Origin of the sequence: Mesorhizobium sp. M0062 (assembly GCF_040323125.1) — a bacterium.
Lineage (GTDB): Bacteria > Pseudomonadota > Alphaproteobacteria > Rhizobiales > Rhizobiaceae > Mesorhizobium.
The window spans coordinates 1-55,385 of the sequence record NZ_JAMYUO010000005.1 but is presented as its reverse complement, the minus strand read 5'-3'; the positions used below and the strand labels follow the sequence as shown (position 1 = coordinate 55,385).

At 62.7% G+C, this 55,385-nt stretch carries 60 protein-coding genes and 1 tRNA gene; 41 read left to right on the top strand and 20 right to left on the bottom strand.

The window, feature by feature from the left end:
* The first annotated feature begins 4 nt into the window (after window positions 1–4).
* From NKJ64_RS08125 to NKJ64_RS08060, 14 genes are all read left to right on the top strand, one after another.
* Window positions 5–799, top strand: a complete 795-nt coding sequence (locus NKJ64_RS08125) for a transglutaminase family protein (protein WP_023670966.1) — start codon at window positions 5–7, stop codon at window positions 797–799.
* 32 nt (window positions 800–831) lie between these two features.
* Window positions 832–1,563: a proteasome-type protease gene (locus NKJ64_RS08120; protein WP_023684646.1), complete on the top strand. Its 732-nt coding sequence runs from the start codon at window positions 832–834 to the stop codon at window positions 1,561–1,563.
* A gap of 89 nt (window positions 1,564–1,652) precedes the next feature.
* Window positions 1,653–3,068, top strand: coding sequence for a pyridoxal phosphate-dependent decarboxylase family protein (locus tag NKJ64_RS08115; RefSeq protein WP_352462318.1), 1,416 nt, complete (start codon window positions 1,653–1,655; stop codon window positions 3,066–3,068).
* A 14-nt stretch (window positions 3,069–3,082) separates the two neighbouring features.
* A complete protein-coding gene (locus NKJ64_RS08110; RefSeq protein WP_023693406.1) occupies window positions 3,083–3,529 on the top strand; it encodes a hypothetical protein in 447 nt (148 codons plus the stop codon).
* Window positions 3,530–3,644: 115 nt separating this feature from the next.
* Window positions 3,645–4,412, top strand: a complete 768-nt coding sequence (locus tag NKJ64_RS08105; protein ID WP_023670971.1) for a DeoR/GlpR family DNA-binding transcription regulator — start codon at window positions 3,645–3,647, stop codon at window positions 4,410–4,412.
* Between the two features lie 117 nt (window positions 4,413–4,529).
* A complete protein-coding gene (gene glpD / locus NKJ64_RS08100; protein WP_023815792.1) occupies window positions 4,530–6,050 on the top strand; it encodes a glycerol-3-phosphate dehydrogenase in 1,521 nt (506 codons plus the stop codon).
* A gap of 38 nt (window positions 6,051–6,088) precedes the next feature.
* Complete coding sequence (locus tag NKJ64_RS08095) at window positions 6,089–7,168, top strand: ABC transporter ATP-binding protein (protein WP_023684650.1); 1,080 nt, start codon at window positions 6,089–6,091, stop codon at window positions 7,166–7,168.
* A gap of 14 nt (window positions 7,169–7,182) precedes the next feature.
* Window positions 7,183–8,274 (top strand): ABC transporter ATP-binding protein, encoded by a 1,092-nt coding sequence (locus NKJ64_RS08090; protein ID WP_352462316.1) that lies wholly within the window; start codon window positions 7,183–7,185, stop codon window positions 8,272–8,274.
* Complete coding sequence (locus tag NKJ64_RS08085) at window positions 8,275–9,141, top strand: carbohydrate ABC transporter permease (protein WP_023670975.1); 867 nt, start codon at window positions 8,275–8,277, stop codon at window positions 9,139–9,141.
* 1 nt (window position 9,142) lies between these two features.
* Window positions 9,143–10,057 carry a carbohydrate ABC transporter permease gene (locus NKJ64_RS08080; protein ID WP_023670976.1) on the top strand — a complete coding sequence of 305 codons (915 nt, stop codon included), beginning with the start codon at window positions 9,143–9,145 and terminating at the stop codon, window positions 10,055–10,057.
* A gap of 67 nt (window positions 10,058–10,124) precedes the next feature.
* Complete coding sequence (locus NKJ64_RS08075; protein ID WP_023670977.1) at window positions 10,125–10,412, top strand: DUF2160 domain-containing protein; 288 nt, start codon at window positions 10,125–10,127, stop codon at window positions 10,410–10,412.
* A gap of 77 nt (window positions 10,413–10,489) precedes the next feature.
* Window positions 10,490–12,217, top strand: coding sequence for an ABC transporter substrate-binding protein (locus NKJ64_RS08070; RefSeq protein WP_023670978.1), 1,728 nt, complete (start codon window positions 10,490–10,492; stop codon window positions 12,215–12,217).
* Window positions 12,218–12,306: 89 nt separating this feature from the next.
* Window positions 12,307–13,800, top strand: a complete 1,494-nt coding sequence (glpK, locus tag NKJ64_RS08065; protein WP_023706204.1) for a glycerol kinase GlpK — start codon at window positions 12,307–12,309, stop codon at window positions 13,798–13,800.
* 22 nt (window positions 13,801–13,822) lie between these two features.
* Window positions 13,823–14,299, top strand: coding sequence for a DUF6882 domain-containing protein (locus NKJ64_RS08060; RefSeq protein ID WP_023684656.1), 477 nt, complete (start codon window positions 13,823–13,825; stop codon window positions 14,297–14,299).
* Between the two features lie 90 nt (window positions 14,300–14,389).
* Here NKJ64_RS08060 and NKJ64_RS08055 read toward each other — a convergent pair whose 3' ends face one another.
* Window positions 14,390–14,881, bottom strand: coding sequence for a BA14K family protein (locus NKJ64_RS08055; RefSeq protein ID WP_023706205.1), 492 nt, complete (start codon window positions 14,879–14,881; stop codon window positions 14,390–14,392).
* 322 nt (window positions 14,882–15,203) lie between these two features.
* Between NKJ64_RS08055 and NKJ64_RS08050 the strand changes: the two genes are divergently transcribed.
* Window positions 15,204–15,279: transfer RNA gene (locus tag NKJ64_RS08050), tRNA-Lys, on the top strand.
* A gap of 47 nt (window positions 15,280–15,326) precedes the next feature.
* On the opposite strand, the gene NKJ64_RS08045 is transcribed toward NKJ64_RS08050, so the two are convergent.
* From NKJ64_RS08045 to NKJ64_RS08020, 6 genes are all read right to left on the bottom strand, one after another.
* Window positions 15,327–16,388, bottom strand: coding sequence for an ABC transporter ATP-binding protein (locus NKJ64_RS08045; protein WP_023706206.1), 1,062 nt, complete (start codon window positions 16,386–16,388; stop codon window positions 15,327–15,329).
* Between the two features lie 39 nt (window positions 16,389–16,427).
* Window positions 16,428–17,249 carry a carbohydrate ABC transporter permease gene (locus tag NKJ64_RS08040; RefSeq protein ID WP_023684659.1) on the bottom strand — a complete coding sequence of 274 codons (822 nt, stop codon included), beginning with the start codon at window positions 17,247–17,249 and terminating at the stop codon, window positions 16,428–16,430.
* Window positions 17,250–18,188: a carbohydrate ABC transporter permease gene (locus NKJ64_RS08035; protein ID WP_023670984.1), complete on the bottom strand. Its 939-nt coding sequence runs from the start codon at window positions 18,186–18,188 to the stop codon at window positions 17,250–17,252.
* Window positions 18,188–19,525: an ABC transporter substrate-binding protein gene (locus NKJ64_RS08030; RefSeq protein WP_023829656.1), complete on the bottom strand. Its 1,338-nt coding sequence runs from the start codon at window positions 19,523–19,525 to the stop codon at window positions 18,188–18,190. Before NKJ64_RS08030 ends, NKJ64_RS08035 begins: the two co-directional genes overlap by 1 nt.
* 63 nt (window positions 19,526–19,588) lie before the next feature.
* Window positions 19,589–20,248 (bottom strand): GntR family transcriptional regulator, encoded by a 660-nt coding sequence (locus NKJ64_RS08025; RefSeq protein WP_023726669.1) that lies wholly within the window; start codon window positions 20,246–20,248, stop codon window positions 19,589–19,591.
* A gap of 23 nt (window positions 20,249–20,271) precedes the next feature.
* Window positions 20,272–21,156: a dihydrodipicolinate synthase family protein gene (locus NKJ64_RS08020; protein ID WP_352462315.1), complete on the bottom strand. Its 885-nt coding sequence runs from the start codon at window positions 21,154–21,156 to the stop codon at window positions 20,272–20,274.
* A 258-nt stretch (window positions 21,157–21,414) separates the two neighbouring features.
* On the opposite strand from NKJ64_RS08020, the gene NKJ64_RS08015 reads away from it, so the two are divergent.
* Window positions 21,415–22,557: a hypothetical protein gene (locus tag NKJ64_RS08015; protein WP_352462313.1), complete on the top strand. Its 1,143-nt coding sequence runs from the start codon at window positions 21,415–21,417 to the stop codon at window positions 22,555–22,557.
* Between the two features lie 218 nt (window positions 22,558–22,775).
* On the opposite strand, the gene dprA is transcribed toward NKJ64_RS08015, so the two are convergent.
* Genes dprA through NKJ64_RS07995 form a run of 4 tightly spaced genes read right to left on the bottom strand, consistent with a single transcriptional unit; the run spans window position 22,776 to window position 26,810 of the window.
* Complete coding sequence (gene dprA, locus NKJ64_RS08010) at window positions 22,776–23,903, bottom strand: DNA-processing protein DprA (protein WP_023670989.1); 1,128 nt, start codon at window positions 23,901–23,903, stop codon at window positions 22,776–22,778.
* Entirely contained in the window at window positions 23,900–24,505 is a 606-nt protein-coding gene (plsY, locus tag NKJ64_RS08005) for a glycerol-3-phosphate 1-O-acyltransferase PlsY (protein ID WP_352462311.1), read from the bottom strand. The genes dprA and plsY overlap by 4 nt, the downstream gene beginning before the upstream one ends.
* A gap of 56 nt (window positions 24,506–24,561) precedes the next feature.
* Window positions 24,562–25,848, bottom strand: coding sequence for a dihydroorotase (locus NKJ64_RS08000; protein WP_023684667.1), 1,287 nt, complete (start codon window positions 25,846–25,848; stop codon window positions 24,562–24,564).
* Window positions 25,845–26,810: an aspartate carbamoyltransferase catalytic subunit gene (locus NKJ64_RS07995; protein ID WP_023806087.1), complete on the bottom strand. Its 966-nt coding sequence runs from the start codon at window positions 26,808–26,810 to the stop codon at window positions 25,845–25,847. The genes NKJ64_RS08000 and NKJ64_RS07995 overlap by 4 nt, the downstream gene beginning before the upstream one ends.
* A gap of 196 nt (window positions 26,811–27,006) precedes the next feature.
* Between NKJ64_RS07995 and NKJ64_RS07990 the strand changes: the two genes are divergently transcribed.
* The 3 genes from NKJ64_RS07990 to NKJ64_RS07980 all read left to right on the top strand — a co-directional run bounded on the left by NKJ64_RS07990 (window position 27,007) and on the right by NKJ64_RS07980 (window position 29,688).
* The gene (locus NKJ64_RS07990) at window positions 27,007–28,635 is read left to right on the top strand and encodes a DNA alkylation response protein (RefSeq protein ID WP_023670993.1); all 1,629 of its coding nucleotides are present in this window, start codon (window positions 27,007–27,009) and stop codon (window positions 28,633–28,635) included.
* Between the two features lie 124 nt (window positions 28,636–28,759).
* A complete protein-coding gene (locus tag NKJ64_RS07985; protein WP_023726664.1) occupies window positions 28,760–29,347 on the top strand; it encodes a hypothetical protein in 588 nt (195 codons plus the stop codon).
* The gene (locus NKJ64_RS07980) at window positions 29,347–29,688 is read left to right on the top strand and encodes a DUF6105 family protein (protein ID WP_023670995.1); all 342 of its coding nucleotides are present in this window, start codon (window positions 29,347–29,349) and stop codon (window positions 29,686–29,688) included. Before NKJ64_RS07985 ends, NKJ64_RS07980 begins: the two co-directional genes overlap by 1 nt.
* Here NKJ64_RS07980 and ruvX read toward each other — a convergent pair.
* Window positions 29,606–30,112 (bottom strand): Holliday junction resolvase RuvX, encoded by a 507-nt coding sequence (gene ruvX, locus NKJ64_RS07975; protein WP_023688595.1) that lies wholly within the window; start codon window positions 30,110–30,112, stop codon window positions 29,606–29,608. The genes NKJ64_RS07980 and ruvX overlap by 83 nt on opposite strands.
* Window positions 30,113–30,277: 165 nt before the next feature.
* Between ruvX and NKJ64_RS07970 the strand changes: the two genes are divergently transcribed.
* The 7 genes from NKJ64_RS07970 (at window position 30,278) to NKJ64_RS07940 (ending at window position 35,209) form a co-directional block, all read left to right on the top strand.
* Window positions 30,278–30,985, top strand: a complete 708-nt coding sequence (locus tag NKJ64_RS07970) for a metal-dependent hydrolase (RefSeq protein WP_023670997.1) — start codon at window positions 30,278–30,280, stop codon at window positions 30,983–30,985.
* Window positions 30,986–31,029: 44 nt separating this feature from the next.
* Entirely contained in the window at window positions 31,030–31,446 is a 417-nt protein-coding gene (locus NKJ64_RS07965; RefSeq protein ID WP_352462309.1) for a hypothetical protein, read from the top strand.
* 110 nt (window positions 31,447–31,556) lie between these two features.
* A complete protein-coding gene (gene gatC / locus NKJ64_RS07960) occupies window positions 31,557–31,844 on the top strand; it encodes an Asp-tRNA(Asn)/Glu-tRNA(Gln) amidotransferase subunit GatC (protein ID WP_023670999.1) in 288 nt (95 codons plus the stop codon).
* A gap of 7 nt (window positions 31,845–31,851) precedes the next feature.
* Window positions 31,852–32,307 carry a GNAT family N-acetyltransferase gene (locus tag NKJ64_RS07955; protein WP_023671000.1) on the top strand — a complete coding sequence of 152 codons (456 nt, stop codon included), beginning with the start codon at window positions 31,852–31,854 and terminating at the stop codon, window positions 32,305–32,307.
* On the top strand, window positions 32,307–33,872 hold the full coding sequence (locus NKJ64_RS07950) for an amidase (RefSeq protein WP_352462307.1): 1,566 nt from the start codon (window positions 32,307–32,309) through the stop codon (window positions 33,870–33,872). Before NKJ64_RS07955 ends, NKJ64_RS07950 begins: the two co-directional genes overlap by 1 nt.
* Before the next feature lies 1 nt (window position 33,873).
* Window positions 33,874–34,404: a hypothetical protein gene (locus NKJ64_RS07945; RefSeq protein ID WP_352462305.1), complete on the top strand. Its 531-nt coding sequence runs from the start codon at window positions 33,874–33,876 to the stop codon at window positions 34,402–34,404.
* 7 nt (window positions 34,405–34,411) lie between these two features.
* Window positions 34,412–35,209: a YdcF family protein gene (locus NKJ64_RS07940; protein WP_352462304.1), complete on the top strand. Its 798-nt coding sequence runs from the start codon at window positions 34,412–34,414 to the stop codon at window positions 35,207–35,209.
* On the opposite strand, the gene NKJ64_RS07935 is transcribed toward NKJ64_RS07940, so the two are convergent.
* The gene (locus tag NKJ64_RS07935; RefSeq protein ID WP_023671004.1) at window positions 35,158–35,901 is read right to left on the bottom strand and encodes a DUF599 domain-containing protein; all 744 of its coding nucleotides are present in this window, start codon (window positions 35,899–35,901) and stop codon (window positions 35,158–35,160) included. The two genes, NKJ64_RS07940 and NKJ64_RS07935, sit on opposite strands and share 52 nt — an antisense overlap.
* Window positions 35,902–36,173: 272 nt before the next feature.
* On the opposite strand from NKJ64_RS07935, the gene NKJ64_RS07930 reads away from it, so the two are divergent.
* From NKJ64_RS07930 to NKJ64_RS07915, 4 genes are all read left to right on the top strand, one after another.
* On the top strand, window positions 36,174–37,577 hold the full coding sequence (locus NKJ64_RS07930) for an L-serine ammonia-lyase (protein ID WP_023829646.1): 1,404 nt from the start codon (window positions 36,174–36,176) through the stop codon (window positions 37,575–37,577).
* A gap of 78 nt (window positions 37,578–37,655) precedes the next feature.
* Window positions 37,656–38,093, top strand: coding sequence for a DUF1489 family protein (locus tag NKJ64_RS07925; RefSeq protein WP_023671006.1), 438 nt, complete (start codon window positions 37,656–37,658; stop codon window positions 38,091–38,093).
* Window positions 38,094–38,195: 102 nt separating this feature from the next.
* A complete protein-coding gene (locus tag NKJ64_RS07920) occupies window positions 38,196–38,927 on the top strand; it encodes a hypothetical protein (protein WP_023826973.1) in 732 nt (243 codons plus the stop codon).
* Window positions 38,927–39,625, top strand: coding sequence for a DnaJ domain-containing protein (locus tag NKJ64_RS07915; protein WP_023826972.1), 699 nt, complete (start codon window positions 38,927–38,929; stop codon window positions 39,623–39,625). The genes NKJ64_RS07920 and NKJ64_RS07915 overlap by 1 nt, the downstream gene beginning before the upstream one ends.
* A 46-nt stretch (window positions 39,626–39,671) precedes the next feature.
* Here NKJ64_RS07915 and NKJ64_RS07910 read toward each other — a convergent pair whose 3' ends face one another.
* Window positions 39,672–41,066: an SPOR domain-containing protein gene (locus NKJ64_RS07910; RefSeq protein ID WP_373420149.1), complete on the bottom strand. Its 1,395-nt coding sequence runs from the start codon at window positions 41,064–41,066 to the stop codon at window positions 39,672–39,674.
* Window positions 41,067–41,134: 68 nt separating this feature from the next.
* Here NKJ64_RS07910 and NKJ64_RS07905 point away from each other — a divergent pair, with 68 nt between their 5' ends.
* From NKJ64_RS07905 to clpA, 4 genes are all read left to right on the top strand, one after another.
* Window positions 41,135–41,410: a hypothetical protein gene (locus tag NKJ64_RS07905; RefSeq protein WP_155922483.1), complete on the top strand. Its 276-nt coding sequence runs from the start codon at window positions 41,135–41,137 to the stop codon at window positions 41,408–41,410.
* The gene (locus NKJ64_RS07900) at window positions 41,407–41,736 is read left to right on the top strand and encodes a phasin family protein (protein WP_023671011.1); all 330 of its coding nucleotides are present in this window, start codon (window positions 41,407–41,409) and stop codon (window positions 41,734–41,736) included. The genes NKJ64_RS07905 and NKJ64_RS07900 overlap by 4 nt, the downstream gene beginning before the upstream one ends.
* Before the next feature lie 277 nt (window positions 41,737–42,013).
* Window positions 42,014–42,340 carry an ATP-dependent Clp protease adapter ClpS gene (clpS, locus tag NKJ64_RS07895; RefSeq protein ID WP_023754877.1) on the top strand — a complete coding sequence of 109 codons (327 nt, stop codon included), beginning with the start codon at window positions 42,014–42,016 and terminating at the stop codon, window positions 42,338–42,340.
* A 6-nt stretch (window positions 42,341–42,346) separates the two neighbouring features.
* Entirely contained in the window at window positions 42,347–44,836 is a 2,490-nt protein-coding gene (clpA, locus tag NKJ64_RS07890; RefSeq protein ID WP_023826971.1) for an ATP-dependent Clp protease ATP-binding subunit ClpA, read from the top strand.
* 102 nt (window positions 44,837–44,938) lie between these two features.
* Here clpA and NKJ64_RS07885 read toward each other — a convergent pair whose 3' ends face one another.
* The 5 genes from NKJ64_RS07885 to NKJ64_RS07865 form a co-directional block, all read right to left on the bottom strand.
* Window positions 44,939–45,388: a phosphatase PAP2 family protein gene (locus tag NKJ64_RS07885; protein WP_023826970.1), complete on the bottom strand. Its 450-nt coding sequence runs from the start codon at window positions 45,386–45,388 to the stop codon at window positions 44,939–44,941.
* Window positions 45,389–45,612: 224 nt separating this feature from the next.
* The gene (locus tag NKJ64_RS07880; protein ID WP_023671015.1) at window positions 45,613–46,041 is read right to left on the bottom strand and encodes an HIT family protein; all 429 of its coding nucleotides are present in this window, start codon (window positions 46,039–46,041) and stop codon (window positions 45,613–45,615) included.
* Between the two features lie 96 nt (window positions 46,042–46,137).
* Window positions 46,138–47,352: a GNAT family N-acetyltransferase gene (locus NKJ64_RS07875; protein WP_023829644.1), complete on the bottom strand. Its 1,215-nt coding sequence runs from the start codon at window positions 47,350–47,352 to the stop codon at window positions 46,138–46,140.
* A 55-nt stretch (window positions 47,353–47,407) separates the two neighbouring features.
* Complete coding sequence (locus tag NKJ64_RS07870) at window positions 47,408–48,136, bottom strand: glycerophosphodiester phosphodiesterase (RefSeq protein WP_023829643.1); 729 nt, start codon at window positions 48,134–48,136, stop codon at window positions 47,408–47,410.
* 14 nt (window positions 48,137–48,150) lie between these two features.
* Window positions 48,151–48,615: a RidA family protein gene (locus NKJ64_RS07865; protein WP_023826967.1), complete on the bottom strand. Its 465-nt coding sequence runs from the start codon at window positions 48,613–48,615 to the stop codon at window positions 48,151–48,153.
* 138 nt (window positions 48,616–48,753) lie between these two features.
* On the opposite strand from NKJ64_RS07865, the gene NKJ64_RS07860 reads away from it, so the two are divergent.
* The 5 genes from NKJ64_RS07860 to tsf all read left to right on the top strand — a co-directional run bounded on the left by NKJ64_RS07860 (window position 48,754) and on the right by tsf (window position 52,509).
* On the top strand, window positions 48,754–49,584 hold the full coding sequence (locus NKJ64_RS07860) for a cell envelope integrity EipB family protein (RefSeq protein WP_352462301.1): 831 nt from the start codon (window positions 48,754–48,756) through the stop codon (window positions 49,582–49,584).
* 43 nt (window positions 49,585–49,627) lie between these two features.
* A complete protein-coding gene (locus NKJ64_RS07855; RefSeq protein WP_023826966.1) occupies window positions 49,628–49,906 on the top strand; it encodes a DUF4031 domain-containing protein in 279 nt (92 codons plus the stop codon).
* Window positions 49,903–50,514 carry a LysE family translocator gene (locus tag NKJ64_RS07850; protein ID WP_023688582.1) on the top strand — a complete coding sequence of 204 codons (612 nt, stop codon included), beginning with the start codon at window positions 49,903–49,905 and terminating at the stop codon, window positions 50,512–50,514. Before NKJ64_RS07855 ends, NKJ64_RS07850 begins: the two co-directional genes overlap by 4 nt.
* 177 nt (window positions 50,515–50,691) lie before the next feature.
* Window positions 50,692–51,480, top strand: a complete 789-nt coding sequence (gene rpsB / locus NKJ64_RS07845) for a 30S ribosomal protein S2 (protein ID WP_023671022.1) — start codon at window positions 50,692–50,694, stop codon at window positions 51,478–51,480.
* A gap of 108 nt (window positions 51,481–51,588) precedes the next feature.
* Window positions 51,589–52,509 (top strand): translation elongation factor Ts, encoded by a 921-nt coding sequence (gene tsf / locus NKJ64_RS07840; RefSeq protein WP_352462300.1) that lies wholly within the window; start codon window positions 51,589–51,591, stop codon window positions 52,507–52,509.
* A gap of 34 nt (window positions 52,510–52,543) precedes the next feature.
* Here the strand turns inward: tsf and NKJ64_RS07835 are convergent, their stop codons facing one another.
* A complete protein-coding gene (locus NKJ64_RS07835; RefSeq protein WP_352462298.1) occupies window positions 52,544–53,470 on the bottom strand; it encodes a LysR family transcriptional regulator in 927 nt (308 codons plus the stop codon).
* 99 nt (window positions 53,471–53,569) lie between these two features.
* Between NKJ64_RS07835 and NKJ64_RS07830 the strand changes: the two genes are divergently transcribed.
* Complete coding sequence (locus NKJ64_RS07830; protein ID WP_352462297.1) at window positions 53,570–54,097, top strand: nuclear transport factor 2 family protein; 528 nt, start codon at window positions 53,570–53,572, stop codon at window positions 54,095–54,097.
* Window positions 54,098–54,132: 35 nt separating this feature from the next.
* Complete coding sequence (locus NKJ64_RS07825; protein ID WP_352462296.1) at window positions 54,133–55,242, top strand: aldo/keto reductase; 1,110 nt, start codon at window positions 54,133–54,135, stop codon at window positions 55,240–55,242.
* The last annotated feature ends 143 nt before the right edge of the window (window positions 55,243–55,385 follow it).

The window sequence follows — 55,385 nt, the reverse complement described above, 5'->3', positions numbered from 1 at the left end:
AGGCATGCGGCTCAAGATCACCCACCGTACCGAATACCGCTACGACGCGCCGGTGCACTATCTGTTGCAGCGGCTACGCCTGTTACCGGTCAGTGGCCCGACGCAGACCGTGCTGTCCTGGGCGCTGAAGATCGAGGGCGCGCGCGAGGAAGTCCGCTTTAACGACCATTTCGGCAACGATAACAGGCTGTTGAGCGTCGAGGGCGAGCGCGACTTCATCACCGTCGAGGCCTCCGGCGAGGTTGTCACGCGCGACACAGCGGGCGTCTCGGGTCCGCATCACGGCTTTGCGCCGCTGTGGCTGTTCAGCCAGGAGACAGCTTTGACCATCCCCGGCGAGGGCATAAGCGAGCTTGCCGCGGCGGTCGGCAAAGGTACCGACATCGAAAGGCTGCATCGGCTGATGGCGCTGATCGTCGAGCGCGTCGCCTACACGCCGGGCACCACCAGCGTGACGACCCCGGCGGAAGAGGCATTGGCGCTGAAGACCGGCGTTTGCCAGGATCACAGCCACATCTTTGTCACCGCAGCCCGCGTCATGGGTTTTCCGGCCCGCTATGTCAGTGGCTATCTGATGATGGATGCGGCCATCGAGCAGGCGGCAAGCCATGCCTGGGCCGAAGCCCATGTTCAGGGTCTCGGCTGGGTCGCCTTCGACGCCGCCAACGGCATTTCCCCCGATGAACGCTATGTCAGGGTAGCCACCGGCCGTGATTATCGCGACGCCTCGCCGGTGTCGGGAATTCGACTGGGACAGGCGGAGGAACAGCTTGCAGTCACCGTCACGGTAGAGCAGTAGTCTCCGGCAAGATTGCTGCCTGAAGAGATTCCATGACTTATTGCGTCGGCCTCAAGATCGATCGTGGGCTCGTGTTCATGTCGGACACGCGCACCAATGCAGGGATGGATTCGATCTCCACTTTCAAGAAGATGCATGTCTGGGAAGAGCCAGGCGAGCGCGTCATCGTACTGATGTCGGCCGGCAATCTGGCTACGACGCAGGCCGTGGTCAGCCTGCTCGACGAGCGCACCAAGGCGGTGGCGGAACGCCACGCGACGCTGCTCGAGACCCCATCCATGTACCAGACGGTGCGGCTGGTCGGCGACACCGTCAAGGAAGTCATCGCCAGCTCGTCGCCTGCCGGCGAAAAGGCGGATTCCTATTTCAACGCCTCCTTCATCCTCGGCGGCCAGATCAAGGGCAGCCCGCCACGGCTGTTCATGATCTATCCCGAGGGCAATTTCATCGAATCGACCGACGACACGCCGTTCTTCCAGATCGGCGAGACCAAATACGGCAAGCCGATCATCATCCGTGCCTATGAAAGGACGATGAGCCTGGCTGAAACGGTCAAGCTCTTGCTGGTATCGTTCGATTCGACGCTGAAATCGAACCTGTCCGTCGGCCTGCCTCTCGACCTGCTGTTCCTGGAGGAGGACACGTTCACGGTGGGTTTGAAAAAGCGCATCGGCCAGGACGATCGATATTATCGTGCTATTTCCGAAGGCTGGTCGAACGCGTTGAAGACGGCCTTTGCCAGCCTGCCGGATTTTCCGGGGTAGCGCGGGAACCTTCGTCGCGGTTGCCTGTCTCTATTTAACATGTTAATCAAAATTCAAACGGCTGGCTGATCGGCGCGTCGGGAGGATCCATGGACAACGAGCAATTCCGCGACTGGTCGAGGCGCGCCGCCGACTGGGGCGCTGATTACCGCGCCGGCCTTCGCGATCGGCCCGTGCGACCTGCCATAGCGCCGGGCGAGATCTTCAGGAGCATCGAAGCTTCTCCGCCGGAGGCCGCGGAATCGATGGAGACGATCTTCGCCGATTTCGAAGCCAAGATCGTGCCCGGCATGACGCATTGGCAGCATCCGCGTTTCTTTGCTTATTTCCCGGCCAATGCAGCACCCGTCTCGGTGGTTGCCGAATATCTGGTCTCTGCGATGGCCGCGCAGTGCATGCTGTGGCAGACTTCGCCGGCGGCGACAGAGCTTGAGACGCGCATCGTCGACTGGATGCGCCAGGCGCTCGGCCTGCCCGAAGGCTTTTCCGGCGTGATCCAGGACTCCGCATCATCGGCGACGCTGGCCGCCGTGTTGACCATGCGGGAGCGCACGCTCGACTGGCAGGGCAACAAGAAGGGTCTTTCCGGGCAGGGCAGGCTGCGCGTCTATTCCTCCGACCAGGTGCACACCTCGATCGACCGCGCCATCTGGGTCGCCGGCATTGGCGAGGAAAACCTCGTCCGCATTCCCGTCGCCGGCACCTACCGCGCCATGGATACCGCGGCTTTGGAAGCGGCGATTGTTGCCGACCGCGCGGCCGGCCTATTGCCGGCCGGCATCATCGCGTGCGTCGGCGGCACCAGCACCGGCGGCACCGACGACATCGCTGAAGTGGCCGCGGTGGCCAAACGCCAGGGGCTCTATCTGCATATCGACGCCGCCTGGGCCGGATCGGCGATGATCTGTCCGGAATACCGGCATTTCTGGACCGGTGTCGAGGGCGCGGACTCGATCGTCTTCAACCCGCACAAATGGCTGGGCGCGCAATTCGACTGCTCGATCCAGTTCGTCCGCCAGCCGGAGGATCTCGTGCGCACGCTGGCGATCAAGCCGGACTATCTGAAAACTCGCGGTCATGACGGCATCATCAACTACTCCGAATGGTCGGTGCCTCTCGGCCGTCGCTTCCGGGCGCTGAAGCTGTGGTTCCTGCTGCGCGCCCATGGCCTCGAGGCGCTGCGCACCATGATCCGCAATCACGTCGCCTGGAGCGAAGGCATAGCCGGGCGCCTGGCCGAGGAGGAGGATTTCGAGCTCGCCAGCCAGCCGATGCTGTCGCTGTTCTCGTTCCGGCATCGCGCCGCATCCGGCGTTGACTGCGACGAGCACAATTTGCGTCTGGTCGACGCCATCAACAATGACGGCCGTATCTACCTGACGCAGACGCGTGTCGATGGCCGGGTCGCCATCCGCTTCCAGGCAGGCCAGTTCGAGACAACCGCGGCCGATGTCGATACCGCCTTCACTGTCATCTGCGAGTGTGCAAGATCCCCGAAGGACTGACAGGGATTGCCCGGGTGGTTGCCGCCGCCGGGGCAAGCCAGCAAGGACTTGCGAGCAAGCATATGGCCGGAAGGGCCGAAGGGGTTAGCCAGAATCTGACGGGCGTCTGGAGCGGGCGCTATTTCTATCCGCGCGAACTGCCGCCGGTTTCCTTCGTTGCAACGCTGATCGAGACGGCAACCAGCTTGACGGGGATGACCCACGAACCGGCGGCGACCAGCACGGCAAGATACGCAAGCCTGCAGGGGCAGCGAGAGGGCAACGCCGTCTCCTTTACCAAGACATACGACAAGGCCGAATTGAAGGCGCACCCGATTCACTACAGCGGCATCATCAACGGTGATGCAACCGAGATCAAAGGCACTTGGCGGATCCCGGGATACTGGTCCGGCAATTTCCTGATGATCCGCTCGCCAGGTAAAGTCGCGGCTGTCACCCGCAAGGTGGCGGAGCGGGTCTGAGCCGTATCTGCCCGGTTCGCCTTTGCAATCATCGATATTTCATTAGCCGGCGTCTCCCTTTTCATTGCTTTCGTTTTCAGCTACAAACAAGAAAAACGAAAACGGGAGGTTCTCAGTGTATTTGTCGCCGCGCCATGCCGAGATCATCCAGATGGCGAAGGACCATGGCCGTGTGCTGGTCGATGACCTCGCCACGCATTTCAACGTGACGCCACAGACCATCCGCAAGGACCTCAACGATCTCTGCGACCAGCGGCTGCTGACGCGCATCCATGGCGGGGCCCTGTTCCCGTCCGGCATCGAGAACATGGAGTATGAGGCGCGCCGCAAGATTGCCGCCGACGAGAAGGAGGCCATCGGCCGCGCGGCGGCCAGGCTGATACCCGACAACGCCTCCCTGTTCATCAACATCGGCACCACGACCGAGTCGGTCAGCAAGGCGCTGCTCGACCATACCGGGCTGATGGTCATCACCAATAATATCAATGTTGCCAACAGGATGCGCATCTATCCTTCGATCGAGGTGGTAATCGCCGGCGGCGTCGTGCGTGGCTCCGACGGCGGCGTTGTCGGCGAGGCCGCGGTCGATTTCATCAGGCAGTTCAAGGTCGACTATGCGGTGATCGGCGCCTCGGCCATCGACCATGACGGCGCGTTGCTCGATTTCGACTTTCGCGAAGTGAAAGTGGCGCAAGCCATTATCGCCAATGCCAGGCATGTCATCCTGGTCTCCGACCAGACCAAGTTCGAACGCACCGCGCCGGTTCGCATCGGCCATCTCTCGCAAGTCAACACCTTCATCACCGACCGTTGCGACATCCCGTCGGTGCGTAAGATCTGCGAGGAAGCGGAGGTTCAATTGATCGAAACGTCGCTCGGCTAGGCTATCGATCACGGTCCCGTTACATTTCGTTTGACATTCGTTCTTATTTCGAAATAATCCCGATACGGTTTCGTAACAACTCAAAAATGCTGCAATGCGAAATCGCGGGAGGGATTTGTGGACGCAGTCCGTGACATCTTCGTCATCGGTGGCGGCATCAATGGCTGCGGCATCGCCCGCGACGCCGTTGGGCGGGGCTTTTCGGTATTTCTCGCCGAGATGAACGATCTTGCCAGCGGAACCTCCTCCGGCTCGACCAAGCTGATCCACGGCGGTCTGCGCTACCTCGAATTCTACGAGTTCCGGCTGGTGCGCGAGGCGCTGATGGAGCGCGAGGTTCTGTGGAAGAACGCGCCGCACATCATCTGGCCGATGCGCTTCGTGCTGCCCTATGCCAAGGGCCTGCGCCCGGCCTGGCTGATCCGGCTCGGCCTGTTCCTCTACGATCATATTGGTGGCCGCAAATTGCTGCCGGCGACCCGGACACTGGACATGTCCAAGGATCCGGCGGGCAAGCCGCTGAAGCCGCTGTTTCACAAGGCCTTCGAGTACTCGGACGGCTGGGTCAACGATGCCCGGCTGGTGGCGTTGAACGCGCGTGACGCCGCCGACCGCGGCGCCACCATCCGCACCCGCACGAAAGTCGTCGGGGCGCGGCGCGAAGCCGATCTATGGGCGATCCGCGTGGAAGACGTGCGGACGGGAGATGCCGACGAGGTCAAGGCCCGGCTGCTGGTCAATGCCGCCGGTCCATGGGTCGACCACGTCCTGTCGACCACCGTGGGCCAGAACGACGTGCACAATGTGCGCCTGGTGCAGGGCAGTCATATCGTCATCAAAAAGAAATTCGATGATCCGCGCGCCTACTTCTTCCAGAACAAGGACGGGCGCATCATCTTCGCCATCCCTTACGAGGAAGAATTTACGCTGATCGGCACCACCGATCGCGACTATCCCGGCGATCCGCATGACGTGAAGATCAGCGACACCGAGATCGACTATCTCTGCGCGGCGGCGAGCGAATATTTTGCTGAAGCCGTGACGCGCCCCGACATCGTCTGGACCTATTCGGCCGTGCGCCCGCTCTACGACGACGGCGCTTCGAAGGCGCAGGAAGCGACCCGCGACTATGTGTTGAAAGCCGATGGCGGCGAGGGCAAGGCGCCGATCGTCAACGCTTTCGGCGGCAAGATCACCACCTACCGCCGGCTGTCGGAATCGATGCTGGAAAAGATCGAAGGTTTTCTCGGCAAGCGCGGCAAGCCGTGGACGGCGAACGCGCCCTTGCCAGGCGGCGATTTCCCGGCCACCGGTTTCGACGCCCAGGTGGCGAAGCTGAAGAGCGCCTATCCTTTCCTCGACCAGCGCCTGGCGCGTCGGTTGACCAGGCTTTACGGCACGCGCGCGCAAGTGCTGCTCGGCCTCGCCAAGTCGAACGCCGATCTCGGCCGCAATTTCGGCGCCGATCTCTATGAGGCCGAGGTACGCTACCTCAGCGAAAACGAATGGGCGCTGACCGCCGAAGATGTATTGTGGCGTCGCACCAAGCGCGGTCTGCATCTCAGCCGCGAACAGGCCTCGGCGCTTGACGAATTCATGCGCGGCATAAGCCGGCGCCATGTCGCGGCAGCGGAATAGGGAAGGCGATTGATGCACAAAGCCTGGGAGGAGGCATCATGCTGGAACTGAGAAACGTGACGAAGATGGTCGGCGCGGTGGAGCATATCCGCGACGTGTCGCTGACGCTTCAGCACGGCTCGCTCAACGTTTTGCTCGGGCCGACACTGTCGGGCAAGACCAGTCTGATGCGGCTGATGGCCGGGCTCGACGTGCCGACCACCGGTTCAGTCTGGTTCGACGGCCAGAATGTCACCGGCATGCCGGTGCAGCAGCGCAAGATCGCCATGGTCTATCAGCAGTTCATCAACTACCCCGCGATGACCGTCTACGAGAACATCGCCTCGCCATTGCGCGTCGCCGGCACCGACCAGGCCAAGATCGACAAGGAAGTCCGCAACGCGGCAGGGCTTTTGAAGCTCACACCCTATCTCGACCGCACGCCGCTCAGCCTGTCCGGCGGCCAGCAGCAGCGTACGGCGCTGGCTCGCGCCATCGTCAAGAATGCCAGCCTGGTGCTGCTCGACGAGCCGCTCGCCAATCTCGACTACAAATTGCGCGAGGAGCTGCGCGCCGAACTGCCCAAGATATTTGCCGCCGCCGGCACTATTTTCGTCTACGCCACGACCGAGCCGCATGAAGCCTTGCTGCTCGGCGGCAATACGGCGACGCTGTCCGAGGGGCGGATCACCCAATTCGGGCCTACCATCGACGTCTTCCGCAAGCCGATCGACCTGGTGACGGCGAAAACCTTTGCCGATCCGCCGCTTAACACCATCGTGCTGGCCAAGAAGGGCCCGGATTTCCTGCTCGAGGGCGGCGTCAAGCTGCCGGTACCTGCCGAACTCGCCGGCATTGCCGACGCCAACTACACGATCGGCTTCCAGCCGCATCATCTGTCGCTCGAGCGGCCCAACGCCGCCGCGGTGCCGGTGCGCGCCAAGGTGACGATCACCGAGATCACCGGCTCGGAAAGCTTCATCCATCTCGATTTCGCCGATGCGCGCTGGGTCATGCTGACCCACGGCATCCGCGATTTCGAGCCCGACGCCGAGATCGAGGTGTTTATCGATCCGCGCCACATCATGGTCTTCGACAGCAACGGCAGCGCCGTCGCCGCGCCGAAGCTTGCGGCCTGAAGGGGAAGAAAGAGATGGCGCGCATCGACGTCAACCATGTCAGGCACTCCTACCTGCCCAACCCGCAGAAGGATGCCGATTTTGCGCTGCGGGAAGTGCACCACACTTTCGAGGATGGCGGCGCCTATGCGCTGCTTGGGCCCTCGGGTTGCGGCAAGACCACGCTGCTCAACATCATTTCGGGACTTCTGCAACCCTCGCACGGTGAGTTGCTGTTCAACGGCAAGGACGTCACCAATCTGTCGACGCAGGAGCGCAATATTGCGCAGGTGTTCCAATTCCCGGTCATCTACGACACCATGACGGTGTACGACAATCTGGCCTTCCCGCTGCGCAACCGCGGCGTGCCGGAGGCCGATGTCGACCGCAAGGTGCGCGAGACGCTGGAGATGATCGACCTGGCGTCGTGGGCGAAGAAGAAGGCGAGGGGCCTGACCGCCGACCAGAAGCAGAAGATCTCGCTCGGCCGCGGCCTGGTGCGCTCGGATGTCAATGCCATCCTGTTCGACGAACCGCTGACGGTTATCGATCCGCACATGAAGTGGGTGCTGCGATCGCAGTTGAAGCAACTGCACCGCCGCTTCGGCTACACCATGGTCTATGTCACCCATGACCAGACCGAGGCGCTGACCTTCGCCGACCAGGTCGTCGTCATGTATGATGGCGGCATCGTCCAGATCGGCACGCCGGCTGAATTGTTTGAGCGCCCGCGCCACACATTCGTCGGTTACTTCATCGGCTCGCCCGGCATGAACGTCATGCCGGTGGCGATCGACGGCAAGACTGCGACCATTGGCAGCCAGCGCATCGAGTTGCCCGGCGCGCCAAAGACCGCCGCTGGGAGCTCCGGCGCCATCGAACTCGGCATCCGCCCCGAATATGTCAGGCTCGGCCGCGAGGGCATGGCGGTTAAAATCAGCAAGGTCGAGGATCTCGGCCGCCACAAGGTGGTGCGCGCCAGCCTCGAAGGCCGCGAGATCGCCGCCGTCATTGGCGAGGACGAGAGCGTGCCGGCCGACCCAAAGGTTCGCTTCGATCCGGCCGGCATCAACATCTATGCCGATTCCTGGCTGGTTGAGATGGGGCGTGTCGAGATGGGGGCATAGATGGAAAAGACCTGGAACAACAAGGCCTGGTTCCTGGTGCTGCCGGTGCTGGTGCTGGTGGCGTTCTCGGCCGTCATTCCGCTGATGACGGTCGTCAACTATTCGGTGCAGGACACCTTCGGCAACAACGTCTTCTTCTGGGCAGGCACCCAGTGGTTCGAGGAACTGCTGTCGTCCAGCCGCTTCTGGGAAGCGATGGTGCGCAACCTGATCTTCTCCTTCATCATCCTGGCCATCGAAGTGCCGCTCGGCATATTCATCGCGCTCAACATGCCGAAGAAGGGGTGGGGCGTGCCGGTCTGCCTGGTGCTTATGTCGTTGCCGCTGCTCATTCCGTGGAACGTCGTCGGGACCATCTGGCAGGTCTTCGGCCGCAACGACATCGGCCTGCTCGGCTACTACGTCAACGCGCTCGGCATCGACTACAATTACGTTCAGGATCCGTTCGACGCCTGGGTCACCATCATCATCATGGACGTCTGGCACTGGACCAGCCTTGTCGTGCTGCTCTGCTATGCCGGCCTGGTTTCGATCCCGGATGCCTTCTACCAGGCGGCCAAGATCGACGGCGCCTCGCGCTGGGCGGTGTTCCGCTACATCCAGCTGCCGAAGATGCAGCGTGTGCTTTTGATCGCCGTGCTGTTGCGCTTCATGGATAGCTTCATGATCTACACCGAGCCCTTCGTCGTCACCGGCGGCGGCCCCGGCAACTCGACCACCTTCCTGTCGATCGACCTCGTCAAGACCGCGCTCGGCCAGTTCGACCTCGGTCCGGCGGCCGCCATGTCGCTGGTCTACTTCCTGATCATCCTGTTGTTGTCGTGGGTGTTCTACACCGTGATGACCAACTACGACGCGGAGCGCTGAGATGAGCGGCGCCAACGAAAGAGCCGACAGAGTGAGCGAAACCACCGCTTCGGGAAAATTGGCGAGCACGCTTTCGCAGGATCAGGTCGCCCGGCTGATGCGCAAGCGCGGCGAGGAATCGCGCTGGTGGTGGATCGTGCCGACGATCTACATCATCGTGCTTCTGCTGCCGATCTACTGGCTCATCAACATGAGCTTCAAGACCAATGCCGAGATCGTCTCCTCGCTGACGCTCTATCCGCATCAGCCTACGATCGCCAACTACGTTACTATCTTTACCGATGCGTCCTGGTATTCGGGCTACATCAACTCGATCACCTATGTTGTCATGAACATGGTGATTTCCGTGGCTGCGGCGCTGCCGGCGGCCTACGCCTTTTCGCGCTACCGCTTCCTCGGCGACAAGCATCTGTTCTTTTGGCTGTTGACCAACCGCATGGCGCCGCCGGCAGTGTTCGCGCTGCCGTTCTTCCAGCTCTATTCTGCCTTCGGCCTGATCGACACCCACATCGCGGTGGCTCTGGCGCACTGCCTGTTCAACGTGCCGCTGGCGGTGTGGATCCTCGAAGGCTTCATGTCGGGCGTGCCCAAAGAGATCGACGAAACAGCCTATATTGACGGCTACTCCTTCCCGCGCTTCTTCGTCAGGATATTCATGCCGCTGATCGCCAGTGGCATCGGTGTCGCCTGCTTCTTCTGCTTCATGTTCTCATGGGTCGAGCTTTTGATCGCTCGCACGCTGACGACCACCGATGCCAAGCCCATCGCCGCCACCATGACCCGCACCGTTTCGGCCGCCGGCATGGATTGGGGCCTGCTCGCTGCCGCCGGCGTGCTGACGCTGATCCCCGGCGCGCTCGTCATCTGGTTTGTCCGCAACTACATCGCCAAGGGCTTCGCCCTGGGGAGGGTGTGATGAAACAAAAGCACGGGTTCATCCTCACCACCACCGCCAAGGGCTTTGCCCTGGGGAGGGTGTCACCATGAATCTCGACCTCACCTGGATGGCGTGGACGTGGCCGACGGCGGCGTTCTTCGGCACCATTCTTCTGCTGCTGTGCGGCATGGCGTTTTGGGAATTTGCCTCGCCGGGCGGCAATCCGCGCGTCGGCATCCTGCGCTTCGAGACGACGCGCGGCGACCGTCTTTTTCTGTCGCTGCTTGGCAGCGCCTTTATCCATCTCGCTTGGCTGGGTCTTGTCGGATCCAACCTGTGGTGGGCTCTCGCTCTCTCCGTGGTCTACGCCGTCGGCGTGTTCCGCTACGTATAGAGGGGGAAACTGTTGGATCGACCGCGTGCCGGTGGCCGTTCCAGATCGCACTTGAAACCTAAATGTGGAGGAAACCTATGCGACGGCAATTTTTAACATCAACAACTGCCCTTGTCCTGTTGCTCGGGGTAGGCAACGCCTACGCCGGAATGGATGAGGCCAAGGCGTTTCTGGACAAGGAAATCGGCCCGCTGTCGACGCTCGACCGGGCCGGCCAGGAAGCAGAAATGCAGTGGTTCATCGATGCCGCGAAGCCTTTCGCCGGCATGGACATCAAGGTCGTGTCCGAAACCATCGCCACCCACCAGTATGAATCGCAGGTGCTGGCGCCGGCCTTTACCGCCATCACTGGCATCAAGATCACGCATGACGTCATCCAGGAAGGCGACGTCGTCGAGAAGATCCAGACCCAGATGCAGACCGGCCAGAACCTTTATGACGGCTGGGTCAACGATTCCGACCTGATCGGCACCCACTGGCGCTACCAGCAGGTCCGCAACCTGACCGACTGGATGGCGGGCGAGGGCAAGGACGTTACCAATCCGAACCTCGACCTGAAGGATTTTATCGGCACCTCCTTCACCACCGCGCCGGACAAGAAGCTCTATCAGCTGCCCGACCAGCAGTTCGCCAACCTCTACTGGTTCCGTTACGACTGGTTCAACGACGAGAAGAACAAGGCCGACTTCAAGGCGAAATACGGCTACGACCTCGGCGTTCCCGTCAACTGGTCGGCCTATGAGGACATCGCGGAGTTCTTCACCGGCCGCGAGATCGACGGCAAGAAGGTCTATGGCCACATGGACTACGGCAAGAAGGACCCGTCGCTCGGCTGGCGGTTCACTGATGCCTGGCTGTCGATGGCCGGCAACGGCGACAAGGGCCTGCCGAACGGCCTGCCGGTCGACGAATGGGGCATCAAGGTCAACGAGAAATCACAGCCGGTCGGCTCCTGCACGGCGCGCGGCGGCGACACCAACGGCCCGGCTGCCGTCTACTCGATCCAGAAATACCTCGACTGGCTGAAGGCCTACGCTCCGGCCGAAGCCCAGGGCATGACCTTCTCCGAATCCGGCCCGGTGCCGGCACAGGGTGCGGTCGCGCAGCAGATATTCTGGTACACCGCCTTCACCGCTTCGATGGTCGACGCCGGCGCCAAGGCGGTGCTGAACGACGACGGAACGCCGAAGTGGCGCATGGCCCCGTCGCCGCATGGCGTCTACTGGAAGGACGGCATGAAGCTCGGCTATCAGGACGTGGGTTCCTGGACGCTGATGAAGTCGACGCCGACCGACCGCGCCAAGGCCGCCTGGCTCTACGCGCAGTTCGTGACCTCGAAGACGGTCGACGTGAAGAAGAGCCATGTCGGCTTGACCTTCATCCGCGAAAGCACGATCCACGACAAGAGCTTCACCGAACGTGCGCCGAAGCTCGGTGGTCTGATCGAGTTCTACCGCTCGCCGGCCCGCGTTCAGTGGTCGCCGACCGGCACCAACGTGCCCGATTATCCGAAGCTGGCACAGCTCTGGTGGCAGGCGATCGGCGATGCCTCGTCCGGCGCCAAGACGGCGCAGGAAGCCATGGACTCGCTCTGCGCCGAGCAGGAAAAAGTCATGACCCGCATCGAGAAGTCGGGCGTCCAGGGCGATATCGGCCCGAAGATGGCCGAAGAGCATGACCTCGCCTACTGGAACGCCGACGCGGTCAAGAACGGCAATCTCGCGCCTCAGCTGAAGATCGAGAACGAGAAGGAAAAGCCGATCACCATCAACTACGACGAACTGGTGAAGAGCTGGCAGAAGTAATCTTGGCGTACGCGCCAGGATCTTAGTGAACGGGGAGGCGGCATCTTGCCGTCTCCCCTGTTTGTATAGGCGAGCTACCGGGAGGACTAATGACCGGATACATCCTTGCAATCGACCAGGGTACGACATCGACCAGGGCGATCCTGTTCGACGGCGCGATGAAGGTCGCCGGCAGCAAGCAGCAGGAATTCACGCAGCATTATCCTGCCTCCGGCTGGGTCGAGCATGATCCGGAAGAGATCTGGGCAAGCGTCGTCGCGACGGTCAAAGGCGCGCTGAAGGCCGCCGGCCGCGAGGCCTCGGATGTGGCGGCGATCGGCATCACCAACCAGCGCGAAACCGTCGTCATCTGGGACAAGGCGACCGGCAAGCCGATCCACAATGCCATCGTCTGGCAGGACCGCCGCACCGCGCCGCTGTGCCAGAAGCTGAAAAAACACGGCCTGGAGAAAAAGTTCACCAAAAAGACCGGCCTGCTGCTCGATCCCTATTTCTCCGGCACCAAGATCGCCTGGATGCTGGACAAGGTAAACGGTGCGAGAAAGCGCGCCGAAAAGGGCGAACTGCTCGCCGGCACTATCGACAGTTTTTTGATCTGGCGGCTGACCGGCGGCAAGGTGCATGCGACGGATGCCACCAACGCCTCGCGCACGCTGGTCTATAACATCGAGAAAAATGTCTGGGACGACGAGCTGCTCTCCATCCTGCGCATCCCGGTGGCGATGCTGCCTGAGGTCAAGGATTGCGCCGACGACTACGGCGTGACGGAAAAAAGCCTGTTTGGCGCCGAAATCAAAATCCTTGGCGTGGCCGGCGATCAGCACGCAGCGACCATAGGCCAGGCCTGTTTCGAGCCAGGCATGATGAAATCGACCTATGGCACCGGCTGCTTTGCGCTGCTCAACACCGGCGCCGATCTAGTGCGCTCGAAGAACCGGCTGTTGACCACCATCGCCTATCGGCTGAACGGCAAGACTACCTATGCCTTGGAAGGCTCGATCTTCATCGCGGGTGCCGCCGTGCAATGGCTGCGCGACGGCATCAAGGTGATCGGCAAGGCCGAGCATAGCGGCGTTTTGGCGGCAACCGCCGACCCCACGCAGAACGTCTATCTGGTGCCGGCTTTCGTCGGTCTCGGCGCGCCGCATTGGGACGCCGAGGCGCGTGGCGCGATCTTCGGGCTGACCCGCAACTCTGGCCCGGCGGAGTTCGCCCGCGCGGCGCTGGAATCCGTCGCCTACCAGACGCGCGATCTCCTCGACGCCATGCGCAAGGACTGGAAGGGGGCGTCGGCCAAAACCGTGCTTCGCGTCGACGGCGGCATGGTGGCCTCCGACTGGACCATGCAGCGGCTGGCCGATATCCTCGATGCGCCGGTCGATCGCCCGACCATTCTGGAGACGACGGCGCTGGGTGCGGCGTGGCTTGCCGGCTCGAAAGCAGGCGTGTGGCCGAAGGCGAAGGATTTTGCCAAGAGCTGGGCGCTCGAGCGCCGCTTCAAGCCGGACATGGATGCCACGGTGCGCTCGGCAAAGCTCGCGGGCTGGCGCAATGCGGTGCGCCGGACGCTGAGCGCGCGGTAGTAAATCATGGCGGGGGAAGGGGATGAATCCACACTGGTATGGGGCCTGGCGCGACGAGGCTGTCGAACAATTGGATGCAAAGAATGCACGCTTGCAGCAGGAGTTCCGACTCGGCAGTTGGCCTCGCTATGACTATGATCTGACAGAAGGAAAGCTTCTGTTCTCGGACAACGGCATCACCAAGGTCGTCGCCGAAATCCAAATCGCCGGATCGACGAGTGCCAAGGCCAGCAACTGGCTCTGGGCTTGGGCAAATTCAAACCTGCCTGGCGACCTGCTTGCCGACGCAGAGCTGGTTCGGTCTTTCGGACAGGAGCATTCCATTGATGAGCTGGCTCAACCCTATGCGATAGATTTGAACAACGACTTGGAAGTGCTCGGCTGGAAAATGACCGCAGCTGCGGTTCGAATCTGCAACGGCCTCGGCGCATACCGTTCTCCGCGTGGTGAAGGCGGAGCCCTGTATCTGATCTTCAAGAGCGTCAATTGGGCCAGCTAATCCGCCGCGCCCGTACCCAAGCAACCTACGGAAAAGCCCGCGCCGTTGCCGGCGCAGGCTTTTCTACTCAACACTTGGTACCAACTCAGCTCAATAGGGCGAATTGCACTGTTGACGCGGGCCGTAATTGGGCTGGAATGTGTTGTCCGAAGCGCGGTACGACCGATAGCGGTCGTAGCACCACTGCACATGGGCATCGCCGCGGTTGTTCTCGCTGTTGACGATCGCACCGGTGATCAAGGCGCCGGTGGCGAAGGCAGCCAGCGGGAACCAGTAGTCGCCGTGACGGCGATAGCCGCGGTGATATTCGCGATAGCCGCGATGGCCATTCCAATAGCTGCCGCCATCATTGTTGCGCGAGAACTGGCGGCCTACGCGGAAATCGCGATTGCCGGAATTGCGGTTGCCATGGCGCATCCACCGCCAGTTGTCATGACGAGAATCGCTCACATTCACGATGTCGGACGAAGTTGCTGATGACTGGGGCACGAACATCTGGGCGGCATTGGCCGGCATAGCGGCGGCCGCGGCAAACGAAATTGACAGGGTGGTCGCCAGTAGACCCGTTGCGATCTTGTTCATGATCTTCTCCTTGAAGGGTGGTTGACGTCCCTTGTGAGACGAAAACGGCCCGCTCGTGCGATGGTTCCCACCAAAACAGTAAGTTGCTGATTTGTAATGTTTCTCGAATTCGGCGCGTGAGAAAAGGCGCGTCTCGCGCGCCAACAGATCGAAGCGGCGACCACGTTGCGGGAGCGGCTCACCGGGCTGGTGACGACGCAATTTGCGGCGCGTCTGGCGATGGCTGAAACCCCGGTCGAAGGGCCATCTTTTTCCGGTTGACCGGTCGCGGCACTCTCCCTATGTTCCGCGCAATTTCGAGGGCGGCCTTTAGAGCCCGCGGGAGCGCGTAGCTCAGCCGGTAGAGCAACTGACTTTTAATCAGTAGGTCTCGGGTTCGAACCCCGACGCGCTCACCAGAAATATTTCGTGCGGAAGTTGCCCTGTCAGCAGCCCCCATCGCCCCCTACAATCGCCGCCCGGTCTTGACGTCGAACAGATGAGCGCAGGCGCGGTCGATCTCGATGCGCATCTGCTCGCCCTGTTTCAGTGCCAGCCGCTCGCGGAAAAGGCAGGAGATTTCTTCTCCGGCGCAGTCGACCCGGGCAAAGATTTCCGAACCCGTTGCTTCCAGAAGCACGATCGTGCCGGGGATTCCTTTGGCGGTCGTCGCTCGGATGTGTTCGGGGCGGATGCCGTAGATGAGGTCGCGGCCGGGTATGTTGGTCAGGTCGATGCCTTCTGGCAGCGGCAAGATCAGTCCACCGGCGCTGCGGAAAACACCTTCCTCGACATGGCCTCGAATGAAATTCATCGCCGGCGAGCCGATGAACCCGGCAACGAAGAGGTTGGCCGGGCGATCGTAGAGATCGAGCGGCGCGCCGATCTGCTCGACAAGGCCGTCATGCAGCACGACGATCTTGTCGGCCATGGTCATGGCCTCGATCTGGTCGTGGGTAACGTAGATGGTGGTGGTTCCCAGCCGCTGGTGCAGCGCCTTGATCTCGCCGCGCATCTGCACGCGCAATTTGGCGTCGAGATTGGACAGCGGCTCGTCGAACAGGAACACCTGCGGGTCGCGCACGATGGCGCGGCCCATGGCGACGCGCTGGCGCTGGCCGCCGGAAAGCTGACGCGGATAGCGGTCGAGCAGCTTGTCCAGGCCGAGAATGCTGGCGGCCCTGCCGACGCGGCCGGCGGTGTCGGCCGGATCGGCTTTCTTGATCTTCAGGGCAAAGCCCATATTGTCGGCCACCGTCATATGCGGATAGAGCGCGTAGTTCTGGAACACCATGGCGATGTTTCGGTCGCGCGCCCTGAGATTGTTGACGAGGCGATCGCCAATGGCGATCCTGCCGCCCGAGATCGTTTCCAGTCCGGCAATCATGCGCAGCAGCGTCGACTTTCCGCAGCCCGACGGCCCGACCAGGATGACGAATTCGCCATCGGCGATGTCGACGCTGACATCGTGGATGATCTTGGCGGCTCCGAAAGCCTTCTGAACGTTGTTGATTGTTACCGATGCCATTGGATTTCTCCCGGAAATGAGTGATGTCGGGGCCGTGCCTCAGCCGCCCTTGACGGCGCCTGCGGTCAGCCCGGCGACGATCTGCCTTTGCGCGAACAGGGTCAGCACCAGCACCGGCAGCGTCACCACAAGTGCTGCGGCGGCGAGCGGACCCCAGCTCACCTGCTCGTAGGAAAGCATGTTGTAGACGGCGACCGGCAGCGTGCGAGTCTCGCGGCTGGCGAGCACAATGCCGAAGACGAAATTGTTCCATGAGAAGATGATCGACAGGATGAAGGCGACGACAATGCCCGGCTTGGCGATGGGCAAGGCGACCAGCCGGAACACCTGCCAGGAACTGGCGCCATCGATGTTGGCCGCTTCTTCCAGCTCCATCGGCGTGGTCTCGAAATAGCCGATCATCACCCAGACCACGATCGGCACCGTCACCACCAGATGGATGATGATCTGCGGCCACAGCGTGCCGAGAATGCCGACCCACTGGAACAGCAGGAACAGCGGAATGAGATAGGAAAGCCCCGGCGTCATGCGGGCGATCATGATGACCACCGCCGAGCGTTCGGCCTTGAGCCGCGCGATGCCATAGCCGGCCGGCACGCCGATCAGCAGCGCCAGCAACGTTGCCGTGCCCGTCACCAGAACCGAATTCCAGAAATAGAGCAGGAAATTGTTCTCCTCGAATACCTTCACATAGTTCGACCAGGCGAGATGTTCCGGGATCAGAATCGGCGGGTATGCACCGTTGTCGATCTCGAACTTCAGCGACAGCGAGACCATCCAGAGGAAGAACAGGATCGCCGGCGAGACGAAGACCAGAGCCGCGAAAAACAGCCCGATCCGGTTGAGCAGCCGTGAACTCATCTATTTGCCCTCCACCCCGATCCATTGGGAGCGCTGGCGCAGCATCAGCAGGATGAAGGACAGCGCGACGATGACGATGAAGAACACCACGGCCATGGCCGAGCCATAGCCGATGTCGTAGTAGGAGAAGGCGGTGTTGTAGAGATAGATGTTGATGGTTTCCGAGGCCGTGCCCGGTCCGCCCTGGGTCATGGCATAGATGATGTCAAAACTCTTCAGCGCATCGATGGTGCGGATGATCATCGCGATCATCAGGAACGGCGCGATCATCGGCAAGGTGAGATAGCGGAATTGCTGCCAGGCGTTGGCGCCATCGATCTCGGCGCTCTCGAAGGGCTCGCGCGGCACGGAGGCCAAGCCGCCCAGCACGATCAGCATCACCAGCGGCGTCCATTGCCAGGTCTCGACCGCAACCAGGGACGGGATGACCGTCCTGGCATTAAAGATCCATTCCTGCGCCGGGATGCCGACCAGCGACAACAGATAGTTGAGCACGCCAAGCTGGGGATGGAACATCATCGTCCAGACCAGCGCCACGGCGACTGGCGTTGCCATCATCGGCATGACGAAGACGCCGCGCAACAGGCCGCGCAGCGGAAATTTGGCGTCGAAGATCAGCGCCGCGACAGTGCCAAGGAACATCGGCGCCGCGACCGAAAGCGCCGTGTAGGTCAGCGTATGGAAAAGCGATTCCCAGAAGCGTTGGTCGACTGCCAGCCGCAGATAGTTTTCCATCCCGGCAAAGCTTCGCGCCTGGCCGAGGGTCCAGCGGTTGACGCTCATCCACAGTGTGAAGGCCCAGGGAAAGACGATCACGGCGCCGACGACGACGAGCGCCGGGACGACGAAAGGCCAGTAGTTGGGAGCCAGACGGATGGTCTGGCCCCCTTCGATGGCTTGCGTCGTCACCCCGGTGCGTTCTGGGGTGATGGCGGACATCAGCCTTGCTCGCTCCGGTCGAGCACCGGCTGGAACTGCTCGGTGGCCTTCTTTAGTTCCTCCGCCGGATCGGCGCCGGCGATCAGATTGGTCAGCGCCACGCCATAGATGTCGCGGAACTCGGTGACCGGAATGATGACCGGCAGCGACAGCCGGCTGACATTGCCCGAGCCGACCACGGCATCGAGCCAACTCGCCGGCATGGTGACGCCTTCGCGCACCTTGGGATCTTCCAGCACCGACTTGCGGAACGGCACGCCGGCACCCGCCTGCAGCAGGCGCGCGCCCATGGCGGGCGAAATCGCCCACTGGCAGAAGAGGTAGGCGGCCTCCTTCTTCTCGCTGGCGGCCGTCACGCCGAGGCCGTCGCCAAAGGTGCCGGCGGCATGCGCCTTGGGCCCCTTGGGCATGACGCCGTAGCCGACCTTGCCGACCACTCGTGACTTTTCCGGGTTTTCCATCGGCGGGGCAAAGCCGACGCCATCGAACCACATGCCGATCTTGCCTTGCAGGAAGGCGGACTGGGCTTCGGCCCAGTTGAATCCGGTGACGCCTGGAGGCGCCGACTTGGTCATCAGCCGCTGGTAGAGGCTGGCGGCCTCGACCGCCTCGGGCGAGGTCGTGCGCAGCTTGCCCTTGTCGTCGAGCGGCGTCATGTCGTAGCCGAGCATCAGCGACGTCCACACCGGCGTGTTGGCGTTTTTCAGGCCGCGGGCGACAAAGCCGTAGGTGTTGGTCGACGGATCGGTCAGCGTTTCGGCGGCGGCCACCAGCTGCTCGAACGTCTCGGGGTATTTGAGGCCCTTGGCCTCGAACAATTCCTTGTTCCAGTAGACGATCCAGTAATCCACCGAGAACGGCAGCGAGCGCAGCACGCCCTGGCCGTCCTTGGCAAACAGCATGCCGGCATCGGCGAAATCGGTTTCCACCAGCGCAGGATCGGTCAGGGTCGGGTCAGCGAGATAGCCTGATATGTCGGCCAGCCAGTCGCCCTTTTCGAACTGGCGCTTCTGCACGTGGTAGCTCAGATGCACGACGTCGAAGCTCGGTTTGCCGGAGCTCAGTTCGATCACCGTCTTCTGGCGCTGCTGCTGTTCCGGCGTCGCTTCGGCATTGACCTTGATCCCGGTCAGTTCCTCGAACTCGGCGATGTATTTTATCAGCGTGTCGCTGCGCGGGCTTTTCACCAGATTGACGTCAAGCGTCGTTCCCGCAAAGCGCTTCCAGTCGACGCCGGCGGCAAAGCTTGGGCGAACACCGGCAATGGCGGCGGCGGCAAGTGCGGCGGTTCCCTGAAGCAGTTGCCTCCTGGTTGGGTTGAACAGATTGGACGACATTTCTTCCTCCCGGTTGTTGTCGTTATCGATTGCATCGCGGACCGCGGTGCGGCTCAGGTTTCCTCAGATCTGCAGCGCCAGCCGGCGCGCCTTGTCGATATGCAGACTGATCGCCTCGACCGCCTTCCCTGGATCGCGGCTCTCCATGGCTTCGATCACCGCCAGGTGCTCGCGCATGACCGGCACGACGCGCCCGTCGATACGGAACCGCTCCTGGTGGATCAGGCGGATCTTCACCGAATTGACCAGATAGGCCTTGGCGATGATCTCGTTGCCCAGCGCATCGATGAACGTGTCGTGCATGGCCCAGTCGATGGTCTGCGCCTTGGCCTCCATCTCCGGCGTCGGGGTCTGCTCCAGCGCCCGGGCAAGCATGTCCTCATGCTCGCGCCGCAAGCGGGCAAGCTCGGCGTCGGAGGCGCTGACCGTAAACAGCGCCACCGCTTCACGCTCCATGAACAGGCGGAACTGAAAGGCCTCGCGGATCAGGCTGATGTCTATATGGGCGATCTGCATGCCGCGCTGCGGAATGGTCGTCAGCAGTCCTTCCGCCTCGAGACGCGGCACGATCTCGCGAATGGCGCCGAGCGGCAGTCCGGTGAAGGCAACCAGCTCACGTTGCGACACGAACTGGCCTGGCTTGAAGTCGCGCGCCAGCAAATGCCGCGTGAAGCTGGCATAGGCCTTCTCCCTGAGGGTGGTCGGTTCGTTGCCGTCTTCCATTTCGGCGCGCTTCCCTTTGCCGGTCAGGCCGGTTCCCTGGCAAACAAGCTGTCATAGGCTGAGGCAAGCTGCTGCTGCCCTTGCAACGCGATCGGCTCCAGCGGCGGACGGACCGCCAGCCAGCGCTCGTCGCCGGTCTTACGCGCCACCATCACCTTTACCGCCGGGGTGACCGGATATTTGAGCAATTCGAGCACAAAACTCTCGACGCGAGGATCGTCGCGCCCGTCCTCGGCCATGGCGCGGATTTCGCCCGGGACGAAATTGGCCATGCCCGAGATTGCGCCTTGAGCACCCAGTCGCACCGCACGCGCCAGATGCCTTTCATCGCCGATCAGGATCACCAGATCGCCATGGGCGGCAAGCAGCGCCTCGCTGTAGCTCCAATTTCCACCGGAATCCTTGACCCCGGCGACCACGTCGGGAAAAGCAGTGCGCAACCGGCCGATCAGGCCAAGCGAAAGCTGCACCATGGTAACCGAAGGGATGTTGTAGAGCAGCACGTCACGGGCGAGGGGGCCGAGCGCGGCAAAGACGGCGGAGAACCAGCCGAAAAGGCCGTCCTCGCCGACATTCTTGAAGTAGCTCGGCGGGGCCAGCAGAATGTTTCGGGCGCCTCGCTGCAAGGCATGCTGTGCCTGTTCGGCGGCGTCTTCGGCGGCGTCGACCAGCACGCCGGCAACGAGTTGATGCGGCAAGATTCCAGCAGCCAGCATGGCTTCGGTCACCGACCGCCGCTCCGTCGTGCCCACCGACGCGCCTTCCCCTGTGGTGCCGAAAAGCGTCACGCTGCCGCAACCCTGCGCCAGGCAACTTTTGGCCTGAGCGATCATGGGGGCGGTGGCGATCTGCCCGCGGGCATCGAAAGGCGTGGCGAGAGCGGCCGAAAGTCCAAAGCGTGATGTCACCGGAAGGTCTCCGAAGCAGGTATGTATGCTGTGCTAGCACACTAACATGTTAGTCGTAAATTGGGGTGGTGCGCTTTTTTAACAGCGGAGGGCCCCCACCTTTTTTATCGAGAGGTTCACGGGTTCAAGCCATGGCGGATCGAGACCATTGGCGAAACAGCAGGATGGTCCAGTGTTCGGGCGCGGAGCGGCAGCTCCAACCTTGTCCCCATCCCAGTCGATGGCTAAACTCAGCCTTTCCCAGGGGAGGGTTCTGACATGACACTTCAGCTTTCGGCGGATGCTGTCGCTCCTAAGGCGGCGGCGCCTCAAAAGTACCTCTTCGGCCGGGTCGCCGATTTCCTCATGCTGGGCGGCAGCGCCTTTCTCATCCTGCCGGTGCTGTTTCTCGTTCCGCTCGAATATGAAGGTCCGGTGGCCGCAACGATGGTCTTCGTGGCCTATCTCGTGAACTATCCCCACTTCGCCCACTCCTACCAGCTCTTCTACCGCAATTTCGGGCGCAAGGTGACGGGCGACGGCTACGACAGGAGCTTGCAGCTCCGCTACATCTTCGCGGGCATTGTCGTGCCCCTGGTCATGGCCGGGTTCTTTGCCTATGGCGCCGCGGCGGCGAACACGCGCCTGCTCGGCTATGCCACCAACGCCATGTTCTTTTTTGTCGGTTGGCACTACGTCAAGCAGGGCTACGGCATGCTGATGGTGGATGCGGTGCTGAAGCGCAAATTCTTCGACGACCGCGACAAGAAGGTGCTGCTGGTCAACTCCTATGCCGTGTGGATCCTGGCGTGGCTGCAGACGAATACGGCGGTCACCCAGGGCAAATATTATGGCCTGGACTATTACACATTCGCGGCCCCTTCCTGGGTCACCAGAATCGCCATGCTGGCGGCCGTTGCGTCGACGGCGGCCACGCTGTTGATGCTGGTCAATCGTTGGCGGAAGAACGGCGGCGGCCTGCCCTATAACGGTTTGGTGGCCTATGTGGCGTCGCTCTATCTCTGGATCTTGATTGCGCGCGTAAACCCGCTTTGGCTGCTGATCGTGCCCGCGCTCCACTCGCTGCAGTATCTCGCCGTGGTCTGGCGCTACCAGACGAACGTCGAGCGAGACAGTTCCGATGCCGAAGGCGATCCGCAGCCGAAAATCCTGTCCTTTCTTGGCCCCCTCTACAGGTTTCGGCTCCTCGGCTTCATCGTCGGCGGCACGGCCCTTGGCTATCTCGGCTTCTGGCTGATCCCATCCGCGCTGACGGCTTTGATTCCCTATGACAGGCAAGTGCTGGGGTCATCGCTGTTCTTCTTCATCGTGCTCATCTTCATCAATGTGCACCATTATTTTCTCGACAATGTGATGTGGCGCCGTGGCAATCCGGAGGTATCGAAGTATCTGTTCCGCTGACTGATGCGCAGACTGTCGAGCCCGGTTTTCGTCAGCTGTCGAGTATGCCATTGCGAGCGTGATCGTCAGTGCAACGGAGAGCCCTGGAATGGCGGAGTGCTTTTCCGAGAGCCGCCTGGAAAAATACCCTGCGGTGGTATCTGTACCGGCGTTGGCGCCGCCGGCGTGCCCCTCGACGCGTGAGTTACGGCCGACGTGCGGCGGGATCGGCTGGAACGTCACGAAACCAGTGAGACATTGCCGCCGGCATGGCGCTCGATGCGGCCGGCAAGGTCGAGTTCCAGCAGCACCATGGAGACTTGCGCGGCGTTGAGGCCGGTGTGGCGGATGATCTCGTCCACGCCCACCGGCGTTGGGCCCAGCGCCTCGAGCACGCCGCTGCGTTCGTCCTCACCGGGCGGGGGTGTTGCCGAAAAATCGGGTGCCTTTTCTGGCGGCGCAATGCTTCGCGTTCGCGTGCCCGCCAAGGGTGCGATCGCACCGGAAACATCGGCCGCCTCGGTGACCAGGGTGGCGCCATCCTTGAGCAGCCCGTTGGAGCCGGCGCAGCGCGGATCGAGCGGCGAACCCGGTACGGCAAAGACCAGCCGGCCCATCTCGCCGGCCAGGCGCGCGCTGATCAGCGAGCCGGAGCGTTGCGCAGCTTCGATCACCACCAGTCCGAGGGCGGCGCCCGCGACAAGCCGGTTGCGGCGCGGAAAATCCTGCGCCCGCGGCTGCCAGCCGAACGGCATTTCCGAAATAACGGCGCCGCCACGCTCGGCAATGTCGTCGCACAAGCCGATATTTTCGGGCGGGTAGGGGACATCGAGCCCACCGGCCAGCACACCCACTGTACCAGTCGAGAGACTGCCCTGGTGTGCTGCCGTGTCGATGCCGCGCGCCAGGCCGGAAACGATGACGTAGCCGTCGCGGCCAAGATCCGCCGCCAGCATGCGCGCCATCTTGATGCCGGCGAGCGACGCGTTGCGGGCGCCGACGATGGCCACCGCCGGCAGGCGAAAGACGGCTGCCTCGCCCTTCACGGCAATCAGTGGCGGCGGATTGTCCATGTTTTTCAGCATCGGCGGGTAGTCGGCCTCGCCGATGCCGACGAAGCGGGCGCCGTTTTCACTGGCTGCGTCGAGTTCCGCTTCGGCTTCCTCCACGGAAGGAATGCGCATGATCCTTTTGGCTCCGCCCGAAATCATCAGCTCGGGCAGCATCTCCAACGCCGCCTCGGCCGAACCAAAGCGGTTGATCAATTCGCGAAACGAGGCCGGGCCGACATTTTGGGTGCGGATCAGCCGCAGCCAGCTCAGCCGCTGCCGGTCGCTGAGGCGCGGCCCGGCGGCGGGCTTGCTCAACCCTTGGCTCCGATCTTGCCTTCGGTGCCGGCAAGAAGGCGCGAAATGTTGGCGCGATGTTTGAAGATGACGATCAGGCTCATCACCAGGAACAGCCCGGCGGTCTCAGGTGTGCTCCAGAAATAAAGCGCGATCGGCACGATGACCGCCGCCGTCAGCGCTGCCAGCGAGGAATAGCGAAACAGAAAAGCCATCGCCAGCCAGACGACGATAAAGATCAGCGCCACATGCCAGCCGAGCGCGATCAGCACGCCGAGATAGGTCGCCACGCCCTTGCCGCCCTTGAAACCGAGCCAGACCGGAAACAGATGGCCAAGGAAGGCGCCAAGGCCCGCCCAGAGTCCAAGGCCGGCCCACAGTCCGTAGTCGTGTCCAAAATGGCGCGCGATCATCACCGCCGCCGTACCCTTCAACGCGTCGAGCACCAGCGTCGCGGCGGCGAGGCCCTTGTTGCCGGTGCGCAGAACGTTGGTGGCGCCGATATTGCCGGAGCCGATTTTGCGCACATCGCCGAGGCCGGCCGCGCGGGTGATCAAGAAGCCGAAGGGAATCGAGCCGAGGAGATAGCCGAACAGCAATGCCAGGATAACGTTATAACTCATTGTTTGCCCCCGCATTTCCCCAGCAACATATCGGTCTGCGACGTGGCGCGATCGCTCTAGCTCGAAAACACTGTGCGGCCCGCCACCAGCGTTTGCAAGACCATGCCTTGCAGCCGCGCACCTTCGAAGCAGGTGTTTTTCGAGCGCGAGCGGATGCCGCTTTCACTCACGATCCAGGGTTCTTCAAGGTCGATCAGCGCAAGATCGGCCGGCGCTCCCGGCTTCAGCGTGCCGCCCGGCAGGCCGAACAGCCTTGCTGGTGCGGTGGACAGTGTTTCGACCAGCCGAAGTAGCGGCACGTCGCCATTGTGGTAGAGCCGAAGCGCTGCTCCAAGCAGCGTCTCCAACCCGATCGCGCCGGCAGCTGCATCGGCGAAGGGCAGGCGCTTGGTGTCGACATCCTGAGGGTCGTGCGAGGAGACGATGATGTCGATCGTGCCGTCCTTGACCGCCTCGATCATGGCCAGCCGGTCTTCCTCGGCGCGCAAAGGCGGCGTCAGCCGGAAGAAGGTGCGGTATTCCCCGACATCGTTTTCGTTCAGCGACAGATTGTGGATCGCCACGCCCGCCGTGACATTGGCCTGGTCGGCTTTCGCCCGCGTCACCGCTTGCGCTGCCGTCGCCGTCGAGATCTTGGCCGCGTGATAGGCGCCGCGCGTCAGCCGCGCCAGCGCCAGGTCGCGCTCCAGTGGGATGGACTCGGCCTCGCGCGGAATGCCGGCAAGGCCGAGCCAGCTAGCATACAGGCCTTCATTCATCACGCCTGCCGAAGCGAGGTCGCCATCCTGTGTCTCATGTGCGATGACGCCACCGAAATCGCGGGCATAGGTGAGAGCCCGGCGCATCACCAGTGCGCTGGATATTGTGTGCCGCCCATCGGTGAAGGCGACCGCACCGGCCTCGCGCAACAGGCCGAATTCGGTCATCTCGCGACCGGCGAGGCCTTTGGTGATCGCCGCCGCCGGAAAGATGTTGACGCTTGCCGTGTCCCGGGCGGTGCGCAGCACGAATTCGACCAGCGCGACATTGTCGATCACCGGGTCCGTGTCGGGCATCATAACGACGGAGGTAACGCCGCCGGCCGCCGCCGCAACGCTGGCCGAAGCGATGGTCTCGCGATGTTCGCCGCCCGGTTCGCCGATGAAGACGCGCGCGTCGATCAGGCCGGGAATGATCGCCTTGCCGGCGCAGTCGACCACGGTGGCTCCCGCCGGCAGGCCCTGGTTCAGGGCAGCCTTGCCGGCGGCAACGATCTTTTTCCCTTCGACGATGACGGTGCCGACCTCGTCGATGCCGCGTGACGGGTCGACGATGCGGGCGCGCTCAAAGACCGTCGTGCTCATGCGCCGCGGCCCTCTGCATTGCGGCGGGGATCGAGCAGCGCTTCCATGACCGCCATGCGCACGGCCACCCCCATCTCGACCTGTTCCTGGATGACGCTTTGCGGCCCGTCGGCGATCTCGGAGGCAATCTCGACGCCGCGGTTCATCGGACCTGGATGCATCACCAGCGCGCCGTCCTTGGCGGCCTTCAGTTTTTCGGCATCGAGGCCGAAATAGCGGAAATATTCGCGCACCGAAGGCACGAAGGCGCCTTCCATCCGCTCACGCTGCAAGCGCAGCATCATCACCACGTCGGCGCCCTTGAGGCCCTCGGCCATCGAGCGCGAGACGATGACGCCCATTTTCTCGATGCCGGACGGCAGCAGCGTCGACGGCGCCACGACCCGCACCTGCGCGCCAAGCGCGTTCAACAGCATGATGTTGGAACGCGCGACGCGCGAATGCAGGATGTCGCCGCAGATCGCTACGATCAGTTTCGACAGCGGCCCCTTGGCACGGCGGATGGTCAGCGCGTCGAGCAGCGCCTGCGTCGGGTGTTCATGCGCGCCGTCGCCGGCATTGACCACCGAGCAGCCAACCTTCTGCGCCAAAAGGGCGGCGGCGCCCGCCGATTGGTGGCGGATGATCAGGATGTCGGGCCGCATGGCGTTCAGCGTCATCGCCGTGTCGATCAGCGTCTCGCCCTTCTTCACCGAAGAGCTCGCCACCGACATGTTCATGACGTCGGCGCCGAGCCGTTTCCCGGCCAGTTCGAACGACGACTGCGTGCGCGTCGAGGCTTCGTAGAAGAGGTTGATCTGGGTGCGGCCGCGCAGCGTCGAGGTCTTCTTTTCGGACTGCCGCGAAATGGCGACGGCGCGATCGGCCCGGTCGAGCAGAAGCTCGATGTCACCGGGGGAAAGATCGCGGATGCCCAGAAGATGGCGGTGAGGATAAAGCGGCAGGGACGAAGCGTCGGTCATCTCAAGGCGCTGCTATAGGGGGGAGAATTCCTTGCCGCAAGCGCCAGCTTGGGATTGCGGCCTTTCTCCCCGGTATTTTCGTCGCGCGCGCCGCCTGGCTTGGGCTATATCTAGCCGATTGCTTCGGATTCGAAGCCTTGTGATGATAAGGCCTTTCTACCGTTAGAAGGCCCTTCTACTTTCAGAAGGATTGGGCGTGACCGACGACGTGACCAACCAGCCGCCGCCGCTGACGGGCGGCAACGCCTGGCGGGGCGATCCGTTGCTGATCCAGCTTGCCGAGCGTTTTTCCGATCCGGTGCGCAAGGACCTCGACGGGCTTGGCCGGTTCGTCCTGACGCAGGAGGCGCAGGAGCTGGCGCGCCTCGCCAATGTCGAGACGCCGAAGCTCCGCACGCATGACCGTCAGGGCCGGCGCATCGACCTCGTCGAATTCCATCCGGCCTATCATGCGCTGATGCGCCGCTCGGTTGCCGGCGGCCTGCATTCCTCGATCTGGGAAAACGGCGATAGCGAGATCGGCCGTCGCCATCAGGTGCGCGCCGCGCGTTTCTACCTGACCGCCGAACTCGAGACCGGGCATCTCTGCCCCATCACCATGACCAGCGCTTCGCTGGCCGCCCTGATGGCCAGCCCAAAGCTGTTTCGCGAATGGGCGCCGCGCGTGACGACGCGCAAATACGACCAGAGCCAGAAGCCGCCGGTCGACAAGGCCGGGCTGACGCTCGGCATGGGCATGACCGAAAAGCAGGGCGGCACCGACGTGCGCGCCAACACCACACGGGCCGAACGCGCCGGCAGCGGCTTTTATCGCCTCACCGGCCACAAATGGTTCATGTCGGCGCCGATGTCGGACGCTTTTCTCGTGCTTGGACAGGCGCCGGAAGGGCTTTCCTGTTTTCTCGTCCCGCGCATCCTCGGCGACGGTTCCGGCAACGGCTTCCGCTTTCAGCGGCTGAAGGACAAGCTCGGCAACCGCTCCAACGCCTCATCGGAGGTAGAGTTCGTCAACGCCATCGGCGAGATGGTCGGCGAGCCCGGCGCCGGTATAAAGACGATCATGGACATGGTCACGCTGACCCGGCTCGACTGCGCCGTCGCCTCGTCGGCAATCATGCGAGCGGGGCTGGCTGAGGCCGTGCATCACGCCCGTCACCGCCAGGTGGCCGGCTCGACGCTGATCGAACAGCCGCTTATGCAGCGCGTGCTGGCGGACATGGCGCTCGATGTCGCCGCCGCCACGGCACTCTCGTTCCGACTGGCGCGCTCCTTCGACGAGGCTGCCGGCGACCGCGGCGAGGCTGCTTTTGCCCGCGCCATGACCCCGGTGGTCAAATACTGGGTCTGCAAGATCGCGCCGCCACTGCTCTATGAGGCGATGGAGTGCCTCGGCGGCAATGGCTATGTCGAGGAAGCGCCGCTCGCCCGCTACTACCGCGAAGCCCCGGTCAATGCGATCTGGGAGGGCTCAGGCAATGTCATGGCGCTCGACGTGCTGCGCGTGCTCGGCCGCGCGCCCGGCCTGTTCGAGGAGGTGCTGGCCGGCATCGACCGCGATCTCGGCGCCGGCGGACGCGGAACCATTGGCGTGCTCAAGGCGGCCATGCAGGTCGCCGGCACCGATGAGGGGTCGGCCCGCCTGCTGACCGAACAGCTGGCGCTGTCGGCGGCAGCTGCGGAATTGCGCCGGCTGGGGGCAGGGCGGATTGCGGACGCCTTCGTCGAGACGCGGCTCGCCGGCCAGTGGCGCAACACCTATGGCATGCTCGATTCGCGCCACGATGCGCGCATGATCATCGACACGCTCTATCCGCCGGTGAATTGAGGGCCTTCCGCCAGGCCGTGAACGAATTTGCCTGCCTGTGGACAGCCGTTAACCTTAACGAATGGTTTCCGTTGCAGCCGCAGGCCGCAGACCCCACTGTCTTTGTCACCAAAGCAGGAATGCCATGCGGCACATTTTGACGTCCTTTCTGGCCTTGCACTGGGCGCTGGTTTTCGCCCTGCTGGCGTTCATCTGTGTCGATGGAAACCGCGGCGTTGCGGGCGCTCTGGGCGTGCTCGGCGTCGTCGTGGAAAACACTCGTCTGGCCGATCTCGACAATGCTGCCGTCGTGGCGCCGCTGGCCATCGCCTTGCTGGTCGTGGCGGTGCTGTTTTGCTGGGTCTTCGTCGAGAGCCTGGTTAACGCCGCAGCGAGCCCGGACGAAGCCGACAGTGTGGCGCGGACCGCCTTCATTTCGGCATCCGCGGTGTTGTCGCTCATCCTGATCGGCGGCGCAGCGCGAGGCATCAACGGCCTGTTTTTGGTTGTCGCCGTGCAATTGGCGGCACTTCTGGCCTCCTATGTCGCCATGCTGGCCGAGCGGAGGTCGGTCTTCGCTGTCATGGTTTCTCGGGAGGCAGAGAGCCGCGCCACCGCCCATGCCATGGCCAAGGGTGCCGCGCACGGCTCCTTGCTATCGCGCATTTCCGGCCGTCCGGACATTGGTCCCAGCGGTCGCAGAGGCGGCTCCAGCCGCAGGGACGGTCACTGATGCGCACGCTGTTCGCATTGTGGGCCGCGCCACTCGCTCTGTTCTGGGGCTGGTTCTTCCTGTCGCTCAACGACATCAATTTCGGCTACGTCATGCTCAGCCGGCAGCTGCATGATTTCGTGTTTCAGCTCTACGGGCAGATGCTGGGCATCGATCCGGCGATCATTCCGGGCATGGTGGCAAGGGCCTGCATCTTCGACGGCTTCCTGCTGATGGCATTGTGGGCGTTTCGCCGCCGCCGCAACATCATGGCCTGGGTCAGGCGGCAGGCGGGGAATCCGGTTCCGTCCGATCGCGTGGGTCAAGCGACTGGAGCCGGTCCAGAACTCCCTGCAGAATAAAGGCCGCAGCCGCCGAATCGATCTTGCCGGCGCGCTTTCGGCGCGAGAAATCCATCTCGATCAGCGTCCGCTCCGCCGCCACCGTCGACAGCCGCTCGTCCCACAGCACAAAGGGCAGGTCGGTTATACCTGCCATGTTGCGCACGAAGGCGCGCGACTTCTGGGCGCGGGGACCTTCCGAACCGTCCATGTTGATGGGGAGACCGAGTACAAACGCGCCGACATTGTCCTTCTGCAGCTGGGCGAGCAGCGCTGCCGCATCCAGCGAAAACTTTTTGCGCAGGATGACCGCGCGCGGATGGGCGAAGGACAGGCCGCGGTCGGAAACGGCGACACCGATCGTCTTGTCGCCGAGGTCGAGCCCGGCCAGCGTCCTGCCGCCCTCCAGCCGTGCCGGCAGATCCTCGATTGCTATGATGCCCAACGGCTTTCCCCAACCAGTTTTACCGTGACCCAGTCTAACCGTGACCCAGACTTGCCGTCACAAAGAGCGCGACACGTTCTTTTGAACCGCGAGCACACTATGTCACTTTAATTTTGCTGCCGGCGTTCTATCTTCCGGCGCAACCAAAATCGAGGAACACGATCGATGAAATTGACCTGGTACGGACATTCCGCCTTCCGCGTCGAGACATCAGGCGCGAACATCCTGATCGACCCCTATCTCGTCGGCAACCCATCATGGACGAGCGGCTGGGAGGGGCCGGCGGAAGGCGTCACCCATGTGCTTCTGACCCACGGCCACAGTGATCATGTCAGCGGCGCGGTGGAGGTGCTGAAGAAGAGCGGCGCCCAGCTGGTCGCCAATTACGAGATCTGCATGTACCTGGTCGGCAAGGGCGTCGACGGCAAGAAGATCAATCCCGGCAATCATGGCGGCACCGTCGATTGCGGTGCCTTCACCACCACATTCGTGCAGGCACTGCATTCCTCGTCGTTTGGGCTCGATGGCGGCCAGAACGTCTACCTCGGCAATCCCAACGGGCTGGTCCTGCATTTCCCGGAGGACAAGACGCTCTACCATATGGGCGACACCGACATCTTCTCCGATATGGCGCTGATCGAGGAATTGCATGAGCCGAAGATCGGCCTCGTGCCGGTCGGCGACCGCTTCACCATGGGCGGCGCGGTGGCGGCCCTGGCCTGCCGGCGCTTCTTCCACTTCGACACCGTCGTGCCATGCCACTTCGGCACCTTCCCGATCATCGACGCGACGGCGGAGAAGTTCGTGGCCGGCCTCGAAGGATCAGGTGTCGACGTAGCCTTGCCAGCCATCGGCCAAACGATCACACTATAGAGCGATCGTTGAAACGATCCCTTGTCGCAAAGGGGAATTAAACCATGGGTTTGAGAGAGACTCTTTGCGTTTCGATGCTGGTTGCGGCGTCGCCCGCATCCGCCGCCGAGGACTTCATCAAGGGCGTTTACCTCCAGACCCAGGAGCTTTGCGCGCAAGCCAAGAAGGACACGCTGCAGACGCTGATTGACACCGGCAATGTCATCTTGTCGGCGGACGGCCTGCAAAGCGTCGAGTATAATTGCGAGTTCGTCCAGGTCACCAAAGCGACGCGCTCGCCGAGCTGGGCGGTCACTGCCATCTGCCAGGAGCCGGGCTTTCTCTTTCCCGATATACTGTCGATCACGCAGATGAACGCGACCGAAATCGACATCGTCTCGGTGCGCCCGACCGCCGACGAAGGCGAGCAGGCCGGCAATGGCGGCAGCTATTATCTGTGCGAGGGTGTATCGCTGCCCTAGGCTGAAATGCCGCCCTGGCCTGAACGGGCTCTATCCCCAAGCACGATCGATGTTGCGCGGCACGCGCCACGCCGCTATAGCGCCATCTGGTTTTCCCAAAGGCTAAAGACATGTCCGTTGATCTGCAAACTGTGAAGCGCGTCGCGCGTCTCGCCCGCATTGCGGTGAGCGAGGAGGATGCCGAGCGCATGACCGGCGAGCTGAACGCCATTCTGGGCTTTGTCGAGCAGCTGAACGAGGTTGATGTCTCCGGCGTCGAGCCGATGACATCGGTGACGCCGATGGAGATGAAGAAGCGCCAAGACATCGTCACCGACGGCAACAAGGCCGCCGATATCGTCGCCAATGCGCCGGCCACTGACGAGAATTTCTTCCTCGTGCCGAAGGTCGTGGAGTAGGCGGCCGATGGCAATCGAGATCGCAATCGAAACGCCGCTGCAGGACGATGTCCGCGCTTTGGTCGAGGAGCTCAACGCGGCTCTGCTCGAACTGACGCCGCCGGAGCATTGCTACCATCTGACGGTCGAGCAGATGGCTGGCGACGACACCACCGTCTTTATCGCCCGCGACGACGGGCAAGCCATCGGCTGCGGCGCGCTGAAGCGCCATGATGCCCGCGTCGGTGAGGTCAAGCGTATGTACACGCGGCCTTCGCATCGGGGCAGGAAGATCGGCGCCAAGATCGTCGAACATGTCGAAACGCTAGCGCGCAGCGAAGGGCTGAAGCGTCTGGTGCTGGAAACCGGCGACCGCCATCCCGCCGCCTGGACCGTCTATGAACGCGCCGGCTTCTCGCGCTGCGGGCCGGTGCTGGATTATCCCGATTCCGAGTGGTCGGTGTTTTACGAAAAGAGCCTTTGATGAGCGAACTGACCCATCTGACAATTTCGCAGGCGCGCGCCAAGCTGCGCGCCAAGGAGATTTCTGCCGTCGAAATCACCGAGGCCTATCTCGGTGCCATCGAGCGCGCCAATCCGGTGCTCAATGCCTACATCGTCGTCACCGGCGACAAGGCGCGCGATATGGCCAAAGCTTCCGACGCCAGGCTCGCCAAGGGCGAGGGCGGTGCGCTGGAGGGCATCCCGCTCGGCATCAAGGATCTGTTCGGGACCGAAGGTGTCCACACCCAGGCCTGCAGCCATGTGCTCGACGGCTTCAAGCCGCGCTACGAATCGACCGTCACCGCCAATTTGTGGGCAGACGGCGCCGTCATGCTGGGCAAGCTTAACATGGACGAGTTCGCCATGGGCTCGTCCAACGAGACCTCCTATTACGGCCCTGTCGTCAATCCGTGGCGGCGTTCGCGCCTCGACACGGTGGTGATGCCGACCACGCATCAGGGCGATGGCGGTTTCGTTTCGGCCGGCGGCACCAAGACCGCGCGCACGCTGGACAATGCCCAACTGGTGCCGGGGGGCTCGTCGGGGGGCTCGGCTTCCGCCGTCTCAGCTTTCCTGTGCGCCGGCGCCACCGCCACCGACACCGGCGGCTCGATCCGCCAGCCAGCCGCCTTCACCGGCACCGTCGGCATCAAGCCGACCTATGGCCGCTGCTCGCGCTGGGGCATCGTCGCCTTCGCTTCGTCGCTCGATCAGGCCGGCCCGATCGCCCGGGACGTGCGCGATGCCGCGATCATGCTGAAGTCCATGGCCTCGGTCGACGCCAAGGACACCACTTCCGTCGACCGGCCGGTGCCGGATTACGAGGTGGCGATCGGCAAACCGATCAGGGGCATGAAGGTCGGCATTCCCCGGGAATACCGCGTCGACGGCATGCCGGAAGAGATCGAGGCGCTGTGGCAGAAGGGCATTGCCTGTCTCAGGGATGCCGGCGCCGAGATCGTCGACATTTCGCTGCCGCACACTAAATATGCTTTGCCGGCTTATTATATCGTGGCGCCTGCCGAAGCATCGTCCAATCTGGCGCGCTATGACGGCGTCCGCTATGGCCTGCGCGTGCCGGGCCAGGACATTGTCGACATGTACGAAAAGACCCGAGCCGCCGGGTTCGGTCGAGAGGTCAAGCGCCGCATCATGATCGGCACCTATGTGCTGTCGGCCGGCTACTACGATGCCTATTATCTGCAGGCGCAGAAGGTGCGCAATTTGATCAAGCGCGACTTCGAGACGGTTTTTGCCGACGGCGTCGACGTCATCCTGACGCCGGCGACGCCGTCGGCCGCCTTCGGCATCGCTGACGAGGACATGGCCGCCGATCCGGTGAAAATGTACCTCAACGACATTTTCACGGTGACCGTGAACATGGCCGGACTGCCGGGCATTGCCGTGCCTGCCGGCCTCGATGCCAAGGGCCTGCCGCTCGGCCTGCAGCTGATTGGCCGCCCCTTCGACGAGGAAACCCTGTTCCAGACAGCCGCCGTCATCGAGCAGGCGGCGGGAACCTTCCAGCCGGAGAAGTGGTGGTAGCATGCCGCCTCCGTCTCGCATTTCCATCGTCGAGACGGGAAACGAACTGCTGATCACGAACCCGCCACGCACCTCGGATTTCAGGACAGTCTTTGTCCTGATCGGGGCCGCGATCGTCGCCTACACCGGCTACGTGGGATTGACGGATATGTCGTCCGCAACGCTCACCAGCGGCACGCTCGGCCTGCTGTCCTTCGTGGCGGTCATTGCCCTCTTCACCTATTTCCTGGGCAAGGATTTCATCTGGCGGGTGTTCGGCAGGGAAACCCTGCGGCTGACCGACACCGCAGCCGTGCGCTCGGTGAGGGGTTCTTTGCGAAATCGGTGGTCACTGCCTTTGAAAGGGCATCTTAGGGTCGAAATCCTCGACCACACCTATCCCACGGACGAAGTGGAACTGTCGGAAGTCATCAGCTTAACCAACGCGAACGGCGTTCTTGTTTTCGGCAGGGAGTTAAGCCGCCTCGAAGCGGAAGCGGTAGCGAGTGCGGTCGAGCACTTCATCGGCCGTCACAATTTGAGCTGGAGATAGGCAGGCAATGTTCTTCTATCTCTCCAAGATATTCTGGTTCTTCGTCCAACCACTCAACCTGGCGATCTTCCTGCTGCTTGCCGGCTTGCTCGCGGCGCTGATCGGCCGCCGGCGATTGGCGGCGGCGGGCAGTGTGTTCGCCTTCCTGATTCTGGCGCTGTCGGCCTGGACGTCGCTTGGCGCCATGATGCTCAATCCGCTCGAAGAGCGCTTCCCAAAGCCGCCGCTGCCGCGGAAGGTCGACGGCATCGTCGTGCTCGGCGGCGGCTTCGAGGGCGCCATCAACTTGGCGCGCGGCGGCTATGAGCTGAATTCCGGCGGCGACCGCATGGTCGAGGCGGCGATCCTTGCCCGGCGCTTTCCCGAGGCGAAAGTGGTTATCTCCGGCGGCACCGGTGAACTGTTCATCGATGGCGAGGGCGATGCGGCCACCGCGCCGCGCCTGCTCGGTGCGCTTGGCGTCGACGCCGATCGCCTGATGCTCGAGAACAAATCCCGCAACACCTATGAGAATGCGGTCTTCACCAAGGAACTGGTAACGCCGAAACCGGGCGAGACCTGGCTGCTGGTGACCTCCGCCTTCCACATGCCGCGCGCCAAGGCGCTGTTCGACAAGGCCGGCTTTCAGACGGTCCCGTGGCCTGTCGACTATCGCACCTCGGGCAAGGAAGGCTTTGGCCTGTTTCGCGACAACGCACCCGATTCGCTGCAGACCACGACCATGGCGATCCGCGAATGGATCGGGCTCGCCGCCTATTGGCTATCGGGCCGGATCGACCAGCTTTTCCCCGGCCCGGGCGGCTGACCGATCACCGCTTGTCGCGCCGCTGAAAAGAACTGGCGCCGCACCAGCACCGCCAGAAGCAGCAGCGTCGACAGCACGAACACGATCGGGTCGACGAACCAGCCGAGATAGCCGATCGAGAAGAACACCGCGCGCAGGCCTGAATTGAAATGCTTGCCGGCCAGCATGTTCATGCGCGCCGCGCGCCACACCGCCGTTTCGCTGACCGGGTTGCGTGACGCCTCGCCATAGGGGATCGGCACCGCGCCGATCAGGATCGTGCAGTAGTTGAAGAGACGGTAGGCCCAGCCGAACTTGAAGAAGGCGAAGGCCAGGATCAGCACCAGGCCAAAGACCTTGATCTGAAAGGCGGAGCGCGATGAGGTCGCGTTCAACGGCAGGTCGTTCAGCACGGCAAGGACCTGATCCGAGGCGCCAAGCAGCGCGAAACAGCCACCGAGCGCAATCAGCGAACTGGAGGCGAAAAAGGCGGTGCCTTGCTGCAGGCCGCTCATGATGGCGGTGTCGACGATGCGGATTTCGCGCTCGGCCATGGTGCGCATCCAGGCCTCGCGCTGCACGTTCATGGCCATCGTCAACGACACCCGGCTGACCAGTCTGCCGTCGGACGCCAGCGTATGCAGCAACCATGCGAGCAGGAAGAAAGCCAGCGCCGCCAGATCAGCCGTCGACAGATGGAAGGAATCGCCCATGCCCCCTTTTACCACAGGCAAAGCGGTCAGTTCGATGCTCCAATGCATGCCGCCCAGAGGTGAGCTGCGGTTCTGGGACAACGACATGCATTGAAACAAGAACTTAAAGCGCGTCGCATGAATCCGTTTCAGCGCGACGCGCTTTCAGCCGGTGATGTCGCTGCCGGAGCAAACAAGGTCGGCAGGTGCAGCGCCGCAATCCGCAAAACAGCACAAACATCATGGAAAGTCCTATATGTAGGTCTTGATCCCATTCCCGGAGACGGCGCAGCGTGTTTCTTTCGGTTTTCGACCTGTTCAAGATCGGCATCGGACCGTCGAGTTCGCACACGATGGGACCGATGACAGCGGCGCGGCGGTTTCTCGACGAGATCGCCGGCGATGACTGGCCGCGCCCGGCCGGCGTCAAGGTCGATCGCATTGGCGCCAGCCTGCACGGCTCGCTCGCCTATACCGGTATCGGCCATGGCTCGGATCGCGCCGTTGTCCTCGGACTTGCTGGCCTGACACCGCAGACGGTCGATCCCGATCAGGCCGAGGGAATCGCCACGCGCATCGCCGCCGAGAAGCGGATATCGCCACGCGGCCATCCCTCCTATCGCTTCGATCCGGCGACGGATCTGGTGCTCGACCGCAAGACGCCGCTCACCGGCCACGCCAACGGCATGGCCTTCTACGCTTACGATGCCGGCGACCGGCTGCTGCTCAAGCGCATCTACTATTCCATCGGCGGCGGCTTCGTGGTGTCCGAGGAAGAGCTGCAGCGGATGAAGGTGAAGGGCTCGGTGACCACAGAAGGCAAGAAGGTGCCCTATCCCTTCAAGAATGCCGTCGAGATGCTGAAGATGGCAGGCAAAAGCGGCCTGTCTATCGCCGACATGAAGCGCATCAATGAAGAGACACATATGTCGCGCGAGGAGCTCGACAACGGCCTTGATGCGATCTGGGGCGCCATGAAGGGCTGCATCGACCGCGGCCTGTCGCAGGACGGCATCATGCCGGGCGGGCTGAAAGTGCGCCGTCGTGCCCGCATGCTGCACGACAAGCTGCAGGAGCAATGGCAGCAGAACAAGCCCAACCCTTTGCTGGCCAATGACTGGCTGTCGATCTACGCCATGGCGGTGAACGAAGAGAACGCCGCCGGTGGACGCGTCGTCACCGCGCCGACCAATGGCGCGGCCGGCACATTGCCGGCGGTGCTGCGTTACTGGCTGCATTTCCACCCCGAGGCCGACCAGCCGAGCATCCGTGACTTCCTGCTCACGGCGGCCGCCGTCGGCGGCATCATCAAGACCAATGCCTCGATCTCCGGCGCCGAAGTCGGCTGCCAGGGCGAGGTCGGCTCGGCCTCGGCGATGGCTGCCGCGGGTCTCTGCGCCGTCATGGGCGGCACGCCCGAGCAGGTCGAGAACGCCGCCGAAATCGCGCTCGAACATCATCTCGGCATGACTTGCGATCCAGTCGGCGGTCTGGTCCAGGTGCCTTGCATCGAGCGCAACGCGCTCGGCGCCGTCAAGGCGGTCACCGCCGCCTCTCTGGCGATCAAAGGCGACGGCGTCCACTTCGTGCCGCTCGACGCCGCGATCGAAACAATGCGCCAGACGGGCCTCGACATGAACGAGAAGTACAAGGAAACCAGCCTTGGTGGGCTCGCCGTCAATGTCGTGGAATGCTGACCGTGCAACGCCACTGGCACTGTGGAGAAGTCGGGCAGGGCCGTTGACGCAATCGCGCGCCGGACTAAACCTTAAGCGATGGCACTCAATCTCCTAAAACTGTGCGTCGGTTGCGACAGCGTCGAGGACCTCGAAGAATGGATCGCCTTCCGCCTCGATGAGCGCCGCCGCGCCGGCGAACCCGCCGAGCACTGGCACACCACCCGCATGGTGCCGACGCGCGGCGCCGAGGTCACCGATGGCGGTTCGCTTTATTGGGTGATCAAGGGCAGCGTGCAATGCCGCCAGTTGATCACTGATATCAGGCCCTTTACCGACGACGAAGGCATCGGCCGTTGCCGCCTGATGCTCGACCTCGACGTCGTGCGCACCGACTGGCAGCCGCGCCGCGCCTTCCAGGGCTGGCGTTATCTCAAACCGTCGGATGCGCCCGCCGATATCGGCAAGGGCAAGGCCGGAATGGTCGAGATGCCGCCGAAACTGAAGCGCGAGCTCGCCGATCTGGGCTTGTTGTAAGGCCACGGCGCGGCCGCTTCTCCCAGAGCGTCGAGCGCTGGCCCTCCATCTTGTCCAAGGCTGGACTTGCAAGGGGCCCGACAACGCCACATCTTGATTCTTATGAGCGACAAGAAGCAGCGCGTGCCCGCAAGGGCCGATCCTGCGCCGGTCAAGCCTCAATCCAATGCCGGCGAGATCGACGCCTTTATGCGTCAGGCCCGGACGCTTGCCGCGTCCGCGACCGGCTCCGGGCGGCTGATCCTTGCGCTCGATGCCACGATGAGCCGCCAGCCGACCTGGGATCTCGCCACCAAGCTGCAGGGCGAAATGTTCGACGCCGTCGGCAAGGCCGGCACCCTCAGCGTCCAATTGGCCTATTTTCGCGGGCTGGGCGAGTGCCGTTCAACGGCTTTTGTCGCCGACACCAACGCCCTGAAGCAGCTGATGACGCGGATCGACTGCCGTGCCGGCCACACCCAGATCGGCAAGGTGCTGGCGCATGCGCTGAAGGAAACGGCGGCGGCCAAGGTCAACGCTCTGGTCTATATCGGCGATGCCATGGAAGAGGATATCGACGACCTGGCGCAGAAGGCCGGCAGCCTCGGTCTGCACGGCGCTCCCGTCTTCGTCTTCCAGGAAGGCCATGATCCCGGCGCAGAAAAGGCGTTCAAGGAGATTGCGCGGCTGTCCAAAGGGGCTTGGTTCCGATTTGATCGGCGGGCCGCCGCGACCTTGGCCGGGCTGCTTTCGGCGGTCGCCGTCTATGCGACGGGTGGATTGAAGGCGCTCGAGGCAAGGGACAGGCCGGGAGACCGGCTGCTGATCGAGCATCTCAGGGGCGGCGGGAATTGATGGGCGCTATCATTGCACTTGTTGCACTGTTTCTGGTGCTGCTCGGGGCGGCGACGATCTTTGTCCGCGCCGATGCGCAAAAACTGGCAAGCGGCATGCGCACGCTCGGGCCGGTGCTTCTGGCGCTGGTCGGGCTCGCCGTGCTGGTGGTCGGGCGCGAAGGCATTGCCGGCCTCATTCTGGCCGCGGCCCTTGCCTGGTACGGTTCGATGCGAATGAAGCGGCCGTCGGTCGGGCCGGCGCCCGGCAAGCGCTCGACGGTGCGGACCGCCGCACTGGAAATGGAGCTTGATCACGATACGGGCGGACTTGAAGGCCTGGTTCTGGCCGGCCGCCATGAAGGCAAGATGCTGGGCGCGATGGGCCTGGCCGAGCTGCAGCAGCTTTACGGCGAACTCCCCGGCGACCCGGAGAGCCGCCAGCTCCTAGAGACGTATCTTGACGGCCGTTTTCCCGTCTGGCGCAAAGACGCTGAGGCGAACGGTGGCGAAGGGCTGGGTGTTGCGCCAGGTGCGGGCGCCATGACTAAGGAGGAGGCCTACAAGATCCTTGGTCTTGAAGCGGGGGCCGCCGCGGCGGATGTCCGCAAGGCGCACCGCCGCCTGATGCAGCGCCTGCACCCCGACATCGGCGGCACGTCTTTCCTGGCGGCGCGGATCAACGAAGCCAAGGACGTCTTGCTCTCCAATCACAACTAGTCTCCTTCGACGCAGTAAATTTCCGGGAGATGGTTCCGACGCCGCCCTACTGTTGGACGGCGTAGCAGGCGATTTTCTTTTTCTTCAGGGCATTGCAGGCATTCCAGGCCGCGTCCTTCGAGCGGAAGCCGCCGAACCGGGCGCGGTAATAGGTCTCGCCATCCTTTTCGAAGGCGACGGTGAAACCGGAAGCAGCCCCAAGAACTTTGGGCGCCAGCTTGGCGGTCTTGTCGAGGAAAGCCTGGGCTTCGGACTGCTTGGGCGACGACGCCACCTGCACCGCCCAACCAGCCGGCACCGAGGCCGTGTTGACCGGGTCGACCGCCTGTGGGGATACAGGCGTGGGTTCGGCATAGGCAGCCACAATCTGCGCAGTTTCGACCTTCGGCGCCGTCACGATGACGGTCTTGACCTTCCTGGTCTTGACGACGGGGGCGGGCTCTTCGACCGCGGCCACCGTCTGTTCGTCGGCAGACTGGCCTTCAGCAGACTGCTCGTCAGCGGATGTCGGATCGTCATTGGACGCTACGGCATCGTCTTCAACGATCGGCTTGCCATCCGGCGTCGGCGCGTCATGCTTGGGCAGGAAGACCTTGGCCAGCGCCTTGACCGGATTGTCGCCGCCGGCCTTGGCGACCAGGGCGCCGCCGCCGCGGGTCGATGCGCGCGGCATGTAGGCGTTGATCAGGCCGGCCATCTGGTTGTCGCGGCTGCGCCCCGAAGTGCCGCCCATGACGACGGCGACGAGGCGGCGGTTGCCATCCGAAACCGACGAGACGAGGTTGAAGCCGGAGGCGCGGGTATAGCCGGTCTTGATGCCGTCGACGCCCTTGATGCGGCCGAGCAGACGGTTGTGGCCATTGATGCGCTGGCGGCCGTAAAGGAAGGAGCGCTGCGAGAAATAGCCGTAATACTGCGGATAATGTTCCCTGAGCGCTATGCCGAGCATCGCCATGTCGTGGGCGGTTGTGAACTGGCCGGGATCGGGCAGGCCGTTGGCATTGCGAAACACGGTGCCGTCCATGCCGAGCGCGCGCGCCTTGGCGGTCATCATGCGGGCGAAATTGCTTTCGCTGCCGCCGAGCAGTTCGCCGAGCGCGGTCGCCGAATCATTGGCCGACTTGGTCACCATCGACAGGATGGCGGTCTCGACCGAAACCGCTCCGCCCGCCTTGACGCCGAGCTTGGTCGGCGGTTCGGCCGCCGCTTTGGCCGAGAACGGCACGGGCGTGTTCCTGCTGATCCGGCCCTTCGCCATGGCCTCGAAGGTCAGATAGAGCGTCATCATCTTGGTCAGCGACGCCGGGTAGCGCCGGCCGTTGGCATCGGACGAATAAAGCACCTTGCCGGTCTTGGCGTCGACGACGATCGCCGAAGACCTGGCGGCCATCGAGGACGCGGCATCCGCAACGACAAATGACATCGCCAAAGCGAGGATCATGATCGTTTTGAGGGAAGATGCGGATTTTGAACCGAAGACCGACAACGCCTGACGCACTGATAGTTCCTTTGAAACTCATTGCCCTGGAGGTGGCAAAGGGATCCGACCTCACTTGTCGTCAAACTATCGCGGCCAGCGTTACCAATCCGTTTATGGTAACCGGCGCGTTCACCATTTTCCTCGGGCTTGAGCCTTTCTTTATTCGAATTTTAGCTGTTGCCGGCGCAGCGCGGCCTGATGCCGCTGAAATCTTGACTTTTGTGCAGCGCACAATATATTCTCGTGCATTGCACAACCGCGCTCAGGCAAGGGCGCTTCAAAACGCCAAGGGAAACGTCAAATGACCCAGACCTACGAGGACTTCTCGAAATACGGCAAGGAGTTTGCCGATACCGGATTGAAGAGCTTCACCTCGCTCTCCAAGGGCGCGCAGGCGATCGCCACTGAAGCTGGCGAATACACCAAGAAGAGCTTCGAAGCCGGCAGCGCCGCGGTCGAAAAGCTGTTCTCCGCCAAGTCGCTGGAAAAGGCGGTCGAGATCCAGTCCGACTTCGCCAAGCAGAGCTATGAGAGCTTCGTTGCCGAGGCGACCAAGTTCGGCGATCTCTATGCCGATCTCGCCAAGGAGGCTTACAAGCCCTTCGAATCGATTGTCGCCAAGGCGAAGTAATTTCGCTCGAGAATACCAGGCACGGCCTTTCGGGCTTGCAAAACAGACCCGGTCGCGGATGCGCGGCCGGGTTTTTTCATGCCGGTTTCAATTCCGGGGCTTTGGCGGTTCACGATTTTGAAAATCGCCTCGGTTTGCCCACCTAGCCATATTGTCAGCTAACAAGAAGGGCTTAAAATCGTCCATCGAACACCTACATATCGAACTCGCCATGGGGATTCGAAAGAGGCAGGATTACGTGACTTCAGGTTTGACTGCCACGACAAGCGTGGTGCGGATGCAAAGTGACGGCGACGGCAATGAGGCCGGTCGCGGCACAGCCGTCATTACGCGCACGAAGACCAAGACCAAGAAGCCCAGCCTTTACAGGGTCCTCATCCTCAACGACGACTATACGCCCATGGAGTTCGTGGTTCACGTCCTGGAGCGTTTTTTTCAAAAGGACCGCGAAGCCGCCACACGCATCATGCTTCATGTTCACAATCATGGGGTGGGCGAGTGCGGGGTCTATACATTCGAGGTGGCCGAGACCAAAGTGTCTCAGGTCATGGATTTCGCCCGACATAATCAGCATCCGCTGCAATGCGTGATGGAGAAGAAGTGAGGTAACATGCCGGCTTTCTCCCAAGGCCTGGAAAAGGCGCTTCACCAGGCGCTGACGCTCGCCAATGAGCGGCACCATGAATATGCAACCCTAGAACATCTGCTGCTCGCCCTCATCGACGACACCGAGGCGGCCGCCGTTATGCGCGCCTGCAACGTCGATCTCGACGAGCTGAAGCACACCGTTCTGACCTATATCGACACCGAACTCGACAATCTGGTCACCGGTTACGATGAGGATTCCAAGCCGACCGCCGGCTTCCAGCGCGTCATCCAGCGCGCCGTGATCCATGTGCAGTCATCCGGCCGCGAGGAAGTGTCCGGCGCCAACGTGCTCGTCGCCATCTTTGCCGAGCGCGAGAGCCATGCCGCTTATTTCCTGCAGGAACAGCAGATGACCCGCTACGACGCGGTCAACTACATCTCGCACGGCATCGCCAAGCGCCCCGGCGCATCGGAGACGCGCTCGCCGCGCGGCGCCGATGACGAGCAGGGCGGCCAGAACGGCGCCGAGCCGCAGGAGGAAGGCGGCAAGAAGAAGCAGCAGCAGGATGCGCTGACGGCTTATTGCGTCAACCTCAACAACAAGGCCAAGGCCGGCAAGATCGATCCGCTGATCGGCCGCGAGAGCGAAATCAACCGCACCATCCAGGTGCTGTGCCGCCGCTCTAAGAACAACCCGCTCTATGTCGGCGATCCCGGCGTCGGGAAAACGGCGATTGCCGAAGGTCTGGCCAAGCGCATCGTCGAAGGCGACGTGCCCGAAGTGCTGCAGGACGCCACCATCTTCGCGCTCGACATGGGCACGCTTCTGGCCGGCACCCGCTACCGTGGCGATTTCGAAGAGCGGCTGAAGCAGGTTGTCAAGGAGCTAGAGGATTATCCCGGCGCCGTGCTGTTCATCGACGAGATCCACACGGTGATCGGGGCCGGCGCCACGTCAGGCGGCGCGATGGATGCGTCGAACCTGTTGAAGCCGGCGCTGTCTTCGGGTGCCATCCGCTGCATCGGCTCGACCACTTACAAGGAATTCCGCCAGTTCTTCGAGAAGGACCGCGCTCTGGTGCGGCGCTTCCAGAAGATCGACGTCAACGAGCCGACCATCGAGGACGCCATCGAGATCATGAAGGGCCTCAAGCCCTATTATGAGGAATTCCACAAGGTGAAGTTCACCAACGAGGCGATCAAGGCTTCGGTGGAACTGTCGGCCCGCTACATCAACGACCGCAAGCTGCCGGACAAGGCGATCGATGTGATCGACGAGACCGGCGCCTCGCAGATGCTGGTGCCGGAAGCCAAGCGCAAGAAGACGATCGGCATCAAGGAGATCGAAGCCACTATCGCCACGATGGCCCGCATCCCGCCGAAGACGGTTTCGGCCGACGACGAGAAGGTGCTGCAAGGCCTCGACATCGAGCTGAAGCGCGTCGTCTATGGCCAAGACACCGCCATCACCGCGCTGACCTCGGCAATCAAGCTGGCGCGTGCCGGCCTGCGCGAACCGGAAAAGCCGATCGGCTCCTACCTGTTCTCAGGCCCGACCGGCGTCGGCAAGACCGAAGTCGCCAAGCAGTTGGCTGCCTCGCTCGGCGTCGAGCTGATCCGCTTCGACATGTCGGAATATATGGAACGCCACACCGTTTCGCGGCTGATCGGCGCGCCTCCCGGCTATGTCGGTTTCGACCAAGGCGGCTTGTTGACCGACGGCGTCGACCAGCATCCGCACTGCGTGCTCTTGCTGGATGAAGTCGAGAAGGCGCATCCGGACCTGTTCAACATCCTGTTGCAGGTCATGGACCACGGCAAGCTGACCGACCACAACGGCAAGCAGATCGACTTCCGCAACGTCATCCTGATCATGACCACCAATGCGGGCGCATCCGATGCGCAGCGCGCGGCGATCGGTTTCGGATCGACCAAGCGCGAAGGCGACGATGTCGAGGCCATCAACCGGTTGTTCACGCCGGAGTTCCGCAACCGTCTCGATGCGATCATCCCGTTCGGCTCTCTGCCAGTCCCGGTCATCCACCAGGTGGTGCAGAAGTTCGTCATGCAGCTCGAGGCCCAGCTTTCCGAGCGGGGCGTCACCTTCGACCTGTCGGCGGACGCGATCGCCTGGCTGGCCGACAAGGGCTATGATGAGCGCATGGGTGCGCGGCCGCTCGGCCGGGTCATCCAGGAGCACATCAAGAAGCCGTTGGCCGACGAGGTGCTGTTCGGCAAGCTCAAGAAGGGCGGCACGGTGCGCGTCACTGTCGAGAAGAAGGAAACCGGCGAAACCGGCCTGAAGCTCGAATCGCTGGCCGACGAAGCCCCGGTGCAGCCGAAGCAGGAGCCGGAAGAGGCGCCGAAAGCCCGCAAGGCGGTGGCCAAGAAGCCCGTCGCCAAGAAGGCGGCGGCGCAGAAGCCTCAGCCCAAGGGCAAGGACGAGCCTGAGCCCAAGGGCAAGGATGGCGGCAAGCGCAGCCTGGTGCCGCAACTACCGCGCAAGAGCTAAAAAGTTCGCCTATGAAAAAAGGGCCCGGTGACGGGCCCTTTTTTCATTGGCTGGCCGGTTTGCCGACACAGGCCCCTGCTTTTCAGGTCAGATGCTGTTAGGTCAGGCGGCGACGCCCTCGGGTGCAAACTTGCCCAGGAAGTACCCGCACGCCTTCCAGATGGCGATCGAAATCAGAACGCTCGCATAGCCATCCACGGCACAATGCCAGCCAAGGACGACCGAGCCGACCATGATGATTGCGGCGAATGCCCACATCAAAAGGCCGGCCAACCGTGAGCGGCGTGTTGCATAAAGCGCGAAAAGCACCGCCATCGCCACATGCATGGACGGGAAGGCGGATATGCCGAGACTGCCTGGCGTCGCCCCGATATAGCCGCTCCACACAATGTCCTGCGCAAGGTGAAAAAAGCTGCCGAGTGCGAAGGCGCAGCCACCGATCCAGAAAGCGAAAAGAAGGTATTGGGCATAGTCTTCCAGCACGCCGAAATCCGGCATGTTTCCGGTGCGCAGGCCGACCGCGGCTGCCAAAAGCAGGGCAGCGATGGCCATCGCGTGCAGCAGGCGGTGTCGCCGGTACGCGTCCGCCAAGGTGCGCAGAAAGGCCCGCCCGGCAGCTGCTTTTACCAACGGCTCTGATGTCGCAACCGAATGTTCCACGATTTTTAAAACCCAAACGCATCCCGGTACGGCACTTTATCACGGGGTGGTTTGATATTTTCCTAACCGACGTGGTGGATTGTGGCTGAGCGCATCGCCCTGAGGCGCGCGCCACCTCAACCGTTCAGCGCTGCTCGGATCCTGGCCGCGTTCTCAGTCAGCACTTCGGGCTTCTCCATCTGCCCCGTATGCGGCTTGAGCGCGATGCCTTCGAACCGCGGGATGACATGGACATGCAGGTGGTAGACGGTCTGGCCGGAGGCCGGTTCGTTGAACTGCAGGATCGTGACCCCGTCAGCGCCGAAAGCCTTTTTGACCGCCAGCGACACCTTTTGGACCGTGGTGAACAGCCGGCCGAGCGTCGCCGGATCTGCATCGAGCAGATTGCGCGACGGTGCTTTGGGCACCACCAGCGTGTGACCGGGGCCTTGCGGCATCACATCCATGAAGGCGACCACGGCATCATCCTCGTAGACGCGGTGCGACGGGATTTCGCCGCGCAGGATCTTCGCGAAGATATTGCTGGGGTCGTAGGCCTCGGTCATGGCGGCGCTCCGGGAGTATGCTCCCGGTGTAGCGAAGCTGTCCCGGACCGGCAAGATGGTCCGGCGATATCGACAGGCGAGGGCAGGGGCGGATCGCTATTCCTCAAGATCCTTGCGGAACGGCGTATGCTCTTCCAGGATTTCGCCCATCCGCTCGACCTCGCGGCGTTCCCGCCGGAGATAGTCGGCCACAGCATTGCGCAGGCCGGGATGTGCGATGTAGTGCGCCGAATGCATGGTCACGGGACGATAGCCGCGCGCCAGCTTGTGCTCACCCTGCGCGCCGGCCTCGACCACCTTCAGCTTACGCTCGATGGCGAAGTCGATGGCCTGATGGTAGCAAACTTCGAAATGCAGGAACGGGTGGTCCTCGATGCAGCCCCAATTGCGGCCGTAGAGCGCATCGGAGCCGATGAAGTTGATGGCGCCGGCGACATAGCGGCCATTGCGCTTGGCCATTACCAACAGGATATCCTGGGACATGCGCTCGCCGATCAGCGAGAAGAACTTGCGGTTGAGATAGGGCCGGCCCCATTTGCGGCTGCCGGTGTCCATATAGAAGGCGAAGAAATCGTCCCAGGCCCTTTCGGTCAGGTCCTTGCCGGTCAGCCGGTCGATCGAGATATCGTTGGCGAGCGCCTCGCGCCGCTCCTTCTTCATCGCCTTGCGCTTGCGCGATGCCAGCGTAGCGAGGAAATCGTCATAGGTCGAAAAGCCTTCGTTGCAGAAGTGGAACTGCTGGTCGGTGCGGTGCAGGAAGCCGGCTGCTTCCAGCGTTGCAACGTCGCTTTCATTGGCGAAGGTGACATGCGCGGACGACACGCCGAGCTTTTCCGTCACCGCCTTCAGGCCCGCTGCGAGACCGGCCTTCACAATGGCGCTGTCCTCGCCTTTGCTGACCAGCAGGCGAGGGCCGGTGACCGGAGAGAACGGCACGGCGCATTGCAGTTTCGGATAGTAGTTGCCGCCGGCGCGTTCGAACGCATCGGACCAGCCGTGGTCGAAGACATATTCGCCCTGGCTGTGCGATTTGAGATAGCAGGGCACGGCGCCCAGCAATCTGCCTTGGGCATTTTCCAGTCTGAGATGATGACCTTGCCAGCCGGTACGCCGCACGGCGCAGCCGGACTCTTCAAGCGCGCTCAGAAAAGCATATGAAACGAGAGGGTTATAGCCATTTTCTGTGTCGCTGCGGGTTGTGCCGGTAAAGCCGTTCCACTCGTCGCAGGTGAAGGCATTGATGCCGGCGGCAACGCGGATGGAAAACTCCGCATTCGCCGTTTGCCCGTCACCTTCATCACCCTGATCCATGGGGCTTATTTAAGCTCTGTCGGGGCCGCTACAAGTCACGTTTCAGGCACTTCCATCAGGCGACATTGACCAGATCGGGTTCGAACCCTTCGAACGTCATCTGGTCGGCGTATTTGAAGGTGAGATCCACCGCCGGCTGGTCATGCACCGTCCAGGTGATGACAGGCATTTTAAGCCTTTCGCGCACGAAGCTGACGAACGGGTTCGGCAGATCGCCCGCGGCATATGAGGTGAAGGCGAGGTCATGTGCCAGCATGGCAAAATGCGCCTCGATCAACTGATTGTCCCTGCCGTAGGCGGTCAGCCCACCCGGAATGCCAGGCGCATCCCTGGGGAAGTCGCGGACCAGCCAATGGTCGAACGACATGATCGCCGCCTTGCCCTTGTAGCGCTCCAGCATCTTGCCGACGCTTGCCACCAAGCCCTCGTCGTAACCGGGCACACCCTTCAGTTCGACAACCATCGGCACACGGCCATCGACCAGGCCGAGCGCTTCCTGCAACGTCGGTATATGGTCCCTGGTGCCGCCGATCCTGAGCGCCGCCAGTTCCGCTGCCGTGCGCTGCCAGACGAAGCCGTCCTGGCCGGTCAACCGCCTGAGATCGCCGTCATGAATGATGACGGGGACGCGGTCGGACGACAGATGCACGTCGCATTCGATCGCATAGCCGCGCTCGGCGGCAGCCGCGAAGGCCGACAGCGTGTTTTCCCAGCGCGTCTTGTTCATGTCGTGAAAGCCGCGATGCGCCACCGGGCGGGCGGTCAGCCAGGAAAGGTCGGTCATTGTCTTGGTCCTGCTCATGCGACCTCGAAGACGCCTTCGATTTCCACTGCGGCATTAAGCGGCAGACAGGCGGTGCCGACGGCGGAGCGGGCATGCTTGCCGCGCTCGCCAAGGGCGGCGACCAGGAAATCGGAGGCGCCATTGGCGACCAGATGCTGCTCGACGAAATCCGGCACTGATGCAACAAAGACGGTGATCTTGACCAAACGCTGGATTTTTTCGAGATCGCCAAGTGCTGCTTTTGCTTGGGCCAAGACATTGATTGCGCAGTACTTTGCGCCTTCCTTGCCGGTTGCGGTGTCGAGGTCGCGGCCGAGCAGGCCGCTTGCCTGCAGCTTGCCGTCCTTGAGCGGCAACTGCCCGGCGGTGAACAAAAGATTGCCGGACCTGCAATAGGGCACATAGTTCGCGGCGGGCGCTGCGGCGGCAGGTATCGTCACGCCGAGATCGCTTAGCCGCTTTTCGATTGTTTCACTCATGGTATTTCCCTATTGCTTGGAGACGCCGCGCTGGCCGGGCCGAAATTGCTATTTTTGCCTCGCTTCCGCCACGACTTTTTTTAAGCTGGACCATCTTTACCTGCGGCCTGCCATCAGCTGCGACGATCGGAGCCCCTAATGCGCGCAACGCGCCTTGCCTTCCACGCCGTTCTCTTTCCGGTGCTGTTCTCGATGGCTCCAGCCTTTGCCGTGCCGGCGCTGCAGGCGCATCGCGCCGTCTACGATCTTACCCTCGACAAGGCGTCGGACCGCTCGGGCATCACCGGGATTTCCGGCCGCATGGTCTATGAGTTCAACGGCTCGCCCTGCGAGGGCTATACGGTAAAATTCCGTTTCGTCACCCAGATCGCCACCGGCGACAACACCAGGCTCACCGACCAGCAGACGACCACGTTCGAGGACGCCGAAGGCAAGACCTTCTCGTTCGTGACCAAATCCTTCGTCGACCAGAACCTAGGCAAGGAGGTCAAAGGCACCGCCACAAAAGAGACCAAGGGCCTCAAGGTCGATATCGACAAGCCCGAGAAGAACAGCCTCGAACTCGCCGCCACCCAGTTCCCGACCCAGCATCTGGTCGAACTGATCGGCAAGGCCGAGAAGGGCGAGAATTTCTACGAAACCAGCCTGTTCGACGGTTCGGAGGATGCCAACAAGGTGATGACCACCACCGTCATCGTCGGCAAGAAGGCCGAGGGCGACAAGGCCGACCCCGAAGCGCCGGCGCTGGCCAAGCTTGCCGGCGACAAATACTGGCCGGTCGACATCGCCTATTTCGACGAGACCGACAAATCGGGCGAAGAGGTGCCGGAATACCGCATCAGCTTCAAGCTGCACGAGAACGGCATCACCCGCGACCTCACAATGGACTATGGCGAGTTCTCGATGACCGGAAAGCTGGTCAACCTGTCGCTGTTCGATCAGACCAAGCCTTGCCCGGTCTCGAAATAGCAACAATGCGGCGCTGGCACGGCAGGCTTGATGGCAGTTCCCGATGGCGGTCTATGTCGATGCGGCGATCTGGAAATGGGCCGGCCATCGCTGGTGCCACCTGATGGCCGACGATACGGACGAACTGCATCGTTTCGCCGCCGAGCTTGGTGTCAAGCGTTCGTCCTACCAGGGGCCGCCCAGGACATCGGCGCCGCACTATGACATAACCGGCTTCGAGCGCGACCGGGCGGTGCGGCTCGGCGCCATCGAATGCAGCCGCGAGGAGATCGTTGCGATCTTCAGGCGCGTACGAATACCCAACGGAAAGGGCCGATCGTGACGCTAACGGCATTCTTGGCTTATTGCCTTGCCATCACACTTGCCGCCGCCACGCCGGGTCCGGCGATGTTCACGGTGATCACCAACGGCGTGGCACGCGGCTTCCTGCGTGCGTTCGTCGCCGGAATGGGCATTGCCGCCGGTGATGCCGTGCTGGTCACCTTGGCACTGCTCGGGCTGGTGGCGCTGGCCCAGACCTTCGAATGGGTGTTTCTCCTGTTGAAATACGCCGGTGCGGCCTACCTGATTTTCCTCGGCATCAAGATGTGGCGGGCCGCGGCCGCGCAATCGGCCGCGCAAGGAATCCCCCAAACCGGATTGTCGCGTTCGTTCCTGCTTGGCGCCTCCGTGGCGCTCGGCAACCCGAAGGCGATCCTGTTCCACGCCTCGATCATGCCGCTGATCCTCAACCTCGACACCATGACGTTTGCCGACGGCCTGCTGGTGGTGGCAGTCGTCGTCGGCGCCAATATTCTCACCATGGGCATCTACGCCGCGCTGGCGGGCAGGGCATCCGGCTGGTTCAGGACGCCCGAACGCATGCGGCTGATTAACCGGTTCGCCGGCAGCGCCATGATCGGCACCGGAGCGCTGATTGCCGCACGCTGAGCGATGAAGCACCTCACCGCTTGCGTTTGCAGCACTTCCCCTCTATATGCGCGCTCATTCCACACACGGACTTTGGTGTCTGCCCGGGAGAAATCCGGCTGAAACCTCCGGTGGCGTTCGAGGACAAAGTCCAAAAATGCCTGTGTCCGTGGAGGCTAACCGGAAAAGGAACTAAGAATGGCACTGCCTGATTTCAGCATGCGCCAGCTTTTGGAAGCTGGCATTCACTTCGGCCACCAGACCCACCGCTGGAACCCGAAGATGGCGCCTTACATCTACGGCGCCCGCAACAACATCCACATCATCGACCTGTCGCAGACGGTGCCTTTGCTGCACCAGGCTCTGAAGCAGGTTTCCGACACCGTTGCCAAGGGCGGCCGCGTGCTGTTCGTCGGCACCAAGCGCCAGGCGTCCGACATCGTCGCCGACGCCGCACAGCGTTCGGCCCAATACTATGTCAACTCGCGTTGGCTCGGCGGCATGCTGACCAACTGGAAGACGATCTCGAATTCGATCCAGCGCCTGCGCAAACTCGACGAGATGCTGGCCGGTGAGGCCCAGGGCCTGACCAAGAAGGAACGCCTGAACCTCGACCGCGAGCGCGAGAAGCTCGACAAGGCGCTCGGCGGCATCAAGGACATGGGTTCGACGCCGGACCTGATGTTCGTCATCGACACCAACAAGGAAGCGATCGCCATCCTCGAGGCCAAGCGCCTCGGCATCCCGGTCGTCGCCATCATCGATTCGAACTGCGATCCGGACAAGATCGATTTCCCGATCCCCGGTAATGACGACGCGGCGCGCGCCATCCAGCTCTATTGCGACCTGATCGCCAAGGCTGCCATCGACGGCATCGCCCGCCAGCAGGGCGCGCTCGGCGTCGACATCGGCGCCTCGGTCGAAGCTCCGGTCGAACCGGCGCTTGATCCGGCTCCGGCCCCGGCTGCTGACGCTCCGGAAGCTTGACAATCGAAGGCCGGTTGCGGCCTTCATCATTCTCATATTTGGCACGCTAGACGGACGCATCACCGAGTACCGGTGGTGCGTCGGTGCATTTAAAACAAAGAGGCGACAATGAGCATTTCGGCTGCACAGGTCAAAGAACTCCGCGACTTGACCGGCGCGGGCATGATGGACTGCAAGGCGGCGTTGACCGAGACCAACGGCAACATCGAAGAGGCCGTCGACTGGCTGCGCAAGAAGGGCATTTCCAAGGCCGACAAGAAGGCTGGCCGTACTGCCGCCGAAGGCCTGATCGGCGTCGACTCCGGCGTCCGCGAGGCCGCCATCATCGAGGTTAACTCCGAGACCGATTTCGTGGCCCGCAACGAGCAGTTCCAGGAGATCGTTCGCAATGTCGCCAAGGTCGCGCTTGCTTATGGCACGACGGAGGCTGTCTCTGCCGCAAAGTATCCGGGTTCGGACAAGTCGGTCACTGACACCATCAAGGACGCCGTTGGCACCATTGGCGAGAACATGAGCTTCCGCCGTTCGGCCAAGCTCACCGTCCCGCACGGTGCTGTCGCAACCTACGTCCACAATGCGGTTGCCGATGGTCTTGGCAAGCTCGGCGTTCTGGTCGCGATCGAGACGACGGGCAATGAGCATGCCACCAACGCCTTTGGCCGCCAGGTCGCCATGCATGTCGCCGCCACCAACCCGCTGGCGTTGACCGCCGAGCAGATCGATCCGGCAGCGGTCGAGCGCGAGAAGGCGATCTTCGCCGACCAGGCGCGCCAGTCCGGCAAGCCGGAAGCGATCATCGAAAAGATGGTCGAAGGCCGCCTGCGCAAGTTCTACGAGGAAGTCGTGCTCCTCAAGCAGGCCTTCGTGCTCAATCCCGACATCACTGTCGAGCAGGCGCTGAAGGATGCCGAGAAGGACATCGGCGCTCCGGCCAAGATCTCCGCCTATCTGCGCTTTGCGCTGGGCGAAGGCATCGAAAAGGAAGAGACCGATTTCGCGGCGGAAGTCGCGGCGGCGGTGAAGAAGTAGTTTAAAAATAGCCCCTGAAAAGGGGCTTCTCAGCTCAGGCAACTCGGCCGGGTGTCCGCAAGGATGCTCGGCCGATTTCTTGTGCGGTGTCGATGAAGGCCCTGAGCTTTGGCGCCATCGACGCCCTGCGCGGGAAGTAGAGGAAGAGGCCGGGCTCCTCGATCGCCGTTTGCGGCAGGATCTGAACGAGGCGGCCGGCGGCCAATTCCGCGCGCACCAGCGGCTCGAACACATAGATCAGCCCGACGCCGGCAAGCGCAAGGTCGATCGCGGCCAGCGAATCGGTGACGATGACCGTACCCTTCGTCTCGGCCACGACATCCTTGCCGTCCTCGGTCAGGTCCCAGCGATAGAGTGCGCCGGAGCGCACAAGCCGGTAGCCGACGCAATTGTGGTCCGAAAGATCCGTCACACCGCGCGGACGGCCATGCCGGCCGACATAGGCGGGGGAGGCGACGATCACGGCGTTGAATGGCGGCGTCAGCCGGACCGTGACCATGTCCTGTGCGATCATCTCGCCCAGCCGGATGCCGGCATCAAAACCCTCGCCGACAATGTCCACCAGCCCCTGGTCGGTGAGCAATTCGATGGTCACATCAGGATAGCGTTCAGCCATCGCGGCGACCACGGGAGTGACGGCAAGTGGAACGGCGATGTTGGGAACGTTCAACCTGAGCAAGCCGGAGGGCCGGCCCTTGATGGCGCGGATGCGGTCCATCCGGTCGGCGATATCCTGGAGGGCAGGGGCCGCCGTGTCCACCAGCGCCTTGCCGGCTTCCGTCAGCGAGACGCTGCGCGTGGTGCGCGCAAACAGCGGCTGGCCGATCCGCTCCTCCACGAGGCGCACCGCATGGCTGACGGCGGATGGGGACATGCCCAGGTCAGCCGCAGCAAGCGCAAAGCCGCCGCGTCGGGCAACGGCGACGATGACAGGCAAATGACTGAGCAGATCCCGGTCCATTCATGCATGATATCGCATAGTCCTTGCGAACACTTCAATCTTTTCCACGCCGACAGGCTGACCCATATTGTCGTCACCGATGCACAAAGGAGAAAAGACATGAATGCCTTGAAACACGCTACCTTCGCCGCAGGCCTTGCTCTGGCGCCGGTCGATGCCGGCGGCGCCGAGCTGTCCGATTGGCGCGCGCTCGCCGACGAACGCGCCGTGATCCGCATCGCCGATGCCATCGACCGTGCCGTGGATGCACAGGACTGGAAGCTTGCCCGCTCCTATTTCGCCGACCGTGTCACCGTCGACTTCAGCAGCCTGTCAGGACAGCCTGCCGCCACCATCCCCTCCGACGATCTGATCGGTACCTGGGCCGGCAACCTCGGGGGCAGCAAGACCAGCCTGCATCTGCGCACCAATCACCAGGTGATCTTTGAGGCGGACGCGGCGACCGTCTCTTCGAACGGCTATGCCTGGAACCGGATGGAAGGCAATGGCGACCCGCTGTGGGAAGTCTGGGGCACCTACGAGCACCATCTGGTTCGCTCCGGGACCGGCTGGAAAGTCGACGGCTTCATTTTCCGCGCCACGCATGAGCGCGGCAATCCCTGGGTCAAGATGACGCCTGGCCAGTGAGCCGGCGTCAATAAAGTCAGGATAGGAAAAACACCATGACCATGAGCTATTACACACTGGGCAACAGCGGCCTGCGCGTCAGCCGGCTGGCACTGGGCACCATGACCTTTGGCACCGAATGGGGTTGGGGCGCGGACAGGGAAACCGCGCGCGCCATGGTCGACGCCTATGTCGAGGCCGGCGGCAATTTCTTCGACACCGCCGACCTCTACACCGGCGGCACAGCCGAAACCTGGCTCGGCGAATTCATCGCCGAGCGAGGCTTGCGCGACAAAGCGGTGATCGCCACGAAATTCACCTTCAACGCGGAGCCCGGCAATCCGAACGCCGGCGGCAATGGCCGCAAGAACATCTTGCGCGCCGTGGACGCTTCCCTGAAGCGGTTGGGCACTGATTATATCGACCTCTACCTCCTGCATGTCTGGGACGGGCTGACGCCGGCCGAGGAGGTCATGCGCACGATGGATGATCTCGTGCGTGCGGGCAAAATTCGCCATGTCGGCCTGTCCGATGTGCCGGCCTGGTATGCTGCCCGCGCGCAGACGATCGCCGAGTGGCGCGGCTACGAGCCGGTGTCGGCCCTGCAGCTTGAATATTCGCTGGCGGAGCGTTCGATCGAAAATGAGTTCGTGCCCTTCGGCACCCGCCATGGCGCAGGAATCATGGTGTGGAGCCCGCTGGCCAGCGGGCTGCTCAGCGGCAAGTACCGGCCGGCGCAGGACGGCCATGTCGGCCGGCTCGACGGCTTTCGCAACACCACTCATCCGGGGTTCCAGAAGTTCACCGAGCGCAACTGGGCGATCGTGGCGGAACTCGAAAAAGTGGCCGCCGAACTCGGACACAGCATGGCGCAGGTCGCGCTCAACTGGGTGGCAACGCAACCGGGCATCGCCACCGTGATTCTTGGCGCCACCAAGCTGGCGCAGTTGCAGGACAATCTGGCGGCGTTGGATTTCACGTTACCCGCCGAGCTTCGCGCGCGGCTGGATACGGTCAGCAAGACACCGCCGCCATTCCCCTACGCCTATTTCGGGTCCGACATACAAGCCCGGGTTACCGGCGGCGCCGTGACCGGCGACAAGCCGTTGGGTTATGCGCCGCCGCTGCTGGTCGAGGGCGACGCCGTCAGCATCACCAGCAACTGACGGGCCGCGACGGGAAGGCGGAATTGGGCGAGGGGCGCCCCGGGTCATAGCGGCGCCCGTGGTGTTTAGGAACTCGGCATAGCGCCAGCCGCGGCGCCCCCGCCCGGGCGGCCGGCCCACGCAGCCCCCCCCCACAAAGACTT

Bases quoted from the DNA above. Each gene is read 5' to 3' on its own strand.
- NKJ64_RS08125 (WP_023670966.1), top strand. From the start codon at position 5: ATGCGGCTCAAGATCACCCACCGTACCGAATACCGCTACGACGCGCCG.
- NKJ64_RS08120 (WP_023684646.1), top strand. From the start codon at position 832: ATGACTTATTGCGTCGGCCTCAAGATCGATCGTGGGCTCGTGTTCATG.
- NKJ64_RS08115 (WP_352462318.1), top strand. From the start codon at position 1,653: ATGGACAACGAGCAATTCCGCGACTGGTCGAGGCGCGCCGCCGACTGG.
- NKJ64_RS08095 (WP_023684650.1), top strand. From the start codon at position 6,089: ATGCTGGAACTGAGAAACGTGACGAAGATGGTCGGCGCGGTGGAGCAT.
- NKJ64_RS08090 (WP_352462316.1), top strand. From the start codon at position 7,183: ATGGCGCGCATCGACGTCAACCATGTCAGGCACTCCTACCTGCCCAAC.
- NKJ64_RS08085 (WP_023670975.1), top strand. From the start codon at position 8,275: ATGGAAAAGACCTGGAACAACAAGGCCTGGTTCCTGGTGCTGCCGGTG.
- NKJ64_RS08080 (WP_023670976.1), top strand. From the start codon at position 9,143: ATGAGCGGCGCCAACGAAAGAGCCGACAGAGTGAGCGAAACCACCGCT.
- NKJ64_RS08075 (WP_023670977.1), top strand. From the start codon at position 10,125: ATGAATCTCGACCTCACCTGGATGGCGTGGACGTGGCCGACGGCGGCG.
- NKJ64_RS08070 (WP_023670978.1), top strand. From the start codon at position 10,490: ATGCGACGGCAATTTTTAACATCAACAACTGCCCTTGTCCTGTTGCTC.
- glpK (WP_023706204.1), top strand. From the start codon at position 12,307: ATGACCGGATACATCCTTGCAATCGACCAGGGTACGACATCGACCAGG.
- NKJ64_RS08060 (WP_023684656.1), top strand. From the start codon at position 13,823: ATGAATCCACACTGGTATGGGGCCTGGCGCGACGAGGCTGTCGAACAA.
- NKJ64_RS08055 (WP_023706205.1), bottom strand. From the start codon at position 14,881: ATGAACAAGATCGCAACGGGTCTACTGGCGACCACCCTGTCAATTTCG.
- NKJ64_RS08045 (WP_023706206.1), bottom strand. From the start codon at position 16,388: ATGGCATCGGTAACAATCAACAACGTTCAGAAGGCTTTCGGAGCCGCC.
- NKJ64_RS08040 (WP_023684659.1), bottom strand. From the start codon at position 17,249: ATGAGTTCACGGCTGCTCAACCGGATCGGGCTGTTTTTCGCGGCTCTG.
- NKJ64_RS08035 (WP_023670984.1), bottom strand. From the start codon at position 18,188: ATGTCCGCCATCACCCCAGAACGCACCGGGGTGACGACGCAAGCCATC.
- NKJ64_RS08030 (WP_023829656.1), bottom strand. From the start codon at position 19,525: ATGTCGTCCAATCTGTTCAACCCAACCAGGAGGCAACTGCTTCAGGGA.
- NKJ64_RS08025 (WP_023726669.1), bottom strand. From the start codon at position 20,248: ATGGAAGACGGCAACGAACCGACCACCCTCAGGGAGAAGGCCTATGCC.
- NKJ64_RS08015 (WP_352462313.1), top strand. From the start codon at position 21,415: ATGACACTTCAGCTTTCGGCGGATGCTGTCGCTCCTAAGGCGGCGGCG.
- plsY (WP_352462311.1), bottom strand. From the start codon at position 24,505: ATGAGTTATAACGTTATCCTGGCATTGCTGTTCGGCTATCTCCTCGGC.
- NKJ64_RS08000 (WP_023684667.1), bottom strand. From the start codon at position 25,848: ATGAGCACGACGGTCTTTGAGCGCGCCCGCATCGTCGACCCGTCACGC.
- NKJ64_RS07995 (WP_023806087.1), bottom strand. From the start codon at position 26,810: ATGACCGACGCTTCGTCCCTGCCGCTTTATCCTCACCGCCATCTTCTG.
- NKJ64_RS07985 (WP_023726664.1), top strand. From the start codon at position 28,760: ATGCGGCACATTTTGACGTCCTTTCTGGCCTTGCACTGGGCGCTGGTT.
- NKJ64_RS07980 (WP_023670995.1), top strand. From the start codon at position 29,347: ATGCGCACGCTGTTCGCATTGTGGGCCGCGCCACTCGCTCTGTTCTGG.
- NKJ64_RS07970 (WP_023670997.1), top strand. From the start codon at position 30,278: ATGAAATTGACCTGGTACGGACATTCCGCCTTCCGCGTCGAGACATCA.
- NKJ64_RS07965 (WP_352462309.1), top strand. From the start codon at position 31,030: ATGGGTTTGAGAGAGACTCTTTGCGTTTCGATGCTGGTTGCGGCGTCG.
- gatC (WP_023670999.1), top strand. From the start codon at position 31,557: ATGTCCGTTGATCTGCAAACTGTGAAGCGCGTCGCGCGTCTCGCCCGC.
- NKJ64_RS07955 (WP_023671000.1), top strand. From the start codon at position 31,852: ATGGCAATCGAGATCGCAATCGAAACGCCGCTGCAGGACGATGTCCGC.
- NKJ64_RS07950 (WP_352462307.1), top strand. From the start codon at position 32,307: ATGAGCGAACTGACCCATCTGACAATTTCGCAGGCGCGCGCCAAGCTG.
- NKJ64_RS07945 (WP_352462305.1), top strand. From the start codon at position 33,874: ATGCCGCCTCCGTCTCGCATTTCCATCGTCGAGACGGGAAACGAACTG.
- NKJ64_RS07940 (WP_352462304.1), top strand. From the start codon at position 34,412: ATGTTCTTCTATCTCTCCAAGATATTCTGGTTCTTCGTCCAACCACTC.
- NKJ64_RS07935 (WP_023671004.1), bottom strand. From the start codon at position 35,901: ATGGGCGATTCCTTCCATCTGTCGACGGCTGATCTGGCGGCGCTGGCT.
- NKJ64_RS07925 (WP_023671006.1), top strand. From the start codon at position 37,656: ATGGCACTCAATCTCCTAAAACTGTGCGTCGGTTGCGACAGCGTCGAG.
- NKJ64_RS07920 (WP_023826973.1), top strand. From the start codon at position 38,196: ATGAGCGACAAGAAGCAGCGCGTGCCCGCAAGGGCCGATCCTGCGCCG.
- NKJ64_RS07915 (WP_023826972.1), top strand. From the start codon at position 38,927: ATGGGCGCTATCATTGCACTTGTTGCACTGTTTCTGGTGCTGCTCGGG.
- NKJ64_RS07910 (WP_373420149.1), bottom strand. From the start codon at position 41,066: ATGATCCTCGCTTTGGCGATGTCATTTGTCGTTGCGGATGCCGCGTCC.
- NKJ64_RS07900 (WP_023671011.1), top strand. From the start codon at position 41,407: ATGACCCAGACCTACGAGGACTTCTCGAAATACGGCAAGGAGTTTGCC.
- clpS (WP_023754877.1), top strand. From the start codon at position 42,014: ATGCAAAGTGACGGCGACGGCAATGAGGCCGGTCGCGGCACAGCCGTC.
- clpA (WP_023826971.1), top strand. From the start codon at position 42,347: ATGCCGGCTTTCTCCCAAGGCCTGGAAAAGGCGCTTCACCAGGCGCTG.
- NKJ64_RS07885 (WP_023826970.1), bottom strand. From the start codon at position 45,388: ATGGCCATCGCTGCCCTGCTTTTGGCAGCCGCGGTCGGCCTGCGCACC.
- NKJ64_RS07880 (WP_023671015.1), bottom strand. From the start codon at position 46,041: ATGACCGAGGCCTACGACCCCAGCAATATCTTCGCGAAGATCCTGCGC.
- NKJ64_RS07875 (WP_023829644.1), bottom strand. From the start codon at position 47,352: ATGGATCAGGGTGATGAAGGTGACGGGCAAACGGCGAATGCGGAGTTT.
- NKJ64_RS07870 (WP_023829643.1), bottom strand. From the start codon at position 48,136: ATGACCGACCTTTCCTGGCTGACCGCCCGCCCGGTGGCGCATCGCGGC.
- NKJ64_RS07865 (WP_023826967.1), bottom strand. From the start codon at position 48,615: ATGAGTGAAACAATCGAAAAGCGGCTAAGCGATCTCGGCGTGACGATA.
- NKJ64_RS07860 (WP_352462301.1), top strand. From the start codon at position 48,754: ATGCGCGCAACGCGCCTTGCCTTCCACGCCGTTCTCTTTCCGGTGCTG.
- NKJ64_RS07855 (WP_023826966.1), top strand. From the start codon at position 49,628: ATGGCGGTCTATGTCGATGCGGCGATCTGGAAATGGGCCGGCCATCGC.
- rpsB (WP_023671022.1), top strand. From the start codon at position 50,692: ATGGCACTGCCTGATTTCAGCATGCGCCAGCTTTTGGAAGCTGGCATT.
- tsf (WP_352462300.1), top strand. From the start codon at position 51,589: ATGAGCATTTCGGCTGCACAGGTCAAAGAACTCCGCGACTTGACCGGC.
- NKJ64_RS07835 (WP_352462298.1), bottom strand. From the start codon at position 53,470: ATGGACCGGGATCTGCTCAGTCATTTGCCTGTCATCGTCGCCGTTGCC.
- NKJ64_RS07830 (WP_352462297.1), top strand. From the start codon at position 53,570: ATGAATGCCTTGAAACACGCTACCTTCGCCGCAGGCCTTGCTCTGGCG.
- NKJ64_RS07825 (WP_352462296.1), top strand. From the start codon at position 54,133: ATGACCATGAGCTATTACACACTGGGCAACAGCGGCCTGCGCGTCAGC.